Raw genomic sequence first — 52,412 nt, 5'->3', positions numbered from 1 at the left:
CCGGTGCGCAGCTGCGGGTGGTCGCACCTGAAATCGAAGCGCAACTGCGCGAACTGGTTGCCGCCAGCGGCGGCGAATGCCTGCTGCGTGGGTACGCCGAAACGGATCTGGACGGTTGCGGGCTGATCATTGCCGCCACCGACGACGAAGCGTTGAACGCGCAGGTCTCCGCCGATGCCCATCGGCGCTGCGTGCCGGTCAACGTGGTCGATGCGCCGGCGCTGTGCAGCGTGATCTTCCCAGCGATCGTCGATCGTTCGCCGCTGATCATCGCGGTCTCCAGCGGCGGCGATGCGCCGGTGCTGGCCCGGCTGATCCGCGCCAAGATTGAAACCTGGATTCCTTCGACCTACGGCCATCTGGCCGGTCTGGCCGCGCGATTTCGTGATCAGGTCAAAGGCCTGTTTCCCGATGTGCAGCAACGTCGCGGTTTTTGGGAAGACGTGTTCCAGGGGCCGATTGCCGATCGTCAGCTGGCTGGGCAGGGCGCCGAGGCCGAGCGTCTGTTGCAAGCGAAAATCGACGGCGAAGCGAGTGTTACCACGGGCGAGGTGTATCTGGTGGGCGCAGGACCGGGCGATCCGGATCTGTTGACCTTCCGCGCCTTGCGCCTGATGCAGCAAGCCGATGTGGTGCTGTACGACCGCTTGGTGGCGCCCGCCATTCTTCAGCTGTGCCGTCGTGATGCCGAGCGTGTCTACGTCGGCAAGCGTCGCGCCGATCACGCCGTGCCGCAGGATCAGATCAACCAGCAATTGGTGGATCTGGCCAAGGCCGGCAAGCGTGTGGTGCGGTTGAAGGGCGGAGATCCGTTCATCTTCGGCCGCGGCGGCGAAGAGATCGAGGAACTGGCGGCCCACGGCATCCCGTTCCAGGTGGTGCCGGGCATCACGGCGGCCAGTGGTTGCGCGGCATATGCCGGGATTCCGCTGACGCATCGCGATTACGCGCAGTCGGTGCGTTTCGTCACCGGGCACTTGAAGGACGGTTCAACCGATCTGCCGTGGGCCGACCTTGTTGCGCCGGCGCAGACGTTGGTGTTCTACATGGGGCTGGTGGGGTTGCCGATCATCTGCGAGCAGTTGATCAAGCATGGTCGCGCAGCCGAAACGCCGGCCGCGCTGATCCAGCAGGGCACCACGGTCAATCAGCGGGTCTTCACCGGCACGCTGGCCGACCTGCCGCGTCTGGTGGCGGAGCATGAAGTGCATGCACCGACACTGGTGATCGTCGGCGAAGTGGTGCAACTGCGCGAGAAACTGGCGTGGTTCGAGGGTGCTCAGGGTCAGATCTGAAAACAGAGTAACCCCATTCGCGAGCAGGCTCGCTCCCACAGGGGATTTGTGCACGACACAGATCCAATGTGGGAGCGAGCCTGCTCGCGAAGAGGCCTTTCAAAAACGCTGAACAACTCAGCTCCGGCGCCAAACCCCTTTCCCGCCCAACCGGTTCCGGTCATGGGTAATATTGAAATCCTGCTTCGGCCCCTTTGGCACAACCCCGGTCGGGTTGATGGTCTTGTGGCTGCCGTAGTAGTGATTCTTGATGTGCTGGAAATCCACGGTCTCTGCAACGCCCGGCCACTGGTACATCTCACGCAGCCAGTTCGACAGGTTCGGATAATCGCTGATCCGCCGCAGATTGCATTTGAAATGCCCGTGGTACACCGCGTCGAAACGAATCAGCGTGGTGAACAAGCGCACGTCCGCCTCGGTCAGGTATTCGCCCGTCAGATAACGGTTGGCGCCCAGCACCTGCTCCAGGTGATCCAGCTCGGCAAACACATCGTCGAACGCTTCTTCATAGGCTTTTTGCGAGGTGGCGAAACCGGCGCGATACACGCCGTTGTTCACGGCAGGGTAGATCCGCTCGTTCAGCGCATCGATCTCGCCGCGCAATGGCGCCGGATAGAAGTCCAGATCGTTGCCGGTCAAATCATCGAAGGCGCTGTTGAACATGCGGATGATTTCCGCCGATTCGTTGCTGACGATGCGCTTGAGTTTCTTGTCCCACAGCACCGGTACGGTGACGCGGCCGGTGTAGTCGGCGGTGTCAGCGGTGTAGCGCTGGTGCATGAAGTCGAAGTGATCGAGTTTGTCGCCGGTCGAACCGAGGTTCTGGTCGAAGGTCCAGCCGTTTTCCAGCATCAGCCAGCTGACGACCGAAACGTCGATCAGGCTTTCCAGGCCCTTGAGCTTGCGCAGGATCAGCGTGCGGTGGGCCCATGGACAGGCCAGGGAAACATAAAGGTGATAGCGCCCTGCTTCGGCGGCAAAACCGCCTTCACCGCTCGGGCCCGGCTCGCCGTTGCGAGTGACCCAGTTACGGCGCTGCGCCTGTTCGCGCTGGAACGCGCCGTCCTTGCTGCTTTCGTACCACTTGTCCTGCCAGCGGCCGTCGACGAGTAAACCCATGATCAAGACTCCTGAAACCAATAATCGTTGGAGTGGAGTCTATTCCGATGAGTTCGAACAAAAAGCGCAAAGATCGGGCGTGAATGATCGGTTAAATCGATTTGTTCCGCGCAGCCCAGTATTGCTCGGCGGTTTCGAAAGCCTGTTCACGGCTTTGGCCCAGGCCGCGCAGTGCCAACGCCATGGTCGAAATCAGCGCCATTTGCGGATAACTGTCGACCACATCGCCGCGCCAGACGGCCTTCAAATGCTTGATATCCAGCGAAGAAGGTTTGACGTGACGCTGCGCCGACAACTGCGGCCATTCTTCGTCCCAGCTCTCGCCGCCGGTGGTGCCGTACAGATGGCTGTCGGCATCAGGGTTGATCTCGATTTCGCCGCCGTCGCCTTTGATCACGATCGCCGTGTCGCGGAGCAGGCCGCTGGCATCGCGATGCACCGCTTGGTAGCCGGGGTGGAAAATGCTCTGCAGGCCGCAACGCGCGCCCAACGGATTGAGAATCCGCGCCAGAGAGTGGATCGGTGAGCGCAGGCCGAGGGTGTTACGCAGGTCGATCATCCGTTGCAGTTGCGGCGCCCAGTCCACCAGCGGCATGAACGCCAGACCGCCGTTATCCAGCGCCGCGCCGACCTGGTGCCAATTGCGGCACAGCGGAATGTTCAGCTCACCGAGCAACTGTTCGGAATACAAACGCCCGGCGGTGTGGGCGCCGCCGCCGTGCATGAAGATGCGCACGCCGTTCTGCGCCAGGCACTTTGCTGCCAGCAGATACCACGGCAGGTGACGCTTCTTGCCGGCATAGGTCGGCCAGTCCAGATCGACCTTCAACGCCGGCGCCTGCAAGCGTTCGCGCAGGGCCTCGGTGAAACCGGCCATTTCCTCAGCGCTTTCTTCCTTGTGCCGCAGCAACATCAGGAACGCGCCGAGCTGGGTTTCTTCGACCGCTTCGTCGAGGACCATGCCCATGGCTTCCCGGGCTTCCTCGCGGGTCAGGTCGCGGGCGCCGCGCTTGCCCTTGCCAAGGATGCGCACGAACTGGGCGAACGGATGCTCGGCGGGCGTTTCGAGAGTCAGCGCTGGATAATCGGTCATAGGCAATTCGTCGGTTTGGGCAGGCCCGCCAGTTTCGCGGCGAGTTTGGCAGGGGTGCCTTTGAACAGTCGGTTCAGGTGCAGGCTGTTACCTTTTTCCGCGCCTAGCTTGAGCGCGGTGTATTTGATCAGCGGCCGGGTGGCCGGGGACAGCTGGAATTCGGCATAGAAGCTGCGCAGCAGTTCGAGGACTTCCCAGTGCTCCGGGCTCAGCTCGATGTCTTCGGCAGCGGCGAGGGCGCTGGCGACTTCGGCCGACCAGTCGTTGAGGTCGACCAGGAAGCCGTCCTTGTCCAGTTCAATGGCGCGGGCGCCGACGGTCAGCGCATTCATAGCCAGCTGTTGACCTTGTCGTGGTGGATCGACAGCTCGACGAAGGCCGGGTAATCGATGGCTTCGGCCCAGTCCGGAACCTGCACGGCACGGGCTTGCGCGTCTTCGGCCAGCACGAACAATTTCACCTTGCGGGATTCCAGCGCAATGAACGGGGCGGTGCCAGGTTGCAGCGCATAAGCGGCATCCCCAGACAGCAACAGCGCATCGGCAGAACCAAGCAGGCGCAGGCAACTGGTCAGGCGTTCGTCGCCAAACGGGGAGTGGGACAACACATGCAAAGTCGACATCAGAGGGTGATCACCTGGTCGTAACGGTCAATGAGGGCGGTGATTTGCTCGGTGGCCAAGGGCTGCGCCTCGTCCAGCGAACGATCGCCGAGGCCGCGAGCACTGGCGCTGTCGGCGCAGTAGAACAGCTCTTCGACGCCGAACATCGGCAACGCTTGCAGGTTGGCGCTCAGGTCTTTCTGTTGCAGGGCCTTGGCGTTCTGCCCGGCGGCCAGTTGCAACACGCCGTCGTCGAGAAACAGCAGGCCGATCGGCAGATCGAAGGCACCGCCGGCCAACACGATGTCCAGCGCTTCGCGGGCGCCGGGGCCGGACCACGGCGATTGACGGCTGATAATCAGAAGGGATTTGGCCATGTCATGCGCCTCCGAAACAGATCAGGCGGTCGGCGTCCTGCACCGCGTCATGCAACTGGCCGAGGCCGGACAATTCCCACGGTGCGCTGGCGGCCACGGCATCACGCTGATAACGCCCGGCTTCCTCGGCATTCAACACGCCACGGCGCAAGGCGGCGGCGATGCACACCACGCCGTCGAGGTTTTGTTCGGCGATGAAATTGCGCCATTGCTTGGGCAGGTCCAGTTCGTCCTGCGGCGTGACCACGGCGTCGGACGCGTTGTGGACCCCGTCCTGATAGAAAAACAGCCGGACAATCTCATGCCCGCCGGCCAGCGCGGCCTGGGCGAACAGCAGGGCGCGGCGCGAGGAGGGCGCATGGGCGGCGGAAAACAGCGCAATGGCGAACTTCATGACGGACTCGATCAGCAAAACTGCGGCCATGATAAAGCTTTCTCGGCGGGGCGGCGAAGTGGATGTTTCCCGCGCCGGTCTCGATGCGATCAGGTGTCTGTCAGCGCGGCATATAGCCCAGTTGCCAACGCCGCGGAATCTTCAGGGTCAGCAGCCCCAGTAAGGCTGCGAACAAACCGCTGACCAACATCGCCTTGAGTCCCAGATGATGTTCCAGCACCGCCCCCAGAATGGCCCCGACCAGCATCCCGCTCCACGGCACCAGTTGCACCCGCCAGCCGCTTCGCCGTTCGCCGAGCACCCACCGGCCCAATCCACGGCCGAATCGCGAAAGGGCGCCGGTGACGTACGTCAGGCCGACCGGCAGACCGTTCACTTCTTCCACCGCCGCGTTGAGCATGCCCATCGCAATGATCGCCGCCAACAGCGCCGGCAGTTGAGAGTCAAAGGGCCAGGCTGCCAAACAGAGCAGAGCGCCGATGGCCAGCAGCAACGGCAGCGCCCGCCGACCACCCAGCCGACTGACCACGACCCCGAGGGCATTACCGACGATAAACGTCGCGACCAGCAGGATCAGCCGTCCGGTCAGTGCGCTGTCGCCATCGCTGATCGCCACCGCCAGCCGCGTGGTGTTGCCGCTCATGAAGGAAACGAAATCGCCGCTGGCCATGAAGCCGATGGCGTCGGTCATGCCGGCCAGTACCGACAGGCTGGCAACCAGCGCCAGGCCAACACGGCCGCGCCATTTCTGTATGTGAAGATGTCCGGGGCTGGCGCGGTGGGTCGAGGTTGAAGGCAGCATCGAGGCAACGTCCTTGAGCGGGTTTTACGGTTCTATGCCATACAGATCGCAATATTCCAGCCAGTCCATCCCGGCCATTTCCGCCACTTCGCGATGCACTTCCAGGCGTTGCGCCTGATACTCCTCAGGCGTTGCAGCAGTCAGTTGCAACGTCAGTTCCCAAGCAAACAGACCCTGGCTTTCGGCCTCGGCTTCGAACGCTTCGTGCAGGCGTTCTTCGCGGTACTGCGCCTGGGTTTCGCCCTTGGCTTGGGCGAGCAGCGGGTTGAGGTGATCAAGGGTTTCGCGCAGTTCCGGGCGCGCATCGAGAAACAGTTTCAGGGCCTGTTCGTGTCGCTGGTCAGTAGGCGCCATGGGCTTTCCTTGTAAGGCTGATGACCGTTAATGTGCCGCAGCGGCCGGCATGTGTCGCGCTCTAAATGCAGTAAAGCAGAACGATTTTTGGCGTTGCGGTGATACAGTCCGCTTTTTTCCGAATGAGCGAATGCAATGCGAATGCTGATGGTGGCGCTGGCGGCAACCCTGCTGGCTGGTTGCGCGGGTTCGGCGATGGAAGACGCCCGCACGCAAACCCCTTACAAGACCCTGAATTCGGACAAACCCGAAAAAGTCGTGGCCCAGTGCGTGCAATTCGCCTGGCAGGACGAAGCGGTGTTCGGCGTGGACGCGGCGGCGTATCTGCAACCAGGCAAGAAGGGCGGTTCGACGGTCTACACGCGCTCGGCGGAGTCGTTTGTCGACTTGACCACGGAGGCGTCCGGCACCGTGCTGAATTACTACGCGCAGAAGGATGATTTTGTGGCCAAGCGCCGCTTGGCGGCGCTGGCGACCTGTCTGTAACGGGCGGCTGAATGCGTTGAAATTTGCGACCCTCGCCAGCCTGCGGGCGAGGGTCCTGAATTCACTCAATCAAACGCTTCTGGAAGAAATGCCGCTTGTGCCCCAGCGGATAATCCACAATCTCGCCACACTCGGTATATCCCAGTTTTTTGTAGAACCCGGGCGCCTGAAAATCAAAGGTATCGAGCCAGATCCCCACGCAGTCTTTTTCCCGGGCGAATTCCTCGACCATGTTCATCAGCTTCGAGCCGATGCCCTGTCCCCGGCCCTCTTCCGGCACCGCCAGCAACTCGATAAACAGCCACCGATAGAACGTGTGCCCATAAAGGCCACCGAGGATCGCGTCGTTATCGTCGCGTACCAGCAGCGCAACCGGTTCGTACAGCGAAGGCCCGGCTTTGGCGATGTTATGGGCACGCAGGGGCGCCAGGATGGCTGCGCGCTGTTCTTCGGTAGGGTCCTGTGACAGCTCGATCCGCAACGTCATGTTGTCTTCCTTGTAGTAATGAATCGGCAGCCTATCGCGCCGCAGCCGATTGAAGCAATCGCTTGGAACCGTCGCTGCTGCGTCGGGGTCTAGCCCTTCAGGGCGTCCATCCGGAACGCGTTTGCCTTGGAGATCCCATGAACATTTTCGAAGCCTTGCGCGAGAGCCACGACCGTCAGCGTACCTACGCGAAATCGTTGATCAAGACCAGTGGTAACACCCCGGAAAGGGTCGAGGCCTACAAGCAACTGAAGGCTGAGCTTCAGGCCCACGAAACGGCCGAAGAGCGCCACTTCTATATTCCGCTGATGGAGTTCGACAACGGAGTCGACCTCAGTCGCCATGCCATCGCCGAACATCACGAAATGGACGAAATGATGGAAGAACTCGACGAGACAGAAATGTCCAGTCCAGCCTGGCTGGCCACGGCGAAAAAGCTCTCGGAGAAGGTCCATCACCACTTGCAGGAAGAAGAGCAGAAATTTTTCCAGATGGCCGGCAAGTTGCTCGACGACAAGCAAAAGGAACGGCTCGCCGGGCAGTATGAAAAGGAGTTCAAGGCACAACTTTCCTGACCGCTGAATGCAGGTTTTTGCAATAACGCGGTGTAGTCTTTTTGCCATGCGTTGGGTGAGCGTCGTCGCAATGCACTGTGTTTATGTACAGTATTTGCGGCGTTTTTCGAGTTCCGCCGAGGCAGACTGCGACAAAACCGCCGATGGACAAAAAATCCCCCTCCGTTAGTTTGAAGGCCTCTCCTCGGACAGGAGAGTACTTAAATCAACGGAGTGAAAAACATGAACCAACCACAAGCTCAAACCCAACTGCGACACGGTCGCGTCATTTCCCCTGCAAGCCGCGGCGCGGTGGCCATCGAGCAAGGATTGCTCGGCGGCTGGCAGGTCAATGAAATGGAAGGCGGCAAGAACTTCCCGGCACTCGCGGCCGGCCCGTTCCCGGCGCCCTTCGAAAGCGACAACCCGAGCGTCGTACCGCCGGCTGACGGCTATATTCTCAGTGGCGGCAAGAACGACGCACGTGACTGCGTGAACTTCACCGCAGAAGAAATGAGCAAGAAGCTCGGGCGTCCGTTCTCCTGGCCGCTGCTCAATGTCACCCCCGGCCAGACCTTTGAGGTCAAATGGGAGTACACCGCGCCGCACACCACCCGCGGTTACCGCTGGCTGATCACCAAGGATGGCTGGGACCCGAAACAACGCATCACCCGAGCGCAACTGGAGGCGCAACCGTTCGCCGAGGATTTCTATCCGCAAGTGCCGTACTACAGTCATTCGGCGGAACTGAAAGCCAAGGTCAACCACACCGTGAAACTTCCCGGCAACAAGCAGGGCCATCACGTCATCGTCCTGATGTGGATCGTCGCCAACACCGGCAACGCCTTCTATCAGGCCTTCGATGTGGACTTCAAATAAGCCCGTAACGTCAAAACCCACAGGTTCTGAAGGATTAGAACATGTCAAACATCGACTTCACCCTATTGAAAAACCAGGCCAGCGATGCGGCGTCGCTGATGCCGACGCTTGCCGGCAAGAAGATCCTCATGGGCTTCTGGCACAACTGGCCGGCCGGCCCGAGCGATGGTTACCAGCGCGGCCAGTTCGCCAACATCGCGCTGGAAAACGTGCCGAAGGAATACAACGTGGTCGCGGTGGCCTTCATGAAGGGCAGCGGGATTCCGACCTTCAAGCCGTTCAACGTCTCCGATGCCGAGTTCCGCCGCCAGGTCGGCGTGCTCAACAGTCAGGGGCGCGCCGTGCTGATTTCCCTGGGCGGTGCCGATGCGCACATCGACTTGCGCGCCGGCCAGGAGCAACCGCTGGCCAACGAAATCATCCGTCTGGTGGAAACCTACGGCTTCGACGGCCTGGACATCGATCTTGAACAGAGCGCGATTGATTTCGCTGCCAACAAGACCGTCCTGCCGGCCGCACTGAAACTGGTCAAGGATCACTACGCGGGCCAAGGCAAGCATTTCATCATCAGCATGGCGCCGGAGTTTCCGTACCTGACCATCTCCGGCAAATACGTCGGTTACCTGCAGGCGCTGGAAGGCTACTACGACTTCATCGCTCCGCAGTTCTACAACCAGGGCGGCGACGGGGTCTGGGTGCCGGAAGCCAATAACGGCAACGGGGCGTGGATCGCCCAGAACAACGACGCGCTGAAAGAGGACTTCCTCTATTACCTGACCGAGAGCCTGGTGACCGGCACTCGCGGTTTCACGAAGATCCCGGCGGACAAGTTCGTTATCGGCCTGCCAGCCAACGTCGATGCCGCCGCCACTGGTTATGTGATCGACAAAACCGTGGTTGGCAACGCGATGAAACGCCTGGCGGTCAAAGGGCATCCGATCAAGGGCCTGATGACCTGGTCGGTGAACTGGGACAACGGCACCAGCAAGGATCGCGTGCCTTACAACTGGGAATTCAGTCGGCGATATGGGCCGCTGATTCACGGGGCGCCGTCTGCGGTTGAGGGCGCTGATGCCGCAACGGTGAACGTGGCTCATCAGTAGGCAATGAAGGAAAAGCCCGGTAGCGCTGCCGGGCTTTTTTTCGTCGGCGGTTCGCATCATTTCACCTACCATGGCCATCTTCCGATGAGAAAAAAGGATCACGCGTCATGTCCAACACAGCCGAGCGGGTCAACATCGTCGATACCCAGGTGTTGTCCCACGACTGGTATCTGCTGAAGAAAATCACCTTCGACTATCGCCGCAACAACGGTGACTGGCAGCGTCAGACGCGCGAGGTCTACGACCGTGGCAATGGCGCGGCGATTCTGCTGTTCAACCGCGAGCAACGCACCGTGGTGCTGACCCGGCAGTTCCGCCTGCCGGTGTTCGTCAACGGTCACGACGGTTTGCTGATTGAAGTGGCGGCCGGACTGCTTGAAGGCGCGGCGCCGGAGCAGCGCATCCGCGACGAGGCCGAGGAAGAAACCGGCTACCGCGTGCATGACGTGAAGAAGGTATTCGAGGCCTATATGAGCCCCGGCTCGGTGACCGAGAAGTTGCACTTTTTCATTGCCGAATACGATGCTTCGTCAAAGGTCAGTGAAGGGGGCGGTCTGGAAGAGGAGACCGAAGAACTTGAAGTGCTGGAGTGGCGTTTCGACGACGCGCTGGCGGCGTTCCAGCGCGGTGAGATCTGCGATGCCAAGACCATCATGCTGCTGCAGTATGCGGCGATGAATAACCTGTTTGGCGGTTAAAACAAGTCACCGGTTTCACCGATGTCCGACCACTGGCCACCCTCCAGAGTCAGCAAGCGCTCCTTGGCTTTCAGGCCTCCGGCAAAACCGGTCAGTTTTCCTGAAGCACCGATGACTCGGTGGCACGGCGCGATGATCGAAATCGGATTGCGCCCGTTTGCCGCGCCGACGGCACGCACCGCGCTCGGGTGGCCAATCTGTTCGGCGATCTGGCTGTAGGTGCGGGTCTCGCCAAACGGAATGGTCAGTAGCGCGGCCCAGACTTTTTTCTGGAACTCGGTGCCGGCAAAGTCCAGCTCCAGATCGAACGCGTTTCGCGTTCCTGCAAAATATTCTTCCAGCTGTCGCGCGGTTTTCATCAGCACCGGATTGTCCGGAGCTTCACTCATGGGTCCGAGGCGCACCCGGTTCGGTTTGTCGTTTTCCCAGAGGATGGCGGCCAGACGTGAGCCGTTCGCGACCAGCTTCAACTCGCCGACGGGCGAGGGCAGGGTGATGAACGTGTAGGCCATGGGAAAAACTCCGGGACGGGGGTGAAAACTGCGCCCAGCATACTGCCGGATCGGGGAGGCGCAAACCGTAATCGCGACCATACTGGCTGATGCTCTTGAAGCGCTTTCCTACCTTATAAAAAGAAGAGACCGACTCATGAAGTACGAACCTTTTGCCAAATCGCTGATTGCGACCTCATTGGCGCTCAGCTGCCTCATGGCCCACGCCGCTTCGGTTGCCCCGGTCGCCGCCGAAAACGGCATGGTGGTCACCGCCCAGCACCTGGCCACTCACGTGGGTGTCGACGTGTTGAAAAGTGGTGGCAACGCGGTGGATGCGGCGGTCGCCGTGGGTTATGCACTGGCGGTGGTTTACCCGGCGGCGGGCAATCTCGGTGGCGGTGGTTTCATGACCATTAAACTGGCGGACGGACGCAAGACCTTCCTCGACTTCCGCGAAAAAGCCCCGCTGGCCGCGACGGCGAACATGTACCTCGACAAGGACGGTAACGTCATTCCGGACCTGAGTACCCGTGGCCACCTCGCGGTCGGCGTTCCGGGCACCGTGTCGGGCATGGAGCTGGCGCTGAGCAAGTACGGCACCAAACCGCGCAAGGACATGATCGCCCCGGCGATCAAACTGGCGGAAGAAGGTTTCGAGCTGGAACAGGGTGACGTCGAGCTGCTGGAATACGCCACCGATGTGTTCAAGAAGGACATCAAGGATTCCGGCGCGATCTTCCTGAACAACGGCGAGCCGATGCAGGTCGGGCAGAAACTGGTGCAGAAGGATCTGGGTAAAACCCTGCGCACCATTTCCGAAAAAGGCGCTGACGGCTTCTACAAAGGCTGGGTGGCCGACGCCATCGTGACGTCCAGCCAGGCCAACAAGGGCATCATCACCCAGGCCGACCTCGACAAATACAAGACCCGCGAACTGGCCCCGGTGGAGTGCGACTATCGCGGCTACCACGTTGTGTCGGCACCACCGCCAAGCTCCGGCGGGGTGGTGATCTGCCAGATCATGAACATTCTCGAAGGCTATCCGATGAAGGATCTGGGCTTCCATTCGGCCCAGGGCATGCACTACCAGATCGAGGCGATGCGCCACGCGTACGTGGATCGCAACAGCTATCTGGGCGATCCGGACTTTGTGAAAAACCCGATCGAGCACCTGCTGGACAAGAACTACGCGACCAAGCTGCGTAACGCGATCCAGCCGCAGAAGGCCGGCGTGTCGGCGGAGCTCAAACCCGGTGTTGCACCTCATGAAGGCAGCAACACCACGCACTATTCGATCGTCGACAAATGGGGCAACGCAGTCTCGGTCACCTACACCCTCAACGACTGGTTCGGCGCGGGTGTGATGGCGAGCAAGACCGGGGTGATTCTCAACGATGAAATGGACGACTTCACTTCCAAGGTCGGCGTGCCGAACATGTACGGCCTGGTGCAAGGTGAAGCCAACGCTATCGCTCCGGGCAAGGCACCGCTGTCATCGATGAGCCCGACCATCGTCACCAAGGGCGGCAAGGTGGTGATGGTGGTCGGTACGCCGGGCGGCAGTCGCATCATCACCGCGACGTTGCTGACCATGCTCAACGTCATCGACTACGGCATGGGCCTGCAGGAAGCGGTCGACGCGCCGCGCTTCCACCAGCAGTGGATGCCGGAGGAAACCAATCTCGAAGACTTCGCCGCCAGCCCCGACACGAAGAAGATTCTCGAGAGCTGGGGCCACAAGTTTGCGGGGCCGCAGGACCCGAACCACATCGCCGCGATTCTGGTCGGTGCACCGTCGCTGGGTGGCAAACCGGTCGGCAAGAACCGCTTCTACGGCGCCAACGATCCACGGCGCAACACCGGGTTGTCATTGGGTTACTGAGCGGAGTAAAAAGGGGGCGGGCACACGTCCGCCCCTTTCTCAAGGACTGATCAAGGAAGGCTCACCATGACCACCGCATTGCTGATCATTGATGTCCAGCGCGCCCTGTGCGCAGGTGAATACGAGTGCCACGACGCCAAACGGGTAATCGACACCATCAACGGCCTCAGCGCCCGCGCTCGCAAGTCGGGCATTCCGGTGGTGCTGATCCAGCACAACGAAAAAGACAGCCCGTTCGCTCACGGTGCCGAAGGCTGGCAACTGGCTGACGGACTGGTCACCGCGCCCGGCGATCTGCGCGTCGACAAAACCGCCAACGACTCGTTCTACCAGACCAATCTGCAGAAACTGATCCCCCGGGAAGACTTCGACCGCCTGGTAATCTGCGGTATGCAAACCGATTACTGCGTCAACGCCACCGTGCGTCAGGCCCATCAACTGGGCTACGACGTGGAACTGGCGGCCGATGCGCATTCCACCGTCGACAACGGCAACATGAGCGCCGAAGACATCATTGCCGAGCACAACAAGGACTGGGCGCACCTGACCGGTTCCGTGGCGCGGATCGATGTGAAGCCGGCGACCGAAATTACGTTCTGATGGTTTGTCGCAGTCATTGTGGGAGCGAGCTTGCTCGCGATGGCATTCGCTCAGTCACCGATGATGTTGAATGTGCTGCCCTTATCGCGAGCAAGCTCGCTCCCACACTGACGCGTGTGAATCACTCCATTTGCAACCGCCGCACCACGGCCTGAAACCGCTCCGACGCCACCCACTGGGGATCCGCATCCTCCACAAGCAACATGATCCCCAGGTAATGCTCCAGGTGCAGGGTAATCACCTGACCATCGACCGCCAGGTCCCGTAATACTGATCCAGACCGCTGGCCTGAGTTGTCCAGGTTCCGCTCAGCGTCTGCTGGAGCTCATCGGCGATGCGCTGGAAGAGTCCGCTATCCGAACTGTCCGACAGGTGAATATCCGAATCGGCCATGTGCTACTCCTTAAATGACGATGAGGGTGGGAACGCATACTGCCACCGCCTGAAATCAGGTCGCAAACATCAACCTGCGAACATCACTTAGCGGTTCGGACACCGCACCGCTCAACACCAACCGCGTAATCGTCTCCGCCGCCACCGCATAATCCTCATCCTGCGGCACCTCTCGCCCGGTGATGCGCCCCATCTGCCATCCAATGTTGGTGTAGGTGCGCGTCGCCGACCATATGAACAACATCAAATGCTCTGGATCGACCGGCGCCAGCAGCCCGCGGTCGATCCAGCTGCGCAGACACTCGACATTACGCCGGGCTTCGCCATGCAGCAGGTCGCGGCATTCATCGGGCAGTTGACGGCCACCGAGCAACAGCTCACCGCTGAACACTTTGGCAATCGCCGGATGTTCGCGGGCGATGCGGATGCGGGCGGCGACGTAGGCGCGCAGGCCGATCAGCGGATCATCACTTTCGCGCAGCACCGCCGAGGCTTCCAGCAGCGGTTCGACGAAGCCGAGCAGCACTTTGCCGTAGAGGTTTTCCTTGCTCTGAAAGTAGTAATAGAGATTGGCCTTGGGCACACCGGCGCGTGCGGCGATGTCGCGGGTCTGGGTCGCGTCGAAGCCGTTGGCGGCGAATTCTTCACTGGCGGCGGCCAGGATCAGTTGCTGGTTGCGTTCGCGGATACTACTCATGGACGGCATGGAGGGTCTGGCCATTTCGGGTTCGCAATATACAAAACTATATAGCGAATAAGCCAGCGAACTCGCTCCTCAGCGCTATGCTGGTTTCAATTTCAGTAACCTCAGGAAAATCACAATGACCCTTCAGGCACTGCGCGCCACGACGATTCACCTCGACGCGGTGGCGAATCTGTTCGACGCCTATCGCGGTTTTTACGGCCAGTCTTCGAATCTCGAGCAATCCCGGGCCTTTATCGCCGAACGCATGGTCGGCAATGAATCGGCGATTTTTCTGGTTGAGGACGAAAGCGGTGAGGCGCTGGGAATCGTGCAGTTGTACCCGACGTTCTCGTCAATTGACGCCCACCGGACCTGGCTGCTCAGCGACCTGTTCACTACGCCGGCCGCCCGTGGTCGTGGGGTCGGGCGATTATTGATGAACACCGCCCGCGACTTCGCCGTCGAAACCGGCGCCAAGGGCCTGGTGCTGGAAACCGCCACCGACAATTTCACCGCCCAGGGTTTGTACGAATCACTCGGCTGGGTGCGCGATACGGGCTATTACACGTACACCCTCGATTTGCGCCAAAGCTGAAGCGGCGCGAACTTTTTCACGGTTTTCCCGAATCAGGTCTTTTCCCGGACGTAGACGATCACTAGAATCCGCCCCGGCGCTCCGCAATGGAGGCTCTTTGATATCACTTTAGGGACGACATCATGCAATTCGGGAAAATCCTTGCGCTGGGTCTGGTGCTCGCGCTGGGCGGCTGTGCCAGTTTCACCAAGGACGAAGTGGCCCCGGTCACGCTGCCATCGATGACCAGCTACGCCAACAAGCCAAACGTCTACGTCGATTTCGACTTCTACCAGGGCGAGCCGAAAAGCGCTTCCGCCGTGGAAATGCCACAAGCTCGTGACATGCTCAAACCGCAACTGCAAACCGTTCTGAAGGATTCCGGTTTGTTCGGTCGTGTCACCTTCGACAAGTTCGAGAAGCAGCCCGGTGACTACAGCCTGCGCCTGAAAATGTACAACCATCCACCGAATGGCGGTCAGATGGTGCTGGCGTTCATCAGTGGTCTGAGCATGACGATCATTCCGGCCTATGCCACCGACCAGTACACCATGAGCCTGGAAACCCTCGATCAGCAAGGTCAGCCGCTGTCCACCGCGAGTAACCACGACGCGGTCGGCACCTGGATGGGCATCTGGTTCCTTCCGCTGGCGTTCAATACACCGAAAGCAGCAGTGACCGATACGTTCACTCGGCAAGTCAATGCGTTGCTCAAGGAATGGGCCGACAGCAACCGTCCGAAATATTCGGGCATTTGACTCACTCCAGCAGCAAAAAAAAGAGCCGCAATCGCGGCTCTTTTTTTTGCCCTTACTTCAGGGCCTGAATGAACTGTGGATCGCTGTACAGATTCTTCAGCAAGTCCTGCAGCATCGGGTTGTAGGCGTTGGTCGCGTTGGGGATCGCGATAACGCCGAAAAAGCTGCTGTCCCACTGATGGCTGACATCTTTGGTGGCGTCGTACACCACAACGTTGCCATTGCGCAGGGTGAAGCGCGCAGCGATGGTGCCATCACCGGTGCCCATGCCGGCGTTCAACTGGTTTTTCACCACCAGCACTTGCAGGTGACGCGTCGCTTGCGGATCGAGCAGACCGGCCTTGCGCAGTTCTTCGGTGATTGCGTCCTGGATATGCGCCGGGATGCTGCCTGTCGGCGATTTGATCGGGTTGGCGCGGACCATCAACGAGCCTTCGCCCGGCTCAGCGGTGACCTGCGGGTTGCTGATCGCGTGCAGCGGCGGGGTTTGCTTGAGCTTTTGAACGTTATCGAAGCTTGGCTCGTAACGGGTCATGGTCATGCCACAGCCTTGCAGGAGCAGAGCAAACAGCGGGACCAACAGCAGCGATTTTTTCACGGCAGTTCCTTGCGCGTTGAAGAGGGGGGCGAATTATGGGCAGAGTGCCATCATTGGGCAACTCTGTTTGCCGTCTCTCATACACGTTGCCGCAACAAACCTTCGATCTGCGCCAGTTCCCAGGTACTCAGCAGACTGACCGGGTCGGTGCCGAAGCGCTGCCGGGTATCGAGCGTCCATTCTCGACCGTCCGGGCAAAAACAATCCGCGCAGTGATTCAGGCGCTGGCCGTCGAAGTCCAACTGCAAGCGCCAGCCTTCGATGTCGACCGAAAGCCGGCCCGTTCGTACGCTCATCACTCGTAGAGTGCACACGCCCAGCGCGGCATCGCGCAATCGTTGGCACACTTCGCGGCTGGTCAATTCGGTCGACATCCTGGGCTCCACTGCTTAAAACATCGCGCAGCATAGAGCGCACGCCAGTGGTTGTCAGCGATCACTGGCCCACGCCGGTGCATTTGCGTAACATCCGCAACCCTCTTTTTCCGCAGCGCTCTTTTGCGCCAATGCATGCGGCCGCGCCCGTCGGCCGCTCTGTCAGGTAAGCCATGAAACCGATTCGTCTGCGCGCCGATGTCCTGGCCGGACTCACTACCTCGTTTGCCCTGTTGCCCGAATGCATTGCGTTTGCGCTGGTGGCTCACCTCAATCCGCTGATGGGCCTGTACGGCGCCTTCATCATTTGTACGTTGACCGCATTGTTCGGTGGCCGGCCGGGCATGGTGTCCGGCGCGGCCGGTTCGATGGCGGTGGTGATCGTCGCGCTGGTGGTGCAGCACGGCGTGCAATATCTGTTGGCGACGGTGTTGCTCGGCGGCTTGATCATGATGGCGTTCGGGCTTTTGCGGCTGGGCAAACTGGTGCGCATGGTGCCGCACCCGGTGATGCTCGGGTTTGTCAACGGTCTGGCGATCATCATTGCGCTGGCGCAACTGGAGCATTTCAAGAGCGGCGAGCAGTGGCTCAGCGGCACACCGTTGTACCTGATGACCGGGCTGGTGCTGCTGACCATGGCCATCGTCTATGTATTGCCGCGCCTGACCCGCGCCGTGCCGCCGGCGCTGGTCGCGATTCTCGGCGTCGGTTTGCTGGTTTACCTGCTCGGCCTGCCGACCCGCACCCTCGGCGACATGGCGCACATCGCCGGCGGCTTGCCGACGTTTGCGCTGCCGGACATTCCGTGGACGCTGGACACCCTGCGCATCATCGCGCCTTACGCGATTCTGATGGCACTGGTCGGCCTGCTGGAAACCCTGCTGACCCTCAACCTCACCGACGAAATTACCGAAACCCGTGGCTATCCGGACCGCGAATGCGTGGCGCTGGGCGCGGCGAATATGGTCTCCGGTGCGTTCGGCGGCATGGGCGGTTGTGCAATGATCGGCCAGACCGTGATCAACCTGAGTTCCGGCGGACGCGGGCGTTTGTCCGGGATTGTTGCCGGGGTGCTGATCCTGTTGTTCATCCTGTTTCTGTCGCCACTGATCGAGCGGATTCCGCTGGCGGCGCTGGTGGGGGTGATGTTCGTGGTGTCGCAGCAGACGTTTGCCTGGGCTTCGCTGCGGGTGCTGAACAAAGTTCCGCTCAACGATGTGCTGGTGATCATCGCGGTAACGACCATCACGGTGTTCACCGACCTGGCCACGGCGGTGCTGTGCGGGATCATCATTGCCGCGCTGAATTTTGCCTGGCAGCAAGCGCGCGAGTTGTACGCCGATGAACATATCGAAGCGGACGGCAGCAAACTCTATCGCCTGCACGGCACGCTGTTCTTTGCCTCGACCACGCCGTTTCTCAATCAGTTCGACCCGGCCAATGACCCGCAACGAGTGACGCTGGATTGCCGGCACCTGAGCTTTGTCGATTACTCGGCCATCGCCGCGCTGAAAACCCTGCGTGAACGCTACGCGAAGGCGGGCAAACATTTGCAGGTGTTTCACCTGTCCGAGCGCTGCAAGAAGTTGCTGAAACGCGCCGGGGTCGATCACGACTGACGCGTCCTACGCAGTACAAAATTCAATGTGGGAGCGAGCTTGCTCGCGATAGCGGAGTATCAATCGACAAAGACGCTGACTGATCCACCGCCATCGCGAGCAAGCTCGCTCCCACAGTTTTTTGCATTACGCTGGATTTTCGATGGCGGGGAAATCGATGTCGGTCAGTGCCACGTTGTTCAGGTAGTTGGTCAGGGTCTGCGCGGCGACGATGGCGATCACTTCGATGATCTTCTTGTCGTCGATGCCGGCAGCGCGGGCGGCGGCAATCTGTTCATCGCTCAGATGACCACGGGTTTCGGTCAGTTGATGGGCGAGGGTGGCAAAAGCATTCAGTCGACCGTGACGCGCTTCGATGATTTCTTCTGCTGCCAGCCCGGCCTTGCTGGCGAACAGAGTGTGTGCCGCCAGGCAATAATCGCAACCGTTGACCTGCGAGGTGGCCAGATACACCGCCTCTTTTTCCTTGGCACTCAAAGACGTCTTGCCCAACGTGGCCGAGATTTGCACGTAGGCATCCAGCGCGGCGGGCGCAGTGGCCAGGGTCTTGAACAGGTTGGGCAGGAAACCGATTTTTTTCTGCACGCCTTCAAGTGTCGGGCGAGTGGCGTCAGTAGCGGTTTCGAGACTGAGAGGGGCGATGCGGCTCATGGTGATTCTCCGAAAGTCCGGTGCGAAGTGCGCCGGGGATGGAGTGAATCCTACGGAGCGTGGCTGGTGCTTTGGGTGCAAATCGTCGAGGATATGCGACAGATCGTCCAAACCTGTCGTTGCGAGAATCAGTCATGGATCGCCTTTCTACGTTACTCAGCCATTTCGGCGTCAATGCCGGCACCTTTCACAGCGGCACGTTTTGCGGGGTGAGCGCCTACGGCGGCGATCAAGTGTGCGGGCATGTGCATCTGTTGCAGGCGGGGGAGTTGTTGCTCAAGCCGGGCAATGATCCTGAAATCTCGCTCAACGAACCGACCCTGATCTTTTTTCCCCGTCCCATGGCCCATCGCTTGTTCGCCAACGAAGCCATGGGCACGCAACTGGTGTGCGCTTCGCTGACCTTCGACGGCGGCGCGGGCAATGCTTTGGCGGCAGCTCTGCCGGATTATCTGGTGCTGAAACTCGCCGATCTTCCGGAAATGGCCAACACCCTGGAGTGGCTGTTCAAGGAAGCCTTCGACGGACACTGCGGACGCGAAGCGGTGATGGACCGGCTGTTTGAGCTGTTGGTGATTCTGTTGTTGCGCCACCTCATCAGCAGTCGCAATCAGCAGCCAGGCATGATGGCGGGGCTGGCCGATCCGAAGATTTCCCGAGCCTTGAACCTGATGCACGACCAACCGGCCAAGGCCTGGAGCGTCGCCGAACTGGCCAGTGCCGCGAATCTGTCTCGCGCCGGTTTCGCCGAACACTTCCGGCGGGTGGTGGGGCAGACGCCGGTGGATTATCTGGTGAACTGGCGGATCAGCCTCGCGCAAAAACGCCTGCGCGAGGGACGACCGATTGCCCTGATCGCCGAAGAGGTCGGCTATGAAAGTCCCTCGGCGCTGGCCCGGGCGTTTCGGCGCAAGACCGGACTCAGTCCTCGAGAATGGAAATCCGGCGCGAGCTGAAAACTATTTGGCGAATTTCTTCGCCCCGGCCACGCACAGGATCACACCCAGAGTGACTACCAGCATGCCCACGCTGACATGCTCGTGCAGCAAGGTCGCGGCCAGTGCGAGGCCAAAAAACGGCTGCAGCAATTGCAACTGTCCGACCGCCGCAATCCCGCCCTGAGCGAGCCCGCGATACCAGAACACAAAACCGATCAGCATGCTGAACAGCGAAACATACGCCAGACAAACCCACGCGGACAGGCTGATGCCGCTGAACGAGGCAGGCGCCAGCCACACACTCAGTACGGCCATCGCCGGCAACGACAGCACCAGCGCCCAGCAGATCACCTGCCAGCCGCCGAGGGTGCGCGACAGTTTTGCGCCTTCGGCGTAACCGAGGCCGCAGGCGAGAATCGCCGCCAGCATCAGCAGATCGCCAGTGGGCGAAGCGGTCAGGCCTTGTGAGATCGCAAAACCGACCACCAGCGAACTGCCCAACACCGAAAAAATCCAGAACACCGGACGCGGCCGTTCACCGCCGCGCAGCACGCCGAAAATCGCCGTGGCCAGCGGCAGCAATCCTACAAACACAATGGAATGGGCTGACGTCACGTATTGCAGCGCCAGGGCCGTCAACAACGGAAAACCCACGACCACGCCCAGCGCGACGATCAGCAATGACAACCACTGATCCCGCGCCGGCCGTCGTTCGCGAAACAGCCACAACAGGCACAACGCCAGGGCGCCGGCGATGGTCGCGCGGATGACGGTGAGAAACACCGGGTCGAACTCCAGCACTGCCAGCCGCGTGGCGGGCAGCGAGCCGCTGAAGATCACAACGCCGATAAAGCCATTGATCCAGCCGCTGGTTTTTTCCAGCGCCGGGGTGCCGAGTTGGGTGGTTCGTTCCATACGCTTTGCGCTCAGAGGTGGGTTGCGTTGGAACAATCCTAGGGTCGAGAATCAGCACAATCAAAGGATTGTCATGGATACAGCCCGACATGCCGCGCTCCCGTTACAAGACCCTCGTCGACACCTATGCCGCGGACATTCGCGCCGGCCGGCTGCTGCCCGGCACCCGTTTGCCGACCCATCGGCAACTGGCGGCGAGCGAAGGGCTGGCGCTGGTCACGGCTTCGCGGGTGTACGCCGAGCTTGAGGCCATGGGCCTGGTCAGCGGCGAGGCCGGGCGCGGCACGTTTGTGCGGGAAACGTCGTTGTTGCCGGGGCAGGGCATCGACCAGAAGGACGTCGCGGTCGGCATGATCGACCTCAACTTCAACTACCCGTCATTGCCGGGGCAGGCCGAATTGTTGCGCACCGCGTTGCGGCAACTGGCGCTGTCCGGCGACCTCGAAGCGCTGCTGCGCTATCAGCCTCACGCCGGTCGCCAGCATGAACGGGCCTCGGTGGCGCGGCACCTGCAAACACGGGGTTTGAGTGTCGAGGCCGAGCAGGTGCTGATCGTCAACGGTGCCCAGCAAGGGCTGGCGGTGACGCTGATGGCGCTACTCAAGCCTGGCGATGTGATCGCCGCCGACGCCTTGACCTATTCAGGATTCAAAGTGCTGGCCGAAGCGCTGCACCTGGAAGTGGTGGCGATTCCCGTCAATGAGCAGGGCCCCGATCTGGCGGCGCTCGACAGACTCTGCCGCCAGCGCCCGGTGCGTGCGGTGTACAGCATGCCGACGCTGCACAACCCACTGGGATGGGTGATGCCTCTGGAGCAACGTGAGGATTTGATCGCGATTGCCCGCCGGCATGATCTGACGATCATCGAAGACGCGGCCTACGCCTTTCTGGTCGATAACCCACCACCTCCGTTGGCCGATCTGGCACCGGAACGCACGGTCTACGTTTCGGGTCTGTCGAAAAACATCGCCACCGGCCTGCGTGTCGGCTTCATCGCCGCGCCGATCGAGCAGGTGGCGGCGCTGGAACGGATCATCCGCGCGACCACCTGGAACACCCCCGGCGTGATGACCGCCATCGCCTGCGGCTGGCTCGACGACGGCACCGTCACCTTGCTCGAAGCACAAAAGCGCAGCGACGCCCGGGCCCGGCAAGCTCTGGCCGCGCAAATCCTCGAAGAGCTGCCGACGGTGGGCCATCCCTCTTCGTATTTCCTTTGGCTGCCGCTGCCGGAAGACGTCCGGGCTGACCACATCGTGGTCGAGTTGATGCACGAACAGGTTTCCGTCACCACCGCAGAACCCTTCACCGTGTCCGCCCATGTGCCCCACGCGATTCGTCTGGCGTTGGGCTCGGTTGACATGCTTGTCCTGCGTCAAGCCTTGCTCAAAGTCCGGCAGGTTGTGGGCGCCTACCTGTAGCGCAACTTGCCGCGCACGATTACCCTTGGCGCCGCCGACGATCTGGAAAACCCCTGATGAAAAACGCTGCATTCATTCTCGCCCTGATCCTCAACGCAGGCCTGTTCAGCACGCCGACACTGGCTGCCGGTGACGCCGAGGCCGGCGCCAAAATCTTCCCGCGCCTGTGCGGCGGCTGCCACCAGGTCGGCGAATCCGCCCGCCCGGGTTTCGGCCCGGAACTCAACGGCATTATCGGTCGCCCGGCCGGGACGTCGGCGAATTACGTGTACTCCGACGCGATGAAAAACTCCGGCCTGACCTGGGATCGTGAAACGCTGACGAAGTATCTGAAGGATCCGAAGGGCGTGGTGCCGGGGACGCGGATGATCTTTTGGGGGCTGAGTGATGAAGATAAGATCGATAATTTGTTGGCGTATCTTCAGACGTTTCAGTCCGAGTAATTTCGCCTCACAACAAGCTTTGCGTCCAGGCTGCGCACCGATAACCAAGACTGAAACAAGGTCCGAGCTGACACCAATGCGCCATCAGTTCCGGTAAAGTGCGCGGCGCCCGAGAGACGGATTCCGGGCGTCATCCCGATCCAGCAGAACAACCGCTTCGTCCGCGCCCAGACTGCCGCGATCAAAGCCAAGGGCGGCGACGCCATGATCAACACCCAGGTTCAGGAAAACTGGTTCTGGGCATGGGTCCTGACCGGTTACACCACCAAGATCTCCGGTGATGTGGTCAAACTGAAAACCGCGGAATAAGCGCCGGCTGGACGTGAAAAAGCCCGGCTGATCAGGCCGGGCTTTTCTATATGCGCTGCTTACTTATGCAACGCGACGTTCGATCAGACGATCCGAACCACCTTCAGCAACGCGACGTTCGATCAGACGATCAGCGCCACCTTCAGCAACGCGACGTTCGATCAAGCGATCGGAACCACCTTCAGCCACACGGCGTTCGATCAGGCGATCAGCGCCACCTTCAGCAACGCGGCGTTCGATCAGACGATCCGAACCACCCTCAGCCAAACGACTTTCAATCAACCGGTCCGAACCGCCTTCGGCGATCATGGTGTGGGCGGGTTTGGCTGCAAAAGCGTTGACTGCGAGAACCGAAAAAGCGATGCCGAGAAGGATTTGGCGTTTCATGATCGTGTGCTCCAGGGGTGTTGTTTGTTTGGTATGGAGCCGATGTTACGCCGCGGATTTTTTATGAGAACTTCATTGAACTGATGGTGACTATCGACGCCAGCAATGAATGCCAAGACCCTTGTTCTAGGGCGCCAGCGGCCGAATGCACAGCTCACCGGTGGCACGGGTCAGGGCCAGATCATGCAGCGCATCGCGGGTCAGACCGGTGCGCGCCTTGGCCAGCCATGCCGGGCAGTTCGGGTCGTGGCGGTAGGGTGTGAAGTCGGCGTACTGCTGAAGCAGGCGGGTTTGTAATTCATCCAGACGCGGGCGAATCTGCTTGCCCAGATCCGGTCGCGGCGTGTCCGGCGCGGAACCGGCCGCTTGCCATTGTGCGAGCAAACCGTATTGCACCAGTTTGTTGGCCTCCATCTGCGCGGCGATCAACTGCGCGACGTCTTCCGGGTCGAGCTTGCGTTCGGTGGCCAGCTTGCGGGCGTTGTCGATCACCTGCGCCTCACGGGGACTGTCCTGGATCGGCTTGCCGCTGTCCCATTTGGTCAGGGCAACGAGGTCGCCGATGTTCAGGCGTTCGTTCAGAGTTGCTAATAAAGGTTGCAAGGATTCGGGTACGGCACCCGTTGTAGCAGCTTGCGCGGTGTTAGTGACCAGCACCAGGAGCGTGCAGGCGAGCAGGCGTGGAGATTGAAGCATGATAAATTCTCGAACGTTGTAGAGTTGGAAAAGCGTCATGGTCGAGTATTGGCATGGAGTCAGCCGGTGTTGAAAGTACTTTTTATTTGTAGCCAGAATCGTTTGCGCAGTCCGACAGCCGAACAACGGTTCGCAGATTGGCCCGGCGTGGAAACTGCGTCGGCGGGTACCGATCGCGAGGCGGGTGTCCCGGTCAGCCCTGAACTGTTGCATTGGGCTGACCTGATTTGTGTGATGGAGCCAGCCCATCGCAAAAAACTTTCCAGCCGATTCCGCTCGGCGCTGGCGAACAAGCACATTGTTTGCCTGCACATACCGGATGAGTATGAGTATATGGATCCTGCGCTGATCAAATTACTGGAAGAGAGCGTTATTCGGTATCTACCCGTTTGAATCTCAACTCAGGCACCCGTTCATACCGAGTTTCGTCATGACGACCGCAGAAACCCAATGATGCTAAAAACCAATCTTCATGCACTCATGGCAAGTGATCGCGCACGCATGCAAATTCTTGAGATTGTAAGAGGATTGCAGCTGCCTGATTGCTGGGTCGCCGCTGGATTTGTACGTAGTCTGGTCTGGGATCATCTTCATGGACGGGCGTTCTCTGCATTGCCTTCTGATGTGGACGTCATTTGGTACGACGCGGATGACGCCAGTCCAGAGCGGGGCGCGCAGTTGGAGTCATTACTAATGACGCTGGACAGCAGCATAAGTTGGTCGGTCAAGAATCAGGCAAGGATGCATCAGCGTAACGCCGATCAGCCCTATGCTTCTGCAACCGAAGCAATGATGTTCTGGCCTGAAACGGCTACAGCCATAGGCGTCAGACTTGGTGCCAACGGCATTATTGAAATAGCTGCACCGTTGGGCCTGCAGGATCTGTTTTCCCTCGTTGTCCGCCCTACGAGCAGGTTCCTCGCCGAGAAACATTCGATCTATCTGGAGCGCGTCCGCGCCAAGTGCTGGCATCTTGATTGGCCGCTTTTGCAGATCATGATGGAACGATGAACTCAGCTTCATACGCTTTTAATCAGACAGAAAAATCTTCACTGCTATTACCTCCGACAAGTCTCAAAACATCTAGCGTAATATCCAGGCAATCCTCCACCCGAGACGGATCCTCAATGCAAACCCCCGCTCAATCCCCCCTCTGGAAAACCTACCTGCTGTTCCTCGCCCCGATGGTGCTGTCGAACTTCCTGCAATCGATGTCGGGCACGGTCAACAGCATCTACATCGGTCAGATGCTAGGTACACAGGCGCTGGCGGCGGTGTCCGGGATGTTTCCGATCATCTTTTTCTTCATCGCGCTGGTCATTGGTCTGGGCGCCGGGGCAGGGGTGTTGATCGGTCAGGCCTGGGGGGCGCGTGAGTCGCATATGGTCAAGGCGATTGCCGGGGCGACCTTGTTACTGGGGGTGTTGATCGGGCTGGTGGCGGCAGTGCTGGGCAGTGTGTTTGCGCGTCAGGCCTTGCAGGGTTTGGGGACGCCGGCGGATGTGCTGGATGATGCGGTGGCCTATGCCCGTGTGATGATGTGGACCTTGCCGGTTGTGCTGGTGTACGTGCTGTTCACCCAGTTGTTGCGTGGGGTGAGCGACACGCTGTCGCCGATGCTGGCGCTGTTGCTGTCGACCGTGGTCGGACTGGCGCTGACGCCGGCGTTCATTCGCGGCTGGTTCGGTTTGCCGCAACTGGGCATTCAGAGCGCGGCAATTGCGGGTCTGGTCGGTACGCTGACGTCGTTGGCTTGGTTGTCATGGAGCCTGATCCGCAAGGGCCATCCGCTGGCGCCGGATCGCGAGTTCTTTGCAGCGCTGCGACTGGACGGCGCAATTCTCGGGAAGGTGTTGCGCATCGGTCTGCCGACCGGGGTGCAGATGATTGTGCTTTCGCTGTCGGAGCTGGTGATCCTGGCGCTGGTCAACCAGCACGGCTCACAGGCGACGGCAGCCTATGGCGCAGTGACGCAGATCGTCAATTACGTGCAGTTTCCGGCGCTGTCGATTGCGATCACCGCGTCGATCCTCGGTGCTCAGGCGATCGGCGCCGGACGGCTGGAGCGGATGGGCCCGATCCTGCGCACCGGGTTGTGGATCAACGTGTGCCTGACCGGTGGTTTGATCCTGGCGGGCTACCTGTTGTCGCACTGGTTGCTCGGGCTGTTTCTGACCGAAGACTCAACCCGGGTGATGGCCGAGCATCTGCTGCACATCATGTTGTGGAGCCTGTTGATTTTCGGTTTCCAGGCGATCATCGGCGGCATCATGCGCGCCAGCGGTACGGTGCTGGTGCCGGTGGGGGTAGCGATCATCTGCGTGCTCGGCGTGCAGTTGCCGGCGGCCTACTGGCTGGACGGGCAGTTCGGTTTGCAGGGCGTGTGGATGGCGTTTCCGATCGCATATCTGGGGATGCTGGTGTTGCAGACGCTGTATTACACACGGGTCTGGAAGCATCAGAAGATTGAGCGATTGGTGTGACGGGCCGGGTGGGCCTTGGCGGGGCTGGCGCAAGTGCCGGATGTTTGCTTAAGTCATTCGAGACCCATCGGGCGCCGGAGCCTTCCATGTCGATTCGATTGTTGTTGGCGGCCGCGTGTTGCCTGATCGTCGTCCCTGCTGCACACGCGGTGGAGTACAACCGGGTCAACACCACCGCCAGCCAGATAAGTTTCACCTACAACCAGATGGGCTCGCGGATGTACGGCACGTTCGGCAAGTTCGACGCGACGCTGGATTTCGACACCGACAACCTCGCCAGAGCCCACACCACGCTGCACATTGACCTGACCAGCATCGACGCCGGCAGTGAAGATGCCAATACCGAGCTGGTGAAACCGGCGTGGTTCGACACGGAAAAATTCCCGGTGGCGGTGTTCGAATCCACCCGCTTCAGCCCGGCCGGCGACAACCGTTATGTGGTCGACGGCCACCTCACCCTCAAAGGCATCACCCGTGAGGTGCAGGTGCCGGTGCAACTCAAACCCGACAGCAACATCGGCATCTTCGACGGTGAACTGGTGCTCAAGCGCGACGAGTTCGGCCTCGGTGCAGGGGAGTGGGCGGACACCGTGGTGTCGAAGGATATCGACATCAAGTTCAAGGTCGTTGCCCCTGCGCAGTGACCGGCCTCAATACGCCCGCCAATGTCCCGGCATCCAGCGCCATTGGTTGCCGGCCCAGCGGTAATGCCCGGCAACCCAGTGATAACCCGGCGCAGGCATGACCGGAACCACTTCGACGATCGGTGGTGGCCGATGCGGGCGAGCCGGTTCGACGATACAGCCTGACAGAGTGACTGCCACCAGCGTGGCAGCGAGCAAGGTCTTCATGGTTTTCGGGGAACGCAGAACGTTCATGCCAACTCCTCAAGGCCTGCGTCGGGAAATGGACGCAACTGAAAATTGGACGCCAAATCGGCGAAAGATCCGTTCTCGGGCAGATGAAATTTTTGTCAGGCTTGCTGAGGGGTATGATGTCGCGGTTCGCCGGTCGCTCAACCCGCGCGGCAACTTGTGTTTTACCGTTGGAGTCCGCCTGCCATGCCCCGCATCACCCACTACAAATCCCCATGCCCCGAAGGCGTCAACAGCCAGATCCTGCAGATGGTGGTCGACAACCTGACCGACATCAGTGCCATCGGCCTCGGCCCGAGCAACCTGTTGTACAACGTCTATCAGTACGCGGTCGGCTACGAGGTGCATCTGTATCTGGAGGCGTTGAACGGCGAGAAGGGCACCGAGGTGGAACTGTTGGTGGCCACCGATGACGATGATCCGGAGCAGGTGGTCGGCTTCCTGTTGTACCTGCCGGTGCAGGGCGATTGGGAGGCGTGCAACGTGGCCTATCTGGCGGTGCGCGAGGGGCATCGGCGTCAGGGCGTGGCCCGTTCGTTGATCGCGGAGATGGTGGCGCGTTACCCCCATGCCGAGCTGACCTGCAGCGTCGGCAAGGTGCCGTATTTCGAGGCACTGGGCTTTGAAGTGCTGGGTCAACTCGAAACGCAGGTGCTGATGAGCACCCGCCATTACCGCAGCAACGGGCTGCGCGGTTTTATCGACACGACACCGATCTATCGGTCCCTGGAAGTGCAGCAGATCCATACCTATCTGCTGCAAAGACACGGCAAGCGGGCGATGCTCGATGCGGAGAAACAGCGCGACCGGCATCTGGATCAGGTCACTCGCCGCACCGAGGAATTTGTCCGCCAGCGCCTGACCGTTCACTGATCCCTTCTGTTTGAAACGACAAAAGCCCTTGTTGCGACCAGCGCAGCAAGGGCTTTTTTGTGCCGGTGATTTCAGGACAGTTTCACGTTCATGGTGATACGCGCCGTGAACACTTTCTTGCCTTCAGCGTCGTGGACATCCACCGGCACGATCTTGTCGCCTTCGGTCTGCCAGTCCAGTCTTTCGCCATTGGCCACGGCGGTCACGTCGGTCTTGGCCTTGGCCAGGTATTCGACAGTCATGCCTTTGGGAATCCAGCGTGCGCCGGCGGGAATCGACACGTCGGTCATCATCCCGGCTGCCAGTTCGGCGGCATTGCACAGGGCGATGGCATGCACGGTGCCGAGGTGGTTGGTGATCTCGCGGCGAAACGGCACCTGCACCTGCGCGGAACCTGCCCGCAACTCGGTGACCAGCGGATTGATAGTGCTGAAGTACGGCGCGACCTGGCACGCCATCTGACTGAATGCCTGGGAACCGACGCTGTTGAACATGCTGAGAAACTGACTCATGGAAGAAGCCTCGCGGTTAGGGTATTTGCAGAATTATGTTCCGTTACAGAATATTGTTCTGTAACGGAACGGTATTCTGTCCGCGGGAAATCTGTCAACCTGTGCGCGTTTCGATCACCGGCACGAATGTGCCCTTTACCCGGATTTTCAAGGCCCATGGACACCGCAGATCTTCTCGAACGCAGCTACCCCGGCCGCCGCGCCGAACTCAAGCGCGATATCTTTCGCAAGGCCTTGCGCCTGTTCAACGAACAGGGCATCGAGGCCACGACCATCGAAATGATCCGTGCCGAGTGCGACACCAGCGTCGGAGCGATCTACCACCATTTCGGCAACAAGGAAGGGCTGGTGGCCGCGCTGTTTTTCACCGCGCTGGAGGATCAGGCGCGCCTGCGCGACGCTTATCTGGCCGATGCGACGACCACCGAAGAGGGAGTTCAGGCGCTGGTCTACAGCTACGTGGATTGGGTCGAGAACCAGCCGGAATGGGCGCGGTTCCAGTATCACGCGCGTTATGCCGTGACCCGTGGCCCGCACAAGGATGAACTGGCCGAGCGCAACAAGACCCGCAATCTGGGCCTGCGCAACTGGCTGGCGGAGTCCGGGCGCGCGGCGGAACTCAATGAATGCCCGGCCGAACTGCTGCCGTCGCTGATCGTCGGTCAGGCCGACAGCTATTGCCGCGCGTGGTTGTCCGGGCGAGTGCAGGGCAGTCCGAAGGCTTATCGCGAATTGCTGGCTAAGGCCGCGTGGCGTTCGATCCGCCGTGAACCCGAACGCTGATTTTCAGAGACAAAAAAAGAGCCTCAAGACTCTTTGATGGGGAGGAAGTAGAGCCCGCGAGGCTCAAGATGCGCATGAAGCCAGGTACGGGCTTGATTGGGGTTCAGAGCACCCGCACCTACGCAACGGCTTGGCGGACCAAGCGACTGCGCAGTTCCATCGTAGGAAGGTGGGGGGATGCGCTCAAGTACCGTCAGTCACCTGCTTGGGTGGTGCGGGTGGCGGCTCTTTCGACCATCGCAAGGATGGTGGCGAACAGCTCGTCACGGGCCTGTTCGGCGCTGATTTCGTCGGTGGCGGCTGCTTGCGACAGGGCTTCGGCGGCGCCGAGCATGGCGCGTAATCCTGGCTGTCCGATCTCTGCGCCGTCAGCGAAAGGCGACAGCACATTGCGGCATTTCTCCAGAAAGATCGCCTCGTATTCGCGCTTGATCTTCTCCAGTTCCGGCGTGCTCGCCAGGGCGGCAATCACCCCCGGAATCTCGTTGCCCTGGGTCAGCACGCAATCGACATACGCCGTGGTAATCACCGTCGCGATGCCGCTCAAGGTTGCTTCGGCATTGGCCAGCGCCGCGTCCATCAGCGCCGTCTGGCGTCGGTCGAAATCCTGATACAGCGCCGCGAGCAGACCGGCGCGGGTGGTGAAGTGGTCGTAGACCACCGGTTTGGTCACGCCGGCCTTTTCGGCCAGATAACCGAGGGTCAGGGCATCGGTGCCTTCTTCGCGAATCAGTTGCCAGGCCATGTCGAGCAACTGGCGCTGGCGGTCTTCCCGGGACAGGCGTCGACGGGGTTGTGCGGAGTCGGGGATTTCAGTGGTTGACATTGCTTATATACCAAACGTAACTTACTGAAGGTAGATTACTAGTAGTAGCTTACCAATCGTAGCTTTTCGCAAAGAGTAAGCCCTTGGTCAGCAATCACCAACCGGAGATTTCCCCATGCACGCATTGATTGTTGTAGATCACGATGATCCACGTTCGCTGACCCACGCGTTGGCGCAGCAGATTGCCAAAGGCCTGTCGGAAAGCGATCCGTCCAACACCTTCGAAATCGCCGACCTGCACGCCGAGGAATTCAATCCGCGCTTTGGTGTGGCCGACTGGGCGGTGCATCACCGCGAATCCGCGCCACCGGCGGACGTGCTGGCCGAGCAGGCACGCATCGACCGCGCCGATGCGCTGGTGCTGGTCTATCCGGTGTTCTGGTGGTCGATGCCGGCGCTGCTCAAAGGCTGGATCGACCGGGTATTCAGCAACGGCTGGGCGTACGATTTCGACGGTGATTCGACGCGCAAAAAACTTGGACGACTACGTGTGCACCTGGTTGGACTCGGCGGGGCCGATGCACGGACCTACGAACGCCACGGCTACGGCGCGGCGATGAAGACGCAGATCGATCACGGGATTTTCGATTACTGCGGGGCGACGGTGGCGGGTTCGGCATTGTTGCTGGAGTCCGAGTCGAGCGATCCGGCGATGCAGTTGCAGGCGGCGCGCGAACTCGGACTTGGGTTGTTCCGCTGAATGTCAGCGTGCACCCGGCCAGCCGGATTTTTCGAGAGCGGCGAGCAGGGTGTCAGCGTCCAGTCCCGGCACCGAATGCCCGTTACCTTCGGTACTGTTGCTGGCCAGCAAGGCGTTGATGATCGCTTCTTCCACCGCCTCGGTCGCGGCCAGAAACAGCTCGCTGATATGATCGTTGTTGACCATCCGCAAGCCATCGCAGGTCGATGCGCCTTTGCCTTCGTAAGCGGCAGGCGGGATATGACCGTTGCCAGTGGCGAAGGCGATGAAGATGTCACCGCTGTGATCTTCATTGCCGCCGCCGGTGCGCGCCAGACCGAGGCTCGCCCGTTGTGCCAGTCGTGTGCATTGATGTGGTAGCAGGGGTGCATCGGTAGCCAGGCACACCACGATCGAACCCATGCCCGGATGTGGCAACGAAGCGCGCAGGAACGGCGAATCCACCTGTTCCATGTAACGCCCGACCGGGTAGCCGTCGACTCGCAACTCACTGCGAATTCCGTGGTTGGCCTGAACAATGGCGCCCACGGTCCAGCCGCCCTGAGCCTTGCTCAGTCGGCGTGATGCGGTGCCGATCCCGCCCTTGAATTCATGGCAGATCATGCCGCTGCCACCGCCCACCGCGCCTTCCTGCACCGGGCCGTCAACGGCATTGCTCATCGCTTCGGCCACATGTTTGGGTTTCACATGAAAGCCGTTGATGTCGTTGAGCAATCCATCGAAGGTTTCCAGCACTACCGGCATGTTCCAGTAGAGACGGCCGTCATCCGGTTGCTGCGCGCGATCCAGTTCGATCAAGGCGTCGCGCACCACCCCGAGGCTGTGGGTGTTGGTGAAGGCGATCGGGCTGGTCAGCAGGCCGGCCTCGCGAATCCATTCCAGTCCTGTGGCATCGCCGTTGCCGTTGAGGACGTGGACGCCGGCAAAACACGGCTGGGCGTTAGTCGAACCGGCGCGCGGTTCGATCAGGGTGACGCCACTGCAAATGTCACGACCGCTGGCGCTGCGGCCGCGCACGTTGCTGTGGCCAACCCGCACGCCGGGTACGTCGGTGATGGCGTTGAGCGGGCCGGGCTGTAATTGGCCAATGCGGATATGGAGATCGCGGGCACGTGGTTTCATGGTGTTCTTCTCTCTTTCGGGCCGAAAAATGTACTGACAGATTGCAATCCTTGTGGGAGCGAGCCTGCTCGCGATGAGGCCGGCACATTCAACATTTGAGGGGCCTGATACCTCGCAATCGCGAGCAGACTCGCTCCCACACGTTTTGTTATTGGCCGTTCTTGACCTTGCTCCACACCCGCGTGCGCACCCGCTCGGTGGCTTTGGGCAGGGGCTCCAAGGTGTACAACGTGGCCATCGCCGTGGCTGACGGGTACACCGCCGGGTTGTCGCGGGTGGCCTGGGCAACCAGCACCGTGGCGGCGCGATTACCGTTGGGGTAGGACAGGTGATCGCTGACCGGCGCAATCACTTCGGGCCGCAACAGGTAGTCGATAAACGCCAGGCCTTGAGCCGGATGCGGCGCGTCCTTGAGCAATACCAGCGTGTCGAACCACACCGGCGCGCCTTCCTTGGGCAGGCTGTACTGAATCTTCACGCCGTTGCCGGCCTGCTCGGCATTGGTCTTGGCTTCGAGCATCGCGCCGGACCAGCCGACCGCCACGCAAATGTTGCCGTTGGACAGATCGCTGATGAATTTCGAGGAATTGAAGTAGGCGATGTGCGGGCGCAGTTTCAGCAGCAGCGCTTCGGCTTTCTGATAATCCTCGGCCCTAGTGCTGTTCGGCGGCAGGCCGAGATAGTGCAGCGCGACCGGGAGCATTTCCGACGGCGAATCGAGCATCGCCACGCCGCACTCGCCGAGTTTGGCCAGGTTCTCTTCCTTGAACACCAGATCCCACGAATCTACTGGGGCCTTGTCGCCCAGCATCGCGTGCACCTTGTCGACGTTGTAGCCGATGCCGTTGGTGCCCCACAAATAAGGCACGGCGTACTGGTTGCCGGGGTCGTTGTTGGCCAGTTTGCTCAGCAGGTCGTTGTCGAGGTTCTTCCAGCCCGGCAGTTGATCGCGGGGCAGCGGGGCGAGGGCGCCGGCCTTGATCAGGGTCGGCAGGCTGAAGTTGCTCGCCACCACCACGTCGTAGCCGCTGCGGCTGGTCATCAGTTTGCCTTCCAGCACCTCGGCGCTGTCGAAGGTGTCGTAGACCGGTTCGATACCACTGTCACGCTTGAAATCATGCAGGGTGTTCGGGCCGATGTAGTCGTACCAGTTGTAGACATGCACGCTTGGCGCATCGGCCGCCTGCACGCCCAGCGCAGCGGACAAAACGCCCATCAGACCCAGGTTGATATACCCACGATGACCACGCATGATGCGGCACTCCTGGCCTGTTGGCAGGCCGGTGATGAACAGGAGTGGTCAGCCTATCGGGCGGACTGCGCCGCACCCATTCCCATCATGGGTTACTCGAAAGGGGTAGTGCGTGGACGCGTTGTTGCAGGAATTGCCAGTGCATCAGAGCCTGTCGCGGATGTTCGCCACGGTCGGTCAGGACGGTTTCTGGCGGGCGCTGGTTGATACGCTGCGGTTGCTGGTGCCGCTGGACAATGCGCTGGTGGCGGTGATGCAGACGGGGCGGCCGCCGCAGTTGCTGATCGACTTCGACAGCCAGGGCCGCGCCGACGAGCAGGAAGAACTGGCTGGTTACTGTGCCGGCATGTACCTGCTTGATCCGTTCTATCAGGCTGCGGTCGCCGGGATCGCCGACGGTCTGCACAGCCTCGCGTCCGTGGCGCCGGACCAGTTTCTGCACAGCGAGTACTACCAGAGTTACTTCCGCTCGGTGGTCGGCGCGGATGAGCTGCAATTTCTGCTCAACCTCGACGACGGCGTGCTGGGCTTGTCGATGGGCCGTTCGACGGCATTCAGTTTGCAGGAGCAGGGGCGACTGCTCTGCGTTCGGGACTGGGTGCTGTCAGCGATGCGTCGGCATGTGCAGTTGATGCCGCCGCAAGGCGCGATAGCGGAATCATCGATTGGCGATCTGGCGACATTGCTGGATCGTTTCGACGCTCGGCTGACTGCGCGCGAGATCGACACGGCGCGCCTGATTCTCCAGGGTTTTTCCAGTAAGGCCATCGCCCAGCACATGAACATTTCGCCGGAGACCGTGAAGGTGCATCGGCGCAATCTCTATCACAAGCTCAATGTCACCGGACACGGCGAGTTGTTTGCGCTGGTGCTGCGGCCGCGCTGAACGGGTCAGCCGATCTGCTTGAACAGCAGCGCCTTCAGACCGCTTTCAGGGTCGATGTCCGGAAACTCCGGCGGGTTCTCCAGCCGTTGCTCGAAGCGCAGGCTCGGCGCCTCCTGGGTCACACCGTCGATCAGGAAATCCGAACCGAACGAAGGATCGTTCATGCATGCGAGCACTGTGCCCTGCGCGGTGAGCAATTCCGGCAGACGACGCAGCACACGCTGGTAATCCTTGGTCAGCAGAAAACTGCCTTTCTGGAACGATGGCGGGTCGATGATCACCAGATCGTACGGGCCGCTGTTGATCACCTTGCCCCAGGATTTGAACAGGTCGTGGCCGAGGAAACTCACCTTGCTCAGGTCATGCCCGTTCAGGCGGTGATTGTCGCGGCCCCGGCTCAGTGCAGCACGGGACATGTCGAGGTTGACCACATGGCTGGCACCGCCCTCGATGGCCGCCACCGAGAAGCCGCAGGTGTAGGCGAACAGGTTAAGCACGCGTTTGCCGGCAGCCTGTTCGCGCACCCAGTTGCGGCCGTAACGCATGTCGAGGAATAGCCCGGCGTTCTGTTTGCGGCCCAGATCCACGCGGTATTTCAGCCCGCCCTCGACGATGGTCATTTCGTCGATTTCTTCACCCAGCAGCCATTCGGCTGTGCTCTGCGGCAGGTAACGATGCTGGATCAGCAAAGTGTGGGCACCGGACTGCTTCCATGGCGCCGAGCCGGTGATTTCCAGCAACAGGCGCTTGAGGTCTTCCAGCTGCGAAGCCTCGGGCTCCTTGAACAACGACACCAGCACCACGCCTTGCAGCCAGTCCACGGTGACTTGCTCCAGCCCCGGCCAGCAACGCCCGCGCCCGTGGAACAGGCGCCGGGTTTCGGCCGGTGCCGAAGTCAGCGCGGTGAGCAGGTGGGCATGGAGAACGGCGAGGGCTTGAGGGTTCATCAATCGGGATCGGCCAACAAAAGGGCGCGCATTTTAACCGCAATTACCCGTCGGCGACTGCCCGTTAACCGGGTGTTATCGAAAAGACCTGTATCAAAAATGAATTTCTGTACAAGGCGCTGCTCATACCAGATAAGCAGCGCCATCAAGTCGCTGAAAATGTTCATGCAATTCAGGGAGTGCCAGTTCATGTGTCCAATTCCGACGTCGAGCGCGCACCTTCCTGGCGGGTTGATTCTGGTGGTCGAGGACGATCCGTTGATTCTGGAGTTTCTGTGCGAAATTCTTCAGGAGGAAGGTTTCAAGGTCGAGCCGCAGACCAGTGCCGATGCGGCCTCGCAATACCTGGAAAAGCACGCGCCGGAAGTCGCGCTGCTGCTCACCGACATCACCATGCCCGGCACGCTTAACGGCGCCGACCTGGCCAATCTGGTCGGCGAGCGCTGGCCGGACAAACCAGTGATGGTCATGTCCGGTTATGAAACACCGGAAACCTCGGGCGTGAAGCATCCGGTGGCGTTCATCAAGAAGCCTTGGGCCATCGGCCAGTTGCTCGATTGTGTGGACAGCGCGTTCAAATCCAGGGCACCGCGTCTGCACTGAAGCGTCCCGCAAGTGCTACATTGCCGGGCATCGTTGCCCGGCCCCTTGCGAGGAAGTGATCTTTTGTCTGCTCACGATGCTGTTTTCAACCGCGCGTTCGGCGCGTTCCTGTTCGACATGGACGGCACCGTCCTCAACTCCATCGCCGCCGCCGAGCGGATCTGGTCCGCCTGGGCCGTGCGCCACGGGGTGAACGTCGAAACGTTCCTGCCGACCATCCACGGCGTGCGCGCCATCGACACCATCACGCGTTTGAACCTGCCGGGCGTGAACGCCGAGGCGCAAGCGGCGTTCATCACTGAAGCAGAAATCGAAGACGTCGAAGGCATCGTCGAAATCCCCGGCGCGGCGGCGTTTCTCAAGTCGTTGCCGGCAGATCGCTGGGCCATGGTGACCTCGGCGCCCCGGGATCTGGCGTTGCGGCGGATGGCGGCGGCAGGGATCCCGGAGCCAGCGGTGATGATCACTGCCGAAGACGTGAGCGCGGGCAAACCTGATCCGGCCGGATATCGCCTGGCGGCCAAGCGTCTGGGGCTGGAACCGGCGGACTGCCTGATTTTCGAAGACGCCACCGTCGGTATTCAGGCTGCTGAAGCCGCTGGTGCGCCGTTGATGATCATCACCACGACTCACCAGCATCCCCTTGAAACCGCCCACGCGACCATCGCCAGTTACCACGACATTGCGTTGAGCATCGACAGCGACGGCCAGTTGCGTCTGCAACCTCAATAAACGCCGGGCACCAAGCGCCAGCTGCGCGCGCAATAAGCGTCGTATTCGGCGCCGAACTGCGTGCGCAGCAGAGCCTCCTCGGAGTGGATGCGGGCGATCAGCGGGATCAGCGTCAGCGCCGCCAGCAACAGGCCGACCACCGAGCGAAATGCCAGGGCCCAGCCGATCGCATTGATCACCAGCCCCAGATAACTGGGGTTGCGCAGATGCCGGTAGATGCCTTCGGTCACAAGCCGATGTCCCGGTTGAATCGCCACCAGCCCGCTGAACCGGTGGCCCAGCACAAACACCGGCCACAAACGCAATCCGCCGCCGACGATAAACAGCAACGCTCCCAGCCAACGGGTGCCTTCGCGGCCAATGGTCCAGAAACCGATGCGGTCGCAGTAGGCCGGCAGAAAGGCACTGACCAATCCGATTACCGCAAACGCCGGAATCACCCAGCGATTGGCCCGGTCCTCCCGTTCGCCGGTGCTCAGGTTCACTTCCGTAAACAGTGAAGCCACCACCATGGCCAGCGTGGCCAGGGCCACCACGACCAACGCGCCGTGAGAAAAAAACACCGCCACGCCACCGATGCCCCACATCGCCAGACCCAGATAGGCGAGGGTAGCCAGCACCGCGACGACGGTCATTTGCGCAGACATTTTCATAAACACCTCACGGCTGTTGCGTTCAGTGTAGATCCCGGCACGATCCCCGCCGTTTAACCGTTCGCAGGGGCGTGGACTAAACTTCAGGCAGAGACGTTCCGATCATTCGATTCACCGCTTCGGGAGTCCGCCATGCTGCACATTCGCACGCCGTTGATCCTCCACCCGATGCTCTCGACGCCTGGCCGGCGCATCTGGCTGAAGCTGGAAAACCTGCAACCGAGTGGTTCGTTCAAGCTGCGCGGCATGGGCCTTTTGTGCAGTCAGGCAGCGGCGCAGGGCAAACGTAAGGTCGTGTGCCCGTCCGGCGGAAATGCCGGGCTGGCCACGGCGGTTGCAGCGGTCAGTCTTGGCCTGAAAGCCTGCATTGTGGTGCCGCACACCACCCCGGAGGCGACCCGGGCACGCATCCGCCGTGTCGGTGCCGAGGTGATTGTCCACGGCAAGGTCTGGGACGAGTCCAATCAACGGGCGCGCGAACTGGCCAGCGCGGCGGACACTGAATACGTGCCGGCCTTCGACCACCCGGTACTGTGGGAAGGGCACAGCACGATGGTCGATGAGATTCTTGAGGACTGCCCACAAGTCGATACGGTGGTCACGTCGGTCGGCGGCGGTGGATTGCTGGCGGGGATTCTCACCGGTCTGCTGCGCCATGACCGTCGCGATTGCCGGGTGATCACCTGCGAGACTCAAGGGGCGGCATCGTTTGCCGCCGCCATGCAGGCCGGTCATCCGGTGCGTCTGAGCAAAATAGACACCGTCGCCACATCGCTGGGCGCTGCTCAGGTGGCGGACTGGCCCGTGCAGCACCTCGGCGAATTCGATCACGAATGCCTGGTGCTCTCGGACGATGACGCGATCACGGGCGTGGTGCGTTACGCCAATGATCTGCGGCAACTGGTTGAGCCTGCCTGTGGTGTTTCACTGGCGGCGGCCTATCTCGATCATCCTGCGCTGGCCGAGGCCCATGATGTGGTGATCATCGTCTGTGGCGGCGTCAGTATCAGTGCACAATTGGTTGCCGGCTGGGCCCGGCTGGTTGCTTGAGTCGAATGTTAACGGGAGAAGCGCTGGCGATACTCGCGTGGTGAAATCCCCAAGTTGCGCTGGAAGGTGTAACGCATCCGGTCTTCGACGCCGAAACCGCAGGCGAGGGCGATCTGGTCGATATTGCGTTCGGAGTCTTCGAGCAGTCGCCGCGCGGTTTCCACCCGCAACAACTCCACAGCCTTGGCCGGCGTACGGCCGGTTCGGAGTTTGTAGACCCTGGCGAAATTGCGTGGGCTCATTCGCGCCTCACGGGCCAGCACCTCCACGGTCAGCGGTTCGCCGGCAAGGTTTTCGGCGATCCACCGGTGCAAGTCATCAAACACCGCGCTGTCTTCGGTCTGGGCCTGCAACAGTTGGCTGTACTGAGCCTGGCCACCGGCACGCTTGAGGTACACCACCAGTTCCCGGGCGACTTGCAGCGCCACTTCGCGTCCACAGTCCGCTTCCACCAGTGCCAGGGCAAGGTCGATACCGGCTGTGACGCCGGCACAAGTCCACACCCCGTCGTGCTGGACAAAAATCGCATCGCCGTCGACCTCGATCGAAGGGAAACCGCTCTTGAGCATGTCGCACATTGCCCAGTGAGTCGCAGCACGGCGGCCGTCCAGCAGATCGGCCTGAGCCAGCAGAAACGTGCCGCTGCACACCGATGCAGTGCGCCGTGCGCCGGCCGAAGCCTGTTTCAGCCAGGCAATCATCGGTCCGGAACCGGCCATTACCTGCACGATGTTCGGAGAACCGGGAACGATCAGCGTATCGATGTCGATGGCCGCGAAGTCGCTCACCGGCACAGTGTCCACGGCCAACCCTTCGGCGGTCGGGATCAGTCCGCCCGTGAGGCTTGCGGTGTAGCGATCGTACCCGGGCAGGCCGCGCTCGGTCATGGCTTTGGTGGCGGCCCAGAACACCGTTTGCGCGCCGGTCAGGTCAAGCAGTCCCATGTCGGGGTAGGCCAGAAAGACCACGCTGCGCGGGCGAGGAGGGACGTCAGGTCTGGAGGCGTTTTTCATGAGCATGGCCTGTTTCATTGCCTGAGGTGCCAGGCGGGCGGGGGAGGATAGACTGCAAATGTCCCGAAAAACCGGCGTGGCAGGATTTCCGGGATATATGTCATCCGGACGCCTGAAAGGTCAACTCACTGTAGACGAGCGTCGGCGGTTCATTCACCAACGCAGGCTACGCTGAGCGCATCAGACCTTTTTGGACTCAAGTTCTGCACATTATGTCTTGGACGGTCTTTCCGGAGAAATCTAGGATGTGCTCAAGGTCAAGACCGACCACGACACGCGAGGACAGCATCATGAGCTTGAAAGACAAACTGCCCAGCCAACTGGGCTTCGGCACGGCGCCACTGGGCAACATGTTCCGCGCCATTCCTGAAGATGAAGCGCAGGCCACCGTGCACGCGGCTTGGGAGGCCGGCGTGCGTTACTTCGACACCGCGCCGTTCTACGGCTCGGGCCTTTCGGAAATCCGCCTCGGCGAAGCACTGTCCCGCTACAAGCGCGACGATTATGTGCTCAGCACCAAGGTTGGCCGGGTGATTCTCGATGAAGTCGAAGACGCCGCTGCCCGGGATCTGGGCGAGAAAAGCGGAGTGTTCGAACACGGCCGCCCGAACAAGATCGTCAACGACTACAGCGCCGACGCCACCTTGCGTTCGATCGAAGACAGCCTCAAGCGTCTGAAAACCGATCGCCTCGACATCGTCTGGGTCCATGACATCGCTCAGGATTTCTACGGCGACCAATGGCTCGAGTATTTCAATCAGGCCCGCACCGGTGCCTTCAAAGTCCTGACCCGCCTGCGTGAAGAAGGCGTGATCAAGGGCTGGGGCCTGGGCGTGAACAAGGTCGAGCCGTGCGAGTTGACGCTGGACCTGACCGAGGCGCAGCCTGACGGCTTCCTGTTAGCCGGCCGCTACACCTTGCTTGATCACGATCGTGCCTTGCAGCGCTTGATGGATTCGGCGCGGGCGCAGAACGTTGAAATCGTTGTCGGTGGCCCTTATAGCTCGGGGATCCTGGCCGGCGGCGCGCACTTCGAATACCAGAAGGCCAGCCCGCAAATCATTGCCAAGGTCGAGCAGATCAAACGCATCGCCGCTGCCCACGGCGTCGATGTCAAAGCGGCTGCACTACAATTCTCGCTGGCCAATCCGGCCGTGGCAGCCGTGATTCCCGGCGCGAGCAAGCCTGGGCGCATCGCTGAAGATGTGGCGGCGCTGTCGGCGGTCATTCCGGCCGGTTTCTGGCAGGCCATGCGTGAAGCGAAACTGGTGTCCGAACGTGCACCATTACCCATCGACGAGGTGAAAGCATGAAGATCGATCTGAGCGGAAAACTGGCGATTGTCAGCGGTAGCACGGCGGGCATCGGTTTGGGCATCAGCCAGTCGCTGGCCGAGGCAGGCGCTACGGTGGTGGTGATCGGTCGCGACGCGGCCAAGGTCGAGCAGGCGCTGGCGAGCATTCGAGACAAGGTGCCGGGCGCACAACTGCGCGGCCTGACGGCGGATCTGGGCACGGCCGAAGGCGCGCAGAAACTGTTCGCCGCCGAACCGAAAGCCGACATCCTGGTGAACAACCTCGGTATCTACAACGCCGTGGATTTCTTCGACGCGCCGGACGATGAGTGGACGCGCTTCTATGAAATCAACGTGATCTCCGGCGTGCGCCTGTCGCGGCACTACGTCCCGGCGATGGTCGAGCAGGGCTGGGGCCGGGTGATCTTCCTGTCTTCAGAATCCGGCGTGGCCACCCCGGCGGACATGATCAACTACGGCGTGACCAAGAGCGCCAACCTCGCGGTCTCCCATGGCCTGGCCAAACGCCTGGCGGGCACCGGGGTTACGGTCAACGCGATCCTGCCGGGGCCGACCTTCACCGACGGTGTCGAGGAAATGCTCAAGGATGCCGCCGCCGAATCTGGCCGCAGCCTGCGGGACGAGGCTGACGCGTTTGTGCGCCGGGCCCGTCCGAGCTCGATCATCCAGCGCGTAGCGGATGTCGAAGAAGTCGCGCACCTGGTCACCTACATCGCTTCACCGCTGTCCTCAGCCACCACCGGCGCCGCTTTGCGGGTCGACGGCGGCGTGGTCGACAGCCTGGCTATCTGAATTTATCGAGAGAGACTTTTTATTTATGGCAACAGCATCAGCAACGATCGACATCCCGGCTTCGGCCGATCAGGTCTGGCAATTGATTGGCGGTTTCAACACCTTGCCGGACTGGCTGCCGTTCATTCCCAATAGCGAGCTGAGCGAAGGCGGGCGCGTGCGCACGTTGCAAACCGCTGACGGTGCAGTGGTGGTCGAGCGTCTGGAAACGTTCGATAACGCGGGCAAAACCTACAGCTATTCGATCGTGGAGGCACCGTTTCCGGCCACCGATTATCTGGCGACGATTCGCGTAGAAGCCCAAGGGCAGGGCGCGAAGGTGACGTGGTCGGGACGCTTCACGGCCAAGGGTGTGAGCGATGAGGAAGTGGTGGCACTGTTCAGCGGCATCTATCAGGGCGGCCTCGAGGCGTTGCGCGCCAACTACCCAACCTGACAGGCATACCACGACCCCTTGTGGGAGCGAGCTTGCTCGCGAAAGCAGTTGATCAGTTTACAGATGTGTTAACTGATACTCCGCCTTCGCGAGCAAGCTCGCTCCCACAAGTTCGGCAGGTGTTTTCAGGACTGTGAAATCAGGCTCTGCCGACAATCCAGCACCAGCTTCGCCCCGCCCAGATCGCTGCGTCCCACCTCAAGGCTGAACCCGTGCAGGTTGACGATCGCCGCGACAATCGACAGTCCCAGGCCAAAGCCATTCTGCGGTTGCCCGCCCTCGGCGCGGTAGAAGCGCTGGAACACCGCCTCCCGTTCGGACTCGGGAATGCCGGGCCCGGAATCGTGCACTTCGATCCGGGTGTGTCCCGCATCATTCGCCCCACGCAAAATCACTATCCCCCCGGCGGGTGTGAACTTGATCGAATTGCTCAACAGGTTTGCCAGCGCTTCAAACAGCAACGCACGATCACCGTTCAGCATTGGCAGGGTTTCCGGCAGTTTCAGCTCGAAGCGCAGTTCATCTTCCTCGGCCAGCGGCAGATAAAACTCGTGCAGTTCCTGCAGCAGCAACACCGGATCGAGCTCGACAAACCCCGAGCGCCGCTGTCGATCCTCCAGTTCGGAAATCCTCAGCAACCCGCGAAACCGCGCCATCAACGTATCGGCCTCGGCCAGCACCAGATCCAGTTGCGCCGCTTCCGGCGAGCCTTCGCCGGCCTGTTGCTGCATACGATAAAGCTGCGCGCGTAAACGGGTCAGCGGGGTGCGCAGGTCATGGGCAATGTTGTCGCACACGCCTTTGACTTCGTTCATCAAGCGCTCGATGCGATCGAGCATGGCGTTGACGATGGCGGCGAGCATGTCCAGCTCATCGCGGCGATTGGACAGCGGCAAACGGTGGGTCAGGTCGCCGGCGACAATCGACTGGGCGCTGGCCTGGATCGCGCGGATCCGCCGCAGCGGCCGACGACGCAGCAAATGCCAGCCGATGATTCCCGGCACAATCGTCAGCGACACGCCCCAGAGCAAGGCATGCAGAATGATCTTCGTCACCGCGAACAGCGAGCCGTTGTCGCGCAACAACACCAGCCAGCGGCCGTCGCGGGTCGGGGTGGCTACCGCGTCGCAGCTGTCGTTGGGCAGGGTCGGGTCGTCGGAGTCGGCGCACTCGCTGAGCATGTGGATCTTGCCGTCCAGCGGCAGACCCTCGGGGATCTTCTGCAACGCGCCGCCGAGGTAGCGATGCTGGGCATCAAACAGGCCGTAGGCGTCGATGCCACGAATGTCGAAAGTCATGCTGGCGGCGAGCGCGTCTTCCAGCTGATCGCCGCGAAAATGCGAAAACAGATGCTGACGTTGCATCAGCGAGTGCTTGGCCAGGTTGTCGAGATAACCGGACACCTCGAAGTACATGACCCCCATGAGGATCGCACTCCAGGCCACGAACAACGAACTGTACAGCGCCAGCAAACGGCTGCTGGAGGAACGCCAACCGTCAGACGGGTTCGGCAATGACATAACCCGAGCCTCGCACCGTGCGGATCAGCGGGACATTGCCCGGCGGGTCGATCTTCTTGCGCAGACGGCCGATGTGCACGTCGATCAGGTTGGTGCCGGGGTCGAAGTGATAGCCCCAGACTTCCTCGAAAATCATCATCCGCGACAGAATCTGGCCGCTGTTGCGCATCAAAAATTCCAGCAACTTGTATTCGGTCGGCAGCAGCGTAAGAACCTGCTCGGCGCGACGGGCTTCGTGGCTGATCAGGTCGAGTTGCAGATCCGCCACCTGCAACGTGGTCGGCTGGGCGCCGTTGCTGTTCTGCCGACGCAGCAATACTTCGACCCGGGCGGCCATTTCATCGGTGGCGAACGGTTTGGTCAGGTAGTCATCGCCGCCGGCGCGCAAGCCACGCACGCGCTCGTCGACGTCGGAGAGGGCGCTGATCATCAGGATCGGCGTCGCCACGCCCATGGTGCGCAGGGTGGTGACGATGGCCAGGCCATCGAGTTCCGGCAGCATGCGGTCGAGGGTGATCAGGTCGTAGTTGCCGCTGACCGCGCGGTCCAGGCCTTCACGGCCGTTGTCGACCCAATCCACGTCGAGGCCGTGGCTGCTCAATTCGGCGACGATTTCACGGGCGGTCACGGCGTCGTCTTCGATGGTCAGGATGCGAGTCATGGTGGGCCTGCTGATCGGTTGAAACGGAATGGCAGCATTTTGCCAAGATTTTGCGGTGACGCTTTAAATTAACTTTCATGTTGTAGCCGTCATTAGTCGCAGTCGCCGAATTATTTTGTGAAACGTTGATATCATCTGGCCATATTTTTCAAGGAATGATGCCGTGAGCCGATTGATTCGTGGTGGCTGGATGCCGATGGCGGGGATGTTGCTGGCGCTGCTGAGCGCTTCGGCACTAGCCGCCAACACCCCGTGTTCCGGGAAGAAGGGCGGCATCGATCGCTGCGACGGCGATCTGTTCGTGTGCAATGACGGCTCCATCAGCGGCTCGAAAAAGAGCTGCGCCGCCATGTTCGGCAGCCGCGAACAGGCGCGACCTCAACAATTTCTGCAAAGCAATGACGGCTGTGATTGTGGCACCGGTTCGTTCTGCACCGGGCCGCGCGGCGGCGTGTATTGCCTGACTCCGAGTGGCAAGAAAAGCTACAAACGCAAATGATCGGGATTTTGTGCCAATGCATAAAACCCGCTGTTATCGACCTGTTGTTGCAATTTGCATGGATCTGGGAAGTTCAGACTTTTTAACTGATTGAATCCAAACGATTTATTTAATGTTGGCGACTGGCACGGTCACTGCAATTCCTCTGATGACGAGTTGTAACACTATTTTTCATGCCGGGAGCAGAACAACAATGAATAGATCCTCAGATGGGTTTTATCCTGCCTTCGAAGGCGAGTCGAGCAACGTCTCAGGGGTGTCCTGGGGCGCGATCTTCGCTGGAGCCGCAGCCGCTGCGGCGCTGTCGTTGATTCTGGTGCTGCTCGGTTTCGGTCTGGGCTTTTCCGCTGTTTCACCGTGGGCCGGAGAGGGCGTCAGCGCCAAGGGCCTGGGCATTTCAACGATCATCTGGCTGGCCGCGACACAAATCATCGCTTCGGGACTCGGTGGCTACATCGCCGGTCGCCTGCGGGTGAAATGGGCCAACATGCACGGTGACGAGGTGTACTTCCGCGACACCGCCCATGGCTTCCTCGCCTGGTGCGTGGCGACATTGGTCACCGCGACGCTAGTGGTCGGCTCGGTCAGCAGCATCGTCAGCGGTGGTGTGCAAGCCGGTGCAAGTGTTGCTGGTGGCGCAGCCAGTGCGATGACCCAAGCAGCCGGCACCGCAGCGTCCAACACTGACAGCGATCAGTACGGCTACTTCGTCGACAGCCTGTTCCGCGACGATCGTCCCGCCGCCGTCAGCGACGACGCCGCCCGTGGCACCGTGACCCGGATCTTCGCCCAAAGCCTGGCCAACGGTCAGCTCAGCGCCGAAGACCGTAGCTACCTCGCCCAACTGGTCGCCCAGCGTACCAACCTGACCCAGGCCGACGCCGAACGTCGGGTCGATGAAATCTACGCCCGCACCCAGAAGGCAATCGCCGACGCCAAGGTTAAAGCGCAACAGGCCGCCGACACCGCCGCCAAAGTCGCTGCCTGGACTTCGTTGTGGATGTTCATCGCGCTGCTGGCCGGTGCGTTCTTCGCCAGCCTCTCGGCCACCTTCGGCGGTCGCCGCCGGGATGCGGTCGAGTACGTCGAAGTCGAAACCTACACCACGACCACGCTGCCGCCAGTCCGTTAATCAAGGAGAATCACCATGCGCTCACTACTGCTGTTTTTCCTCGGCGTTCCGATCCCGATCATCATCCTGATCGCCCTGTTCGTGCACTGATTCCTTGAGGCTCATGCCTTGGCCGCTTCCACCTTCGGGTTGAAGCGGCTTTTTTCTGTTTGCGCAGTGTCGAAGGCGCAGAACCGTACAGTCATTTCCATGGCCTGGATCAATATTCGTCGGCGCAATATCCCCTACCGTGAAATTTCCAGGCCCTTGCCGCTGGATCGACTACATTGCTTGCGCGCACTTTGCTGCGCGAGCAGGAATAAACCTGCCGGCCCGATAGAGAGCGATAAACCCGACGAGCCGGCGAGGTGTAGTGCAGCAAGGAGCTGTTTCAACCTCACCTGAACTTTTCACGGATGATCATTGCAATGCACTGCCTAGAAAGAACCTTCGATATCCAGCCTTTGACGCAGGCGGATATGACTGTCCACATCAACGGCCAGCCGGTCACCGCCGCCATCGGCGAGACCGTGCTCAGCGTCATTCAATCCCTCGGGGTGCGCCAGGTCGCGCGCAACGATCACAACCAGATCAGCGGTGCCTATTGCGGCATGGGCGTGTGTCAGTGCTGCCTGGTGAAAATCAACGGCCGGCACAAACGCCGCGCCTGCCAGACCGTGGTGCGCGAGGGCATGCTGATCGAAACCCAGGTAAACCGTATTCACGGGCAGGAGGTGCTATGAGCCTGCATCCGGTGATCGTCGGCGGTGGCCCGGCGGGAATGGCGGCGGCCATCGAACTGGCCCTGCATGGGGTGCGCTGCACCTTGCTCGAAGAGGCGTCGCGCCTGGGCGGCGTGGTCTATCGCGGGCCGCTGCGTGATGGTGTGCAGCTGGATTATCTGGGGCCGCGCTATTCCGAGGCGCTGGGCAAATTGCACGGTGATTTCCAGGAGCAGTCCGGGCTGATTGACGTGCGCCTCAACCACCGCGTGGTCGGCGCCGAAGGCACGCGCTCGCTGGTGGTGCTGGACGGCGACGAGCGTCTGCACGAAATCGAATACTCGCAGTTGCTGCTGGCCGCCGGTTGCCACGAACGCAGCGTGCCGTTTCCCGGCTGGACCTTGCCCGGCGTGATCATGCTCGGTGGCCTGCAATTGCAGATCAAAAGCGGCGTGGTCAAACCACAGGGCCCGGTGGTGATCGCCGGCACAGGGCCGTTGTTGCCGCTTGTGGCAACCCAGCTGCACGCGTCGGGTGTGAGCGTTGCCGGCGTCTACGAGGCCTGTGCGTTCGGCAAGATCGCCAAGGAAAGTCTGGCGCTGCTGAACAAGCCGCAGCTGTTCCTCGATGGCTTGAGCATGCTCGCCTATCTGAAATTGCACGGCATCCCGATGAACTACGGCTGGGGCGTGGTCGAGGCGCACGGCGAAGGCGAACTGAAAAGCGTCAGCGTGGCGCCGTACTCGGCAACGTGGGAGCCGGACATGAGCCGCGTTCAACGCTTCGAAGCGAAGACCCTCGCGGTCGGCTACGGCTTCATCCCGCGCACGCAACTGAGCCAGCAGATGGGTCTGGACCACGGCTTCAGCGACGATGGCTACCTGCGCGCCAACGCCAACGTCTGGCAGCAAAGCAGCGAACCGCATGTGCATCTGGCCGGTGACATGGGCGGGATTCGCGGTGGCGAAGCGGCAATGCTGGCCGGCAAGATCGCGGCGACCTCGATCCTGCTGCAACGCGGTGTGCTCGAAGAGGAATTGGCGCGAGTCCGTCGTGATCGCTACCTGGGCAAACTCAAAGCCATCGTGCGTTTCCGCGCGGCGGTGGACCGCTACACCGAACGCGGCGTCGGGCAGACCGCATTGCCGGCCGCCGACACGGTGATCTGCCGCTGCGAACACGCGACCCGCGCCGACATCGACCGCGCGCTGGAGCAGGGCGTGCAAGACATCGCCAGCCTGAAAATGCGCACTCGCGTAAGCATGGGCGACTGTCAGGGGCGGATGTGTGTCGGTTATTGCAGCGACCGCTTGCGTCAGGCCACCGGGCGCAAGGATGTCGGCTGGCTGCGGCCGCGTTTTCCGATCGATCCGATTCCTTTTTCCGCGTTCCAGTACCTCGGCACGGAGGCCGTTTCCCATGAGTAAGTTCTATGACGTGGTCATCGCCGGCGGCGGTGTGATCGGCGCGTCCATCGCCTATCAGTTGTCCAAGCGCAAAGACCTCAAGGTCGCGTTGATCGATGCCAAGCGTCCGGGCAACGCGACCCGCGCTTCGGCCGGTGGCTTATGGGCGATTGGCGAGTCGGTGGGCCTCGGTTGCGGGGTGATTTTCTTCCGCATGATGTCGGCCAATCGCAAGCGCGAAACCCAGGGCGCGGCGGTAGCGGTGGATTCCAGCACGCCGCACATTTTGCCGCCGTCGTTCTTCGATTTTGCCTTGCAGTCCAACGCGCTGTACCCGGCGCTGCACCGTGAGTTGAAAGACAATCACGGAATGGATTTCAAGTTCGAAAAGACCGGGCTCAAATTCGTCATTTATGACGATGAGGACCGGTTGTACGCCGAGCACATCGTCGGCTGCATTCCGCACCTGGCCGATCAGGTGCGTTGGCTCGATCAGGCTGCATTGCGTGAATCCGAGCCGAGCGTCAGCCATGAGGCGCGCGGGGCGCTGGAGTTTCTCTGCGATCATCAGGTCAGCCCGTTCCGCCTGGCCGATGCCTACACCGAAGGCGCCCGGCAGAATGGCGTGGACATGTACGTCAACACCAATATCACCGGCGTGCTGCATCACGGCACGCGAGTGACTGGCGTGCAGACGGCCGAAGCCGGGGTGTTTCACTGCAAGACCCTGATCAACGCGGCCGGTGCCTGGGCGGCGGATTTGAGCGAGTGGGCCACGGGAATCCGGATTCCGGTGAAACCGGTGAAAGGACAGATCCTGCTCACTGAGCGTCTGCCGAAAATCCTCAACGGTTGCCTGACCACCAGCGATTGCTACATGGCGCAAAAGGACAACGGCGAAATCCTGATCGGCAGCACCACCGAGGACAAGGGCTTCGACGTCACCACCACTTGGCCGGAAATTGCCGGGCTGGTGCAGGGCGCGGTGCGTTGCCTGCCGGAACTGGCGGACATCAACCTCAAACGCACCTGGGCCGGGCTGCGGCCGGGCTCGCCGGACGAGTTGCCGATTCTCGGGCCGATGGCCGGGGTGGAGGGGTATCTCAACGCCTGCGGGCATTTCCGCACCGGGGTGCTGACGTCGGCGATTACCGGGGTGTTGCTGGACAAACTGGTCAACGATGAACCGCTGCCACTGGACATCACGCCGTTTCTGGCGGACCGGTTTGAAGTGGCGCTCGTTGAGACGAAACCCGAACTGGAGATGGCCTGACCACAGCTCCCTGTGGGAGCGAGCTTGCTCGCGATTGCGGAGTATCAGGAACAGAAAATTCGACTGACACTCCGCAATCGTATCGCCGCCCGGAGCAAGCTCGCTCCCACATTTGGAACTCTGAAAACGTCAGGGCTTGCCCGATTGTTCTTCCAGTTGATCCGACTCGAACAGTCGGGCCAGTTCCGCCCGCGCTTCCTGTGCGGTCTGCAGCACTTTGGCCGCGTCGTCATACACCGCGTGTTGCGCCTCGAGCACCTGTTCGTCATGGTGCTTGAAGCGCTTGATCCGCGCGTCTGCCTGGGCCTGGGTCAAGCCAAGGCCAACCAGCGTGCGGCGGCTCATTTCCAGACTTGAGTAATAGGTCTCCCGGATCGGATCGGCCCCCACATCCACCAACCGATGCACATGCTGCCGGTTACGCGCCCGGGCGATGATCTTCATGTGCGGGTAGAGCTTGCGCACGATCTCGGCAGTTTTGATGTTGGTTTCCGGATCGTCCGTGGCAATCACGAAATATTCCGCCTCACCAACCTTGGCCGCGTTGAGGATTTCCGGCCGCATCGGGTCACCGTAGAACACCGGCACACCACCAAAACTGCGCGACAGTTCGATGGTTTCCACCGACGTATCCAATGCCACGAACTTGATGTTCTGCGCCCGCAGGATCCGCGCCACGATCTGACCCATCCGGCCCATGCCGGCGATCACGACACGTGGGGTTTCGGTTTCGATCTGGCGGAATTTCTCAGGCACTTCTACCGGCTGCACTTTCGGGCTGACCAACCGTGCGCAGACCAGCAGCAACAACGGCGTGACCGCCATCGACAGGGTGATGGTGAGCACCAGCAGGTCATACAGACGCGGTTCGAACAGGCCCTGATCGCGGCCGATCTTGAACACTACAAACGCGAATTCACCGCCCGCCGCCAACACGATGCCCAGGCGAATCGCGCTGACCTTGCTCAATCCACCGGCCAGACGCCCGACCACAAACAGTAACGGCAACTTCAACGCGATCAGTAGCAGCGTCAGCCCCAGCACCGTGATCGGCGCACTGAGCAGCAGACTGAGGTTGGCGCCCATGCCGACGCTGATGAAAAACAGCCCCAGCAGCAGGCCCTTGAACGGCTCGATCTGCGCTTCCAGCTCATGGCGATATTCCGAATCCGCCAGCAGCAGGCCGGCGAGAAACGCGCCCAACGCCATCGATACCCCCACCATGTCCATCAGCCACGCAGTGCCGATTACTACCAGCAATGCGGTGGCGGTGGACACTTCCGGCAGACCGGTTTTTGCCACCACGCGGAACACCGGGCGCAACAGATAACGACCGCCGATCACCACCACGGCGATGCTGCCCAGTACCTGCAGACTGTGACGCACATCGTCGGCAGTGCTGGTGTGGTGATCGACGCCCGCAAGCATCGGCACCAGCGCGATCAGCGGGATTGCGGCGATGTCCTGGAACAGCAGAATCGCAAACGCCAGCCGCCCGTGGGGGCTGGTCAGTTCCTTGCGTTCAGCGAGGCTTTGCAAGCCGAACGCGGTGGACGACAGCGCCAGACCCAGGCCCAAGACAATCGCGCTGTTCAACGGCTGGCCGAACACCGACAACGCCAGCACACCAATCACCGAACCGGTCAGCAGCACCTGCGCCAGACCCACGCCAAACACCGATTTACGCATCACCCACAAACGTCGCGGCGACAGCTCAAGACCGATGATGAACAACAGCAGCACCACGCCCAGTTCCGAAATGTGGCTGACGCTTTGCGGATTGCCGATCAGGCCCAGCACCGACGGGCCGATGATCACCCCGGCAAACAGATAGCCGAGCACCGCGCCCAGTTGCAGGCGCTTCGCCAGGGGAACGGTGACTACGGCGGCCAGAAGAAAGACGACAGCGGCTTGTAACAGATTGCCTTCATGGGGCATGAGCGGAACTCCAGTAACGCGGTACGGCGGGGGCGACAAGGATAAAGGTTGCAACGATTCAAGATCCACTGACGATCCAACTGTGGGAGCGAGCTTGCTCGCGAAAAGGGCGTGTCAGACGGCCTGTCTGCTGAATGACACACCGCTTTCGCGAGCAAGCTCGCTCCCACAAGGGACTCGGACGATCTCAGGCTATGTGAACACTCTAGGGCAGCACATGCTTGAGCAGATGTGCTTCTGTAATAATTTGCATCAATTGGTTACATTTATAGCCTCAGCGAATCAATCCTCCAGAGTCTTCCATGGCCATCAACTTCGACCTCAACGACCTGCAAGCCTTTCGCGCGGTGGTCGAGCAGGGCAGTTTCCGCAAGGCCGCCGACACCGTGCGCCTGTCGCAACCGGCCCTGAGCCGGCGCATCGAAAAGCTCGAAGACGCCCTCGGCGTGAAGCTGTTCGAACGCACCACGCGCAAGGTCAGCCTGACCCAGGCCGGACGCGGTTTCATGCCCAGCGTCGAACGCTTGCTCGACGATCTGGACGTGGCGTTGCTGGGCATCAGCGAAGTCGCCTCGAATCGGCAGGGCCACGTCACGGTCGCTTGCGTGCCGTCGGCGGCGTACTACTTCATGCCGAGCGTGGTCGCCCGTTATCACCAGCAGTTTCCGCGCATCAAAGTCAAAGTCCTCGATTCCAGCGCCCACGACGTGCTGAGCGCGGTGGTCAATGGCGAGGCGGATTTCGGTCTGAGTTTCATGGGCACTCAGGAGGCGGGCGTGGATTTTGAGCCGCTGGTGCAGGAGAGCTACGTGGTCGCCTGTCGCCGCGATCATCCGCTGGCCGGGCGCAGCAGCGTGACCTGGGATGAGTTCTACCGGCAGGATTACATCTCGCTCGACAAGACCTCGGGCAACCGTTTTCTGCTGGATCAGGCTTTGGCCAAAGTGGTGCCGCAACGCCCGAGCATCTGCGAGACGCGGCATGTGACGACCATGATCGGTCTGGTGGAAGCGGGGCTGGGCGTGGCGGCGGTGCCGTTGATGGCGATGCCGGCGGCGGATCATCCGATCCTGACGCGGGTACCGCTGACCGAACCACAAGTGATGCGCAGCGTCGGCATCATCAAACGCCGGGGCCGTACGCTGACCCCGGCGGCACTGGAACTGGAGCGGCTGGTGGTGGAAATGAAAGTCCAGCCGCCGACGGTCAGCGCTTGACCGAGTCCAGCCCGGTGGCCTGAACGTCAGGCTGGGCGGCAGGCGCGGCCAGATAAGCGAGCAAGGCTTTCGCTTCCTCTGGATGCTGCGCACCCACCGGAATCCCTGCTGCAAACCGTGTTACCGACTGCACCGATTCCGGAATCTTCGCCACAAAACTCACCCCTGGCACCGGCAGCAACTCGCTGACCTGCTGGAAGCCCAGTTGATAGTCGCCCGTGGCGACCACCGAA

64 protein-coding genes and 2 pseudogenes (2 of these 66 cut by a window edge) are annotated in these 52,412 nt (G+C 61.0%); 35 read left to right on the top strand and 31 right to left on the bottom strand.

Features of this window, described 5'->3' with window-relative positions:
- A protein-coding gene (gene cysG / locus CAF63_RS11910; RefSeq protein WP_085687385.1) for a siroheme synthase CysG crosses the window boundary here: on the top strand, window positions 1–1,295 show its 3' portion. It extends 100 nt beyond the left edge of the window; the window shows 1,295 of its 1,395 coding nt (coding positions 101–1,395); the start codon falls outside the window, past its left edge; its stop codon occupies window positions 1,293–1,295.
- A 117-nt stretch (window positions 1,296–1,412) separates the two neighbouring features.
- Here the strand turns inward: cysG and CAF63_RS11905 are convergent, their stop codons facing one another.
- From CAF63_RS11905 to CAF63_RS11870, 8 genes are all read right to left on the bottom strand, one after another.
- Entirely contained in the window at window positions 1,413–2,414 is a 1,002-nt protein-coding gene (locus tag CAF63_RS11905) for a glutathione S-transferase family protein (RefSeq protein ID WP_085687387.1), read from the bottom strand.
- A 91-nt stretch (window positions 2,415–2,505) separates the two neighbouring features.
- Complete coding sequence (locus CAF63_RS11900; protein WP_085687389.1) at window positions 2,506–3,507, bottom strand: glycosyl transferase family protein; 1,002 nt, start codon at window positions 3,505–3,507, stop codon at window positions 2,506–2,508.
- Window positions 3,504–3,839, bottom strand: coding sequence for a TusE/DsrC/DsvC family sulfur relay protein (locus tag CAF63_RS11895; protein ID WP_007958196.1), 336 nt, complete (start codon window positions 3,837–3,839; stop codon window positions 3,504–3,506). Before CAF63_RS11895 ends, CAF63_RS11900 begins: the two co-directional genes overlap by 4 nt.
- Window positions 3,836–4,129: a sulfurtransferase complex subunit TusB gene (gene tusB, locus CAF63_RS11890; protein WP_085687391.1), complete on the bottom strand. Its 294-nt coding sequence runs from the start codon at window positions 4,127–4,129 to the stop codon at window positions 3,836–3,838. Before tusB ends, CAF63_RS11895 begins: the two co-directional genes overlap by 4 nt.
- Window positions 4,129–4,485 (bottom strand): sulfurtransferase complex subunit TusC, encoded by a 357-nt coding sequence (tusC, locus tag CAF63_RS11885; RefSeq protein ID WP_085687393.1) that lies wholly within the window; start codon window positions 4,483–4,485, stop codon window positions 4,129–4,131. The genes tusB and tusC overlap by 1 nt, the downstream gene beginning before the upstream one ends.
- 1 nt (window position 4,486) lies before the next feature.
- Window positions 4,487–4,879, bottom strand: a complete 393-nt coding sequence (gene tusD / locus CAF63_RS11880; protein WP_085687817.1) for a sulfurtransferase complex subunit TusD — start codon at window positions 4,877–4,879, stop codon at window positions 4,487–4,489.
- Window positions 4,880–4,979: 100 nt separating this feature from the next.
- Window positions 4,980–5,681: a YoaK family protein gene (locus tag CAF63_RS11875; protein ID WP_085687396.1), complete on the bottom strand. Its 702-nt coding sequence runs from the start codon at window positions 5,679–5,681 to the stop codon at window positions 4,980–4,982.
- Window positions 5,682–5,705: 24 nt separating this feature from the next.
- Window positions 5,706–6,035 carry a DUF6388 family protein gene (locus CAF63_RS11870; protein ID WP_085687398.1) on the bottom strand — a complete coding sequence of 110 codons (330 nt, stop codon included), beginning with the start codon at window positions 6,033–6,035 and terminating at the stop codon, window positions 5,706–5,708.
- 135 nt (window positions 6,036–6,170) lie between these two features.
- Here CAF63_RS11870 and CAF63_RS11865 point away from each other — a divergent pair, with 135 nt between their 5' ends.
- Window positions 6,171–6,521, top strand: coding sequence for a hypothetical protein (locus tag CAF63_RS11865; protein WP_085687400.1), 351 nt, complete (start codon window positions 6,171–6,173; stop codon window positions 6,519–6,521).
- A gap of 61 nt (window positions 6,522–6,582) precedes the next feature.
- Here CAF63_RS11865 and CAF63_RS11860 read toward each other — a convergent pair whose 3' ends face one another.
- The gene (locus CAF63_RS11860; RefSeq protein ID WP_007958226.1) at window positions 6,583–7,008 is read right to left on the bottom strand and encodes an N-acetyltransferase; all 426 of its coding nucleotides are present in this window, start codon (window positions 7,006–7,008) and stop codon (window positions 6,583–6,585) included.
- A 137-nt stretch (window positions 7,009–7,145) separates the two neighbouring features.
- On the opposite strand from CAF63_RS11860, the gene CAF63_RS11855 reads away from it, so the two are divergent.
- The 4 genes and pseudogenes from CAF63_RS11855 (at window position 7,146) to CAF63_RS11840 (ending at window position 10,242) form a co-directional block, all read left to right on the top strand.
- The gene (locus tag CAF63_RS11855; RefSeq protein ID WP_085687402.1) at window positions 7,146–7,583 is read left to right on the top strand and encodes a hemerythrin domain-containing protein; all 438 of its coding nucleotides are present in this window, start codon (window positions 7,146–7,148) and stop codon (window positions 7,581–7,583) included.
- 222 nt (window positions 7,584–7,805) lie between these two features.
- A complete protein-coding gene (locus tag CAF63_RS11850; RefSeq protein WP_085687404.1) occupies window positions 7,806–8,441 on the top strand; it encodes a lytic polysaccharide monooxygenase auxiliary activity family 9 protein in 636 nt (211 codons plus the stop codon).
- Window positions 8,442–8,482: 41 nt separating this feature from the next.
- A pseudogene (locus CAF63_RS11845) lies at window positions 8,483–9,514 on the top strand (chitinase); the annotation flags it as partial.
- A gap of 137 nt (window positions 9,515–9,651) precedes the next feature.
- Window positions 9,652–10,242, top strand: a complete 591-nt coding sequence (locus CAF63_RS11840; protein ID WP_085687408.1) for an NUDIX domain-containing protein — start codon at window positions 9,652–9,654, stop codon at window positions 10,240–10,242.
- On the opposite strand, the gene CAF63_RS11835 is transcribed toward CAF63_RS11840, so the two are convergent.
- A complete protein-coding gene (locus CAF63_RS11835) occupies window positions 10,239–10,754 on the bottom strand; it encodes a methylated-DNA--[protein]-cysteine S-methyltransferase (protein WP_085687410.1) in 516 nt (171 codons plus the stop codon). The genes CAF63_RS11840 and CAF63_RS11835 overlap by 4 nt on opposite strands.
- 136 nt (window positions 10,755–10,890) lie before the next feature.
- Here CAF63_RS11835 and ggt point away from each other — a divergent pair, with 136 nt between their 5' ends.
- Entirely contained in the window at window positions 10,891–12,618 is a 1,728-nt protein-coding gene (ggt, locus tag CAF63_RS11830) for a gamma-glutamyltransferase (protein ID WP_085687412.1), read from the top strand.
- 66 nt (window positions 12,619–12,684) lie between these two features.
- On the top strand, window positions 12,685–13,218 hold the full coding sequence (locus CAF63_RS11825) for a cysteine hydrolase family protein (protein WP_085687414.1): 534 nt from the start codon (window positions 12,685–12,687) through the stop codon (window positions 13,216–13,218).
- 237 nt (window positions 13,219–13,455) lie between these two features.
- Here the strand turns inward: CAF63_RS11825 and CAF63_RS28985 are convergent, their stop codons facing one another.
- Together CAF63_RS28985 and CAF63_RS11815 are read right to left on the bottom strand one after the other, a co-directional pair.
- Window positions 13,456–13,611 carry a hypothetical protein gene (locus tag CAF63_RS28985; protein ID WP_256574507.1) on the bottom strand — a complete coding sequence of 52 codons (156 nt, stop codon included), beginning with the start codon at window positions 13,609–13,611 and terminating at the stop codon, window positions 13,456–13,458.
- 55 nt (window positions 13,612–13,666) lie between these two features.
- Window positions 13,667–14,308 (bottom strand): TetR/AcrR family transcriptional regulator, encoded by a 642-nt coding sequence (locus CAF63_RS11815; RefSeq protein ID WP_085687819.1) that lies wholly within the window; start codon window positions 14,306–14,308, stop codon window positions 13,667–13,669.
- Window positions 14,309–14,432: 124 nt separating this feature from the next.
- On the opposite strand from CAF63_RS11815, the gene CAF63_RS11810 reads away from it, so the two are divergent.
- Entirely contained in the window at window positions 14,433–14,891 is a 459-nt protein-coding gene (locus tag CAF63_RS11810) for a GNAT family N-acetyltransferase (RefSeq protein WP_085687416.1), read from the top strand.
- A 122-nt stretch (window positions 14,892–15,013) separates the two neighbouring features.
- The gene (locus tag CAF63_RS11805) at window positions 15,014–15,628 is read left to right on the top strand and encodes a hypothetical protein (RefSeq protein ID WP_085687418.1); all 615 of its coding nucleotides are present in this window, start codon (window positions 15,014–15,016) and stop codon (window positions 15,626–15,628) included.
- A gap of 52 nt (window positions 15,629–15,680) precedes the next feature.
- On the opposite strand, the gene CAF63_RS11800 is transcribed toward CAF63_RS11805, so the two are convergent.
- Together CAF63_RS11800 and CAF63_RS11795 are read right to left on the bottom strand one after the other, a co-directional pair.
- Window positions 15,681–16,226, bottom strand: a complete 546-nt coding sequence (locus CAF63_RS11800) for a hypothetical protein (protein ID WP_085687420.1) — start codon at window positions 16,224–16,226, stop codon at window positions 15,681–15,683.
- A 77-nt stretch (window positions 16,227–16,303) separates the two neighbouring features.
- Window positions 16,304–16,600, bottom strand: coding sequence for a hypothetical protein (locus CAF63_RS11795; protein ID WP_085687422.1), 297 nt, complete (start codon window positions 16,598–16,600; stop codon window positions 16,304–16,306).
- Window positions 16,601–16,773: 173 nt separating this feature from the next.
- On the opposite strand from CAF63_RS11795, the gene CAF63_RS11790 reads away from it, so the two are divergent.
- Window positions 16,774–18,219, top strand: coding sequence for a SulP family inorganic anion transporter (locus CAF63_RS11790; protein WP_085687424.1), 1,446 nt, complete (start codon window positions 16,774–16,776; stop codon window positions 18,217–18,219).
- A 126-nt stretch (window positions 18,220–18,345) separates the two neighbouring features.
- Here CAF63_RS11790 and CAF63_RS11785 read toward each other — a convergent pair whose 3' ends face one another.
- Window positions 18,346–18,870 (bottom strand): carboxymuconolactone decarboxylase family protein, encoded by a 525-nt coding sequence (locus tag CAF63_RS11785; RefSeq protein WP_085687426.1) that lies wholly within the window; start codon window positions 18,868–18,870, stop codon window positions 18,346–18,348.
- Window positions 18,871–19,004: 134 nt separating this feature from the next.
- Between CAF63_RS11785 and CAF63_RS11780 the strand changes: the two genes are divergently transcribed.
- Window positions 19,005–19,826, top strand: a complete 822-nt coding sequence (locus CAF63_RS11780) for an AraC family transcriptional regulator (protein WP_085687428.1) — start codon at window positions 19,005–19,007, stop codon at window positions 19,824–19,826.
- A gap of 3 nt (window positions 19,827–19,829) precedes the next feature.
- On the opposite strand, the gene CAF63_RS11775 is transcribed toward CAF63_RS11780, so the two are convergent.
- Complete coding sequence (locus tag CAF63_RS11775; protein WP_085687430.1) at window positions 19,830–20,723, bottom strand: DMT family transporter; 894 nt, start codon at window positions 20,721–20,723, stop codon at window positions 19,830–19,832.
- 89 nt (window positions 20,724–20,812) lie between these two features.
- Here CAF63_RS11775 and CAF63_RS11770 point away from each other — a divergent pair, with 89 nt between their 5' ends.
- The 3 genes and pseudogenes from CAF63_RS11770 to CAF63_RS11760 all read left to right on the top strand — a co-directional run.
- On the top strand, window positions 20,813–22,144 hold the full coding sequence (locus CAF63_RS11770; protein ID WP_085687432.1) for a PLP-dependent aminotransferase family protein: 1,332 nt from the start codon (window positions 20,813–20,815) through the stop codon (window positions 22,142–22,144).
- A 56-nt stretch (window positions 22,145–22,200) separates the two neighbouring features.
- Window positions 22,201–22,587 (top strand): cytochrome c family protein, encoded by a 387-nt coding sequence (locus CAF63_RS11765; RefSeq protein ID WP_085687434.1) that lies wholly within the window; start codon window positions 22,201–22,203, stop codon window positions 22,585–22,587.
- 126 nt (window positions 22,588–22,713) lie between these two features.
- Window positions 22,714–22,896, top strand: a pseudogene (locus CAF63_RS11760) (hypothetical protein); the annotation flags it as partial.
- Window positions 22,897–22,959: 63 nt separating this feature from the next.
- Here the strand turns inward: CAF63_RS11760 and CAF63_RS11755 are convergent.
- Together CAF63_RS11755 and CAF63_RS11750 are read right to left on the bottom strand one after the other, a co-directional pair.
- Window positions 22,960–23,283 carry a hypothetical protein gene (locus tag CAF63_RS11755; protein WP_085687436.1) on the bottom strand — a complete coding sequence of 108 codons (324 nt, stop codon included), beginning with the start codon at window positions 23,281–23,283 and terminating at the stop codon, window positions 22,960–22,962.
- A 126-nt stretch (window positions 23,284–23,409) separates the two neighbouring features.
- Entirely contained in the window at window positions 23,410–23,979 is a 570-nt protein-coding gene (locus CAF63_RS11750; RefSeq protein ID WP_085687438.1) for a chorismate mutase, read from the bottom strand.
- Between the two features lie 66 nt (window positions 23,980–24,045).
- On the opposite strand from CAF63_RS11750, the gene CAF63_RS11745 reads away from it, so the two are divergent.
- The 4 genes from CAF63_RS11745 to CAF63_RS11730 all read left to right on the top strand — a co-directional run bounded on the left by CAF63_RS11745 (window position 24,046) and on the right by CAF63_RS11730 (window position 27,106).
- Window positions 24,046–24,372 carry a low molecular weight protein tyrosine phosphatase family protein gene (locus CAF63_RS11745; protein ID WP_085687440.1) on the top strand — a complete coding sequence of 109 codons (327 nt, stop codon included), beginning with the start codon at window positions 24,046–24,048 and terminating at the stop codon, window positions 24,370–24,372.
- Window positions 24,373–24,429: 57 nt separating this feature from the next.
- Window positions 24,430–24,990, top strand: a complete 561-nt coding sequence (locus tag CAF63_RS11740) for a nucleotidyltransferase family protein (RefSeq protein ID WP_085687442.1) — start codon at window positions 24,430–24,432, stop codon at window positions 24,988–24,990.
- A gap of 116 nt (window positions 24,991–25,106) precedes the next feature.
- Window positions 25,107–26,462, top strand: coding sequence for an MATE family efflux transporter (locus tag CAF63_RS11735; RefSeq protein WP_085687444.1), 1,356 nt, complete (start codon window positions 25,107–25,109; stop codon window positions 26,460–26,462).
- An 86-nt stretch (window positions 26,463–26,548) separates the two neighbouring features.
- On the top strand, window positions 26,549–27,106 hold the full coding sequence (locus CAF63_RS11730) for a YceI family protein (RefSeq protein ID WP_085687446.1): 558 nt from the start codon (window positions 26,549–26,551) through the stop codon (window positions 27,104–27,106).
- Window positions 27,107–27,112: 6 nt separating this feature from the next.
- Here the strand turns inward: CAF63_RS11730 and CAF63_RS11725 are convergent, their stop codons facing one another.
- Window positions 27,113–27,340 carry a YXWGXW repeat-containing protein gene (locus CAF63_RS11725; RefSeq protein WP_085687448.1) on the bottom strand — a complete coding sequence of 76 codons (228 nt, stop codon included), beginning with the start codon at window positions 27,338–27,340 and terminating at the stop codon, window positions 27,113–27,115.
- A 183-nt stretch (window positions 27,341–27,523) separates the two neighbouring features.
- Between CAF63_RS11725 and CAF63_RS11720 the strand changes: the two genes are divergently transcribed.
- Window positions 27,524–28,210: a GNAT family N-acetyltransferase gene (locus tag CAF63_RS11720; protein ID WP_085687451.1), complete on the top strand. Its 687-nt coding sequence runs from the start codon at window positions 27,524–27,526 to the stop codon at window positions 28,208–28,210.
- Window positions 28,211–28,281: 71 nt separating this feature from the next.
- Here the strand turns inward: CAF63_RS11720 and CAF63_RS11715 are convergent, their stop codons facing one another.
- A complete protein-coding gene (locus CAF63_RS11715; protein ID WP_085687453.1) occupies window positions 28,282–28,722 on the bottom strand; it encodes a hotdog fold domain-containing protein in 441 nt (146 codons plus the stop codon).
- 156 nt (window positions 28,723–28,878) lie between these two features.
- On the opposite strand from CAF63_RS11715, the gene CAF63_RS11710 reads away from it, so the two are divergent.
- Window positions 28,879–29,505 (top strand): TetR/AcrR family transcriptional regulator, encoded by a 627-nt coding sequence (locus CAF63_RS11710; RefSeq protein WP_085687455.1) that lies wholly within the window; start codon window positions 28,879–28,881, stop codon window positions 29,503–29,505.
- 193 nt (window positions 29,506–29,698) lie between these two features.
- Here CAF63_RS11710 and CAF63_RS11705 read toward each other — a convergent pair whose 3' ends face one another.
- A complete protein-coding gene (locus CAF63_RS11705; RefSeq protein WP_085687457.1) occupies window positions 29,699–30,331 on the bottom strand; it encodes a TetR/AcrR family transcriptional regulator in 633 nt (210 codons plus the stop codon).
- Window positions 30,332–30,446: 115 nt separating this feature from the next.
- Between CAF63_RS11705 and CAF63_RS11700 the strand changes: the two genes are divergently transcribed.
- Window positions 30,447–31,031, top strand: coding sequence for an NAD(P)H-dependent oxidoreductase (locus CAF63_RS11700; protein ID WP_085687459.1), 585 nt, complete (start codon window positions 30,447–30,449; stop codon window positions 31,029–31,031).
- Between the two features lie 3 nt (window positions 31,032–31,034).
- On the opposite strand, the gene CAF63_RS11695 is transcribed toward CAF63_RS11700, so the two are convergent.
- Both CAF63_RS11695 and CAF63_RS11690 read right to left on the bottom strand, forming a co-directional pair.
- Window positions 31,035–32,153 (bottom strand): P1 family peptidase, encoded by a 1,119-nt coding sequence (locus tag CAF63_RS11695; protein ID WP_085687462.1) that lies wholly within the window; start codon window positions 32,151–32,153, stop codon window positions 31,035–31,037.
- 148 nt (window positions 32,154–32,301) lie between these two features.
- Window positions 32,302–33,405, bottom strand: a complete 1,104-nt coding sequence (locus CAF63_RS11690) for a polyamine ABC transporter substrate-binding protein (RefSeq protein WP_085687464.1) — start codon at window positions 33,403–33,405, stop codon at window positions 32,302–32,304.
- 112 nt (window positions 33,406–33,517) lie between these two features.
- Here CAF63_RS11690 and CAF63_RS11685 point away from each other — a divergent pair, with 112 nt between their 5' ends.
- Window positions 33,518–34,291 carry a helix-turn-helix transcriptional regulator gene (locus tag CAF63_RS11685; RefSeq protein ID WP_085687466.1) on the top strand — a complete coding sequence of 258 codons (774 nt, stop codon included), beginning with the start codon at window positions 33,518–33,520 and terminating at the stop codon, window positions 34,289–34,291.
- Between the two features lie 5 nt (window positions 34,292–34,296).
- Here CAF63_RS11685 and CAF63_RS11680 read toward each other — a convergent pair whose 3' ends face one another.
- Complete coding sequence (locus CAF63_RS11680) at window positions 34,297–35,238, bottom strand: class I SAM-dependent methyltransferase (protein WP_085687468.1); 942 nt, start codon at window positions 35,236–35,238, stop codon at window positions 34,297–34,299.
- Window positions 35,238–35,429 (bottom strand): hypothetical protein, encoded by a 192-nt coding sequence (locus CAF63_RS11675; RefSeq protein ID WP_085687470.1) that lies wholly within the window; start codon window positions 35,427–35,429, stop codon window positions 35,238–35,240. Before CAF63_RS11675 ends, CAF63_RS11680 begins: the two co-directional genes overlap by 1 nt.
- Here CAF63_RS11675 and CAF63_RS11670 point away from each other — a divergent pair.
- Both CAF63_RS11670 and CAF63_RS11665 read left to right on the top strand, forming a co-directional pair.
- Entirely contained in the window at window positions 35,428–35,841 is a 414-nt protein-coding gene (locus CAF63_RS11670; protein WP_085687472.1) for a response regulator, read from the top strand. The two genes, CAF63_RS11675 and CAF63_RS11670, sit on opposite strands and share 2 nt — an antisense overlap.
- Before the next feature lie 63 nt (window positions 35,842–35,904).
- Window positions 35,905–36,573 (top strand): HAD family hydrolase, encoded by a 669-nt coding sequence (locus tag CAF63_RS11665; RefSeq protein ID WP_085687474.1) that lies wholly within the window; start codon window positions 35,905–35,907, stop codon window positions 36,571–36,573.
- On the opposite strand, the gene CAF63_RS11660 is transcribed toward CAF63_RS11665, so the two are convergent.
- Entirely contained in the window at window positions 36,567–37,226 is a 660-nt protein-coding gene (locus CAF63_RS11660) for an isoprenylcysteine carboxylmethyltransferase family protein (RefSeq protein WP_085654273.1), read from the bottom strand. The genes CAF63_RS11665 and CAF63_RS11660 overlap by 7 nt on opposite strands.
- Window positions 37,227–37,358: 132 nt before the next feature.
- On the opposite strand from CAF63_RS11660, the gene CAF63_RS11655 reads away from it, so the two are divergent.
- On the top strand, window positions 37,359–38,276 hold the full coding sequence (locus tag CAF63_RS11655; protein WP_085687476.1) for a pyridoxal-phosphate dependent enzyme: 918 nt from the start codon (window positions 37,359–37,361) through the stop codon (window positions 38,274–38,276).
- Between the two features lie 8 nt (window positions 38,277–38,284).
- Here the strand turns inward: CAF63_RS11655 and CAF63_RS11650 are convergent, their stop codons facing one another.
- A complete protein-coding gene (locus CAF63_RS11650; protein WP_085687478.1) occupies window positions 38,285–39,295 on the bottom strand; it encodes a GlxA family transcriptional regulator in 1,011 nt (336 codons plus the stop codon).
- A 284-nt stretch (window positions 39,296–39,579) separates the two neighbouring features.
- On the opposite strand from CAF63_RS11650, the gene CAF63_RS11645 reads away from it, so the two are divergent.
- The 3 genes from CAF63_RS11645 to CAF63_RS11635 are packed head-to-tail and all read left to right on the top strand — an operon-like array spanning window position 39,580 to window position 41,832.
- Window positions 39,580–40,602, top strand: a complete 1,023-nt coding sequence (locus CAF63_RS11645) for an aldo/keto reductase (protein ID WP_085687481.1) — start codon at window positions 39,580–39,582, stop codon at window positions 40,600–40,602.
- On the top strand, window positions 40,599–41,396 hold the full coding sequence (locus CAF63_RS11640; RefSeq protein WP_085687483.1) for an SDR family NAD(P)-dependent oxidoreductase: 798 nt from the start codon (window positions 40,599–40,601) through the stop codon (window positions 41,394–41,396). Before CAF63_RS11645 ends, CAF63_RS11640 begins: the two co-directional genes overlap by 4 nt.
- A 25-nt stretch (window positions 41,397–41,421) precedes the next feature.
- Window positions 41,422–41,832, top strand: a complete 411-nt coding sequence (locus CAF63_RS11635) for an SRPBCC family protein (protein ID WP_085687485.1) — start codon at window positions 41,422–41,424, stop codon at window positions 41,830–41,832.
- 125 nt (window positions 41,833–41,957) lie between these two features.
- Here the strand turns inward: CAF63_RS11635 and CAF63_RS11630 are convergent, their stop codons facing one another.
- Complete coding sequence (locus tag CAF63_RS11630; RefSeq protein WP_085687487.1) at window positions 41,958–43,352, bottom strand: HAMP domain-containing sensor histidine kinase; 1,395 nt, start codon at window positions 43,350–43,352, stop codon at window positions 41,958–41,960.
- On the bottom strand, window positions 43,330–44,013 hold the full coding sequence (locus CAF63_RS11625; protein WP_007952956.1) for a response regulator transcription factor: 684 nt from the start codon (window positions 44,011–44,013) through the stop codon (window positions 43,330–43,332). Before CAF63_RS11625 ends, CAF63_RS11630 begins: the two co-directional genes overlap by 23 nt.
- Window positions 44,014–44,203: 190 nt before the next feature.
- Here CAF63_RS11625 and CAF63_RS11620 point away from each other — a divergent pair, with 190 nt between their 5' ends.
- The 5 genes from CAF63_RS11620 (at window position 44,204) to hcnC (ending at window position 49,024) form a co-directional block, all read left to right on the top strand.
- Complete coding sequence (locus CAF63_RS11620; protein WP_085687821.1) at window positions 44,204–44,512, top strand: hypothetical protein; 309 nt, start codon at window positions 44,204–44,206, stop codon at window positions 44,510–44,512.
- Between the two features lie 193 nt (window positions 44,513–44,705).
- Entirely contained in the window at window positions 44,706–45,644 is a 939-nt protein-coding gene (locus tag CAF63_RS11615; protein ID WP_085687489.1) for a hypothetical protein, read from the top strand.
- A 407-nt stretch (window positions 45,645–46,051) separates the two neighbouring features.
- Window positions 46,052–46,366, top strand: a complete 315-nt coding sequence (hcnA, locus tag CAF63_RS11610; protein ID WP_085687823.1) for a cyanide-forming glycine dehydrogenase subunit HcnA — start codon at window positions 46,052–46,054, stop codon at window positions 46,364–46,366.
- The gene (gene hcnB, locus CAF63_RS11605) at window positions 46,363–47,772 is read left to right on the top strand and encodes a cyanide-forming glycine dehydrogenase subunit HcnB (RefSeq protein WP_085687491.1); all 1,410 of its coding nucleotides are present in this window, start codon (window positions 46,363–46,365) and stop codon (window positions 47,770–47,772) included. Before hcnA ends, hcnB begins: the two co-directional genes overlap by 4 nt.
- Window positions 47,765–49,024: a cyanide-forming glycine dehydrogenase subunit HcnC gene (hcnC, locus tag CAF63_RS11600; protein WP_085687493.1), complete on the top strand. Its 1,260-nt coding sequence runs from the start codon at window positions 47,765–47,767 to the stop codon at window positions 49,022–49,024. Before hcnB ends, hcnC begins: the two co-directional genes overlap by 8 nt.
- Window positions 49,025–49,153: 129 nt before the next feature.
- Here the strand turns inward: hcnC and CAF63_RS11595 are convergent, their stop codons facing one another.
- Window positions 49,154–50,962, bottom strand: a complete 1,809-nt coding sequence (locus CAF63_RS11595) for a monovalent cation:proton antiporter-2 (CPA2) family protein (protein WP_085687495.1) — start codon at window positions 50,960–50,962, stop codon at window positions 49,154–49,156.
- 302 nt (window positions 50,963–51,264) lie between these two features.
- Between CAF63_RS11595 and CAF63_RS11590 the strand changes: the two genes are divergently transcribed.
- Complete coding sequence (locus CAF63_RS11590; protein ID WP_039767273.1) at window positions 51,265–52,179, top strand: LysR family transcriptional regulator; 915 nt, start codon at window positions 51,265–51,267, stop codon at window positions 52,177–52,179.
- Here the strand turns inward: CAF63_RS11590 and CAF63_RS11585 are convergent.
- A protein-coding gene (locus CAF63_RS11585) for a substrate-binding domain-containing protein (RefSeq protein ID WP_085687497.1) crosses the window boundary here: on the bottom strand, window positions 52,169–52,412 show its 3' portion. 527 nt of this gene lie beyond the right edge of the window; the window shows 244 of its 771 coding nt (coding positions 528–771); its start codon lies off the right edge, out of view; its stop codon occupies window positions 52,169–52,171. The genes CAF63_RS11590 and CAF63_RS11585 overlap by 11 nt on opposite strands.

The sequence above is a fragment of the Pseudomonas sp. B20(2017) genome, assembly GCF_002113125.1.
GTDB lineage: Bacteria > Pseudomonadota > Gammaproteobacteria > Pseudomonadales > Pseudomonadaceae > Aquipseudomonas.
The sequence above is the reverse complement of the archived record's forward strand: the minus strand, read 5'-3'. Positions and strand labels throughout refer to the sequence as shown.

What these genes read in the sequence shown, in the direction of transcription:
- CAF63_RS11905 (WP_085687387.1), bottom strand. Translation starts at nt 2,414, where the DNA reads ATGGGTTTACTCGTCGACGGCCGCTGGCAGGACAAGTGGTACGAAAGC.
- CAF63_RS11900 (WP_085687389.1), bottom strand. Translation starts at nt 3,507, where the DNA reads ATGACCGATTATCCAGCGCTGACTCTCGAAACGCCCGCCGAGCATCCG.
- CAF63_RS11895 (WP_007958196.1), bottom strand. Translation starts at nt 3,839, where the DNA reads ATGAATGCGCTGACCGTCGGCGCCCGCGCCATTGAACTGGACAAGGAC.
- tusB (WP_085687391.1), bottom strand. Translation starts at nt 4,129, where the DNA reads ATGTCGACTTTGCATGTGTTGTCCCACTCCCCGTTTGGCGACGAACGC.
- tusC (WP_085687393.1), bottom strand. Translation starts at nt 4,485, where the DNA reads ATGGCCAAATCCCTTCTGATTATCAGCCGTCAATCGCCGTGGTCCGGC.
- tusD (WP_085687817.1), bottom strand. Translation starts at nt 4,879, where the DNA reads ATGAAGTTCGCCATTGCGCTGTTTTCCGCCGCCCATGCGCCCTCCTCG.
- CAF63_RS11875 (WP_085687396.1), bottom strand. Translation starts at nt 5,681, where the DNA reads ATGCTGCCTTCAACCTCGACCCACCGCGCCAGCCCCGGACATCTTCAC.
- CAF63_RS11870 (WP_085687398.1), bottom strand. Translation starts at nt 6,035, where the DNA reads ATGGCGCCTACTGACCAGCGACACGAACAGGCCCTGAAACTGTTTCTC.
- CAF63_RS11865 (WP_085687400.1), top strand. Translation starts at nt 6,171, where the DNA reads ATGCGAATGCTGATGGTGGCGCTGGCGGCAACCCTGCTGGCTGGTTGC.
- CAF63_RS11860 (WP_007958226.1), bottom strand. Translation starts at nt 7,008, where the DNA reads ATGACGTTGCGGATCGAGCTGTCACAGGACCCTACCGAAGAACAGCGC.
- CAF63_RS11855 (WP_085687402.1), top strand. Translation starts at nt 7,146, where the DNA reads ATGAACATTTTCGAAGCCTTGCGCGAGAGCCACGACCGTCAGCGTACC.
- CAF63_RS11850 (WP_085687404.1), top strand. Translation starts at nt 7,806, where the DNA reads ATGAACCAACCACAAGCTCAAACCCAACTGCGACACGGTCGCGTCATT.
- CAF63_RS11840 (WP_085687408.1), top strand. Translation starts at nt 9,652, where the DNA reads ATGTCCAACACAGCCGAGCGGGTCAACATCGTCGATACCCAGGTGTTG.
- CAF63_RS11835 (WP_085687410.1), bottom strand. Translation starts at nt 10,754, where the DNA reads ATGGCCTACACGTTCATCACCCTGCCCTCGCCCGTCGGCGAGTTGAAG.
- ggt (WP_085687412.1), top strand. Translation starts at nt 10,891, where the DNA reads ATGAAGTACGAACCTTTTGCCAAATCGCTGATTGCGACCTCATTGGCG.
- CAF63_RS11825 (WP_085687414.1), top strand. Translation starts at nt 12,685, where the DNA reads ATGACCACCGCATTGCTGATCATTGATGTCCAGCGCGCCCTGTGCGCA.
- CAF63_RS28985 (WP_256574507.1), bottom strand. Translation starts at nt 13,611, where the DNA reads ATGGCCGATTCGGATATTCACCTGTCGGACAGTTCGGATAGCGGACTC.
- CAF63_RS11815 (WP_085687819.1), bottom strand. Translation starts at nt 14,308, where the DNA reads ATGAGTAGTATCCGCGAACGCAACCAGCAACTGATCCTGGCCGCCGCC.
- CAF63_RS11810 (WP_085687416.1), top strand. Translation starts at nt 14,433, where the DNA reads ATGACCCTTCAGGCACTGCGCGCCACGACGATTCACCTCGACGCGGTG.
- CAF63_RS11805 (WP_085687418.1), top strand. Translation starts at nt 15,014, where the DNA reads ATGCAATTCGGGAAAATCCTTGCGCTGGGTCTGGTGCTCGCGCTGGGC.
- CAF63_RS11795 (WP_085687422.1), bottom strand. Translation starts at nt 16,600, where the DNA reads ATGTCGACCGAATTGACCAGCCGCGAAGTGTGCCAACGATTGCGCGAT.
- CAF63_RS11790 (WP_085687424.1), top strand. Translation starts at nt 16,774, where the DNA reads ATGAAACCGATTCGTCTGCGCGCCGATGTCCTGGCCGGACTCACTACC.
- CAF63_RS11785 (WP_085687426.1), bottom strand. Translation starts at nt 18,870, where the DNA reads ATGAGCCGCATCGCCCCTCTCAGTCTCGAAACCGCTACTGACGCCACT.
- CAF63_RS11780 (WP_085687428.1), top strand. Translation starts at nt 19,005, where the DNA reads ATGGATCGCCTTTCTACGTTACTCAGCCATTTCGGCGTCAATGCCGGC.
- CAF63_RS11775 (WP_085687430.1), bottom strand. Translation starts at nt 20,723, where the DNA reads ATGGAACGAACCACCCAACTCGGCACCCCGGCGCTGGAAAAAACCAGC.
- CAF63_RS11770 (WP_085687432.1), top strand. Translation starts at nt 20,813, where the DNA reads ATGCCGCGCTCCCGTTACAAGACCCTCGTCGACACCTATGCCGCGGAC.
- CAF63_RS11765 (WP_085687434.1), top strand. Translation starts at nt 22,201, where the DNA reads ATGAAAAACGCTGCATTCATTCTCGCCCTGATCCTCAACGCAGGCCTG.
- CAF63_RS11755 (WP_085687436.1), bottom strand. Translation starts at nt 23,283, where the DNA reads ATGAAACGCCAAATCCTTCTCGGCATCGCTTTTTCGGTTCTCGCAGTC.
- CAF63_RS11750 (WP_085687438.1), bottom strand. Translation starts at nt 23,979, where the DNA reads ATGCTTCAATCTCCACGCCTGCTCGCCTGCACGCTCCTGGTGCTGGTC.
- CAF63_RS11740 (WP_085687442.1), top strand. Translation starts at nt 24,430, where the DNA reads ATGATGCTAAAAACCAATCTTCATGCACTCATGGCAAGTGATCGCGCA.
- CAF63_RS11735 (WP_085687444.1), top strand. Translation starts at nt 25,107, where the DNA reads ATGCAAACCCCCGCTCAATCCCCCCTCTGGAAAACCTACCTGCTGTTC.
- CAF63_RS11730 (WP_085687446.1), top strand. Translation starts at nt 26,549, where the DNA reads ATGTCGATTCGATTGTTGTTGGCGGCCGCGTGTTGCCTGATCGTCGTC.
- CAF63_RS11725 (WP_085687448.1), bottom strand. Translation starts at nt 27,340, where the DNA reads ATGAACGTTCTGCGTTCCCCGAAAACCATGAAGACCTTGCTCGCTGCC.
- CAF63_RS11720 (WP_085687451.1), top strand. Translation starts at nt 27,524, where the DNA reads ATGCCCCGCATCACCCACTACAAATCCCCATGCCCCGAAGGCGTCAAC.
- CAF63_RS11715 (WP_085687453.1), bottom strand. Translation starts at nt 28,722, where the DNA reads ATGAGTCAGTTTCTCAGCATGTTCAACAGCGTCGGTTCCCAGGCATTC.
- CAF63_RS11710 (WP_085687455.1), top strand. Translation starts at nt 28,879, where the DNA reads ATGGACACCGCAGATCTTCTCGAACGCAGCTACCCCGGCCGCCGCGCC.
- CAF63_RS11705 (WP_085687457.1), bottom strand. Translation starts at nt 30,331, where the DNA reads ATGTCAACCACTGAAATCCCCGACTCCGCACAACCCCGTCGACGCCTG.
- CAF63_RS11700 (WP_085687459.1), top strand. Translation starts at nt 30,447, where the DNA reads ATGCACGCATTGATTGTTGTAGATCACGATGATCCACGTTCGCTGACC.
- CAF63_RS11695 (WP_085687462.1), bottom strand. Translation starts at nt 32,153, where the DNA reads ATGAAACCACGTGCCCGCGATCTCCATATCCGCATTGGCCAATTACAG.
- CAF63_RS11690 (WP_085687464.1), bottom strand. Translation starts at nt 33,405, where the DNA reads ATGCGTGGTCATCGTGGGTATATCAACCTGGGTCTGATGGGCGTTTTG.
- CAF63_RS11680 (WP_085687468.1), bottom strand. Translation starts at nt 35,238, where the DNA reads ATGAACCCTCAAGCCCTCGCCGTTCTCCATGCCCACCTGCTCACCGCG.
- CAF63_RS11670 (WP_085687472.1), top strand. Translation starts at nt 35,428, where the DNA reads ATGTGTCCAATTCCGACGTCGAGCGCGCACCTTCCTGGCGGGTTGATT.
- CAF63_RS11675 (WP_085687470.1), bottom strand. Translation starts at nt 35,429, where the DNA reads ATGAACTGGCACTCCCTGAATTGCATGAACATTTTCAGCGACTTGATG.
- CAF63_RS11660 (WP_085654273.1), bottom strand. Translation starts at nt 37,226, where the DNA reads ATGAAAATGTCTGCGCAAATGACCGTCGTCGCGGTGCTGGCTACCCTC.
- CAF63_RS11655 (WP_085687476.1), top strand. Translation starts at nt 37,359, where the DNA reads ATGCTGCACATTCGCACGCCGTTGATCCTCCACCCGATGCTCTCGACG.
- CAF63_RS11650 (WP_085687478.1), bottom strand. Translation starts at nt 39,295, where the DNA reads ATGCTCATGAAAAACGCCTCCAGACCTGACGTCCCTCCTCGCCCGCGC.
- CAF63_RS11645 (WP_085687481.1), top strand. Translation starts at nt 39,580, where the DNA reads ATGAGCTTGAAAGACAAACTGCCCAGCCAACTGGGCTTCGGCACGGCG.
- CAF63_RS11640 (WP_085687483.1), top strand. Translation starts at nt 40,599, where the DNA reads ATGAAGATCGATCTGAGCGGAAAACTGGCGATTGTCAGCGGTAGCACG.
- CAF63_RS11635 (WP_085687485.1), top strand. Translation starts at nt 41,422, where the DNA reads ATGGCAACAGCATCAGCAACGATCGACATCCCGGCTTCGGCCGATCAG.
- CAF63_RS11630 (WP_085687487.1), bottom strand. Translation starts at nt 43,352, where the DNA reads ATGTCATTGCCGAACCCGTCTGACGGTTGGCGTTCCTCCAGCAGCCGT.
- CAF63_RS11625 (WP_007952956.1), bottom strand. Translation starts at nt 44,013, where the DNA reads ATGACTCGCATCCTGACCATCGAAGACGACGCCGTGACCGCCCGTGAA.
- CAF63_RS11620 (WP_085687821.1), top strand. Translation starts at nt 44,204, where the DNA reads ATGCCGATGGCGGGGATGTTGCTGGCGCTGCTGAGCGCTTCGGCACTA.
- CAF63_RS11615 (WP_085687489.1), top strand. Translation starts at nt 44,706, where the DNA reads ATGAATAGATCCTCAGATGGGTTTTATCCTGCCTTCGAAGGCGAGTCG.
- hcnA (WP_085687823.1), top strand. Translation starts at nt 46,052, where the DNA reads ATGCACTGCCTAGAAAGAACCTTCGATATCCAGCCTTTGACGCAGGCG.
- hcnB (WP_085687491.1), top strand. Translation starts at nt 46,363, where the DNA reads ATGAGCCTGCATCCGGTGATCGTCGGCGGTGGCCCGGCGGGAATGGCG.
- hcnC (WP_085687493.1), top strand. Translation starts at nt 47,765, where the DNA reads ATGAGTAAGTTCTATGACGTGGTCATCGCCGGCGGCGGTGTGATCGGC.
- CAF63_RS11595 (WP_085687495.1), bottom strand. Translation starts at nt 50,962, where the DNA reads ATGCCCCATGAAGGCAATCTGTTACAAGCCGCTGTCGTCTTTCTTCTG.
- CAF63_RS11590 (WP_039767273.1), top strand. Translation starts at nt 51,265, where the DNA reads ATGGCCATCAACTTCGACCTCAACGACCTGCAAGCCTTTCGCGCGGTG.